Annotated in this window: 57 protein-coding genes, 1 pseudogene and 1 riboswitch (1 of these 59 only partly in view); of the genes and pseudogenes, 25 read left to right on the top strand and 33 right to left on the bottom strand. The window is 65.1% G+C overall.

Features of this window, described 5'->3' with window-relative positions; genetic code table 11:
• Positions 1–413: the 5' portion of a YebC/PmpR family DNA-binding transcriptional regulator gene (locus NG701_RS00985; RefSeq protein ID WP_252563536.1), read on the bottom strand. Its footprint begins 343 nt before the window's first position; the window shows 413 of its 756 coding nt (coding positions 1–413); it begins with the start codon at positions 411–413; its stop codon lies beyond the left edge, outside the window.
• A gap of 3 nt (positions 414–416) precedes the next feature.
• Positions 417–1,127, bottom strand: a complete 711-nt coding sequence (gene pdxT, locus NG701_RS00980) for a pyridoxal 5'-phosphate synthase glutaminase subunit PdxT (RefSeq protein ID WP_252563533.1) — start codon at positions 1,125–1,127, stop codon at positions 417–419.
• A gap of 91 nt (positions 1,128–1,218) precedes the next feature.
• Between pdxT and NG701_RS00975 the strand changes: the two genes are divergently transcribed.
• Together NG701_RS00975 and NG701_RS00970 are read left to right on the top strand one after the other, a co-directional pair.
• Positions 1,219–2,511 carry a Mur ligase family protein gene (locus NG701_RS00975; RefSeq protein ID WP_252563530.1) on the top strand — a complete coding sequence of 431 codons (1,293 nt, stop codon included), beginning with the start codon at positions 1,219–1,221 and terminating at the stop codon, positions 2,509–2,511.
• Positions 2,508–3,275, top strand: a complete 768-nt coding sequence (locus tag NG701_RS00970) for a type 1 glutamine amidotransferase (RefSeq protein WP_252563527.1) — start codon at positions 2,508–2,510, stop codon at positions 3,273–3,275. The genes NG701_RS00975 and NG701_RS00970 overlap by 4 nt, the downstream gene beginning before the upstream one ends.
• A 36-nt stretch (positions 3,276–3,311) precedes the next feature.
• On the opposite strand, the gene NG701_RS00965 is transcribed toward NG701_RS00970, so the two are convergent.
• A complete protein-coding gene (locus NG701_RS00965; RefSeq protein ID WP_252563523.1) occupies positions 3,312–4,583 on the bottom strand; it encodes a CapA family protein in 1,272 nt (423 codons plus the stop codon).
• Between the two features lie 84 nt (positions 4,584–4,667).
• On the opposite strand from NG701_RS00965, the gene NG701_RS00960 reads away from it, so the two are divergent.
• On the top strand, positions 4,668–6,680 hold the full coding sequence (locus NG701_RS00960) for a M3 family metallopeptidase (protein ID WP_252563520.1): 2,013 nt from the start codon (positions 4,668–4,670) through the stop codon (positions 6,678–6,680).
• A 145-nt stretch (positions 6,681–6,825) separates the two neighbouring features.
• On the opposite strand, the gene pdxS is transcribed toward NG701_RS00960, so the two are convergent.
• The 6 genes from pdxS to NG701_RS00930 form a co-directional block, all read right to left on the bottom strand.
• Positions 6,826–7,752, bottom strand: coding sequence for a pyridoxal 5'-phosphate synthase lyase subunit PdxS (gene pdxS, locus NG701_RS00955; protein WP_104060760.1), 927 nt, complete (start codon positions 7,750–7,752; stop codon positions 6,826–6,828).
• 141 nt (positions 7,753–7,893) lie between these two features.
• Positions 7,894–8,517: a phosphatidylinositol phosphate synthase gene (gene pgsA, locus NG701_RS00950; protein WP_056340363.1), complete on the bottom strand. Its 624-nt coding sequence runs from the start codon at positions 8,515–8,517 to the stop codon at positions 7,894–7,896.
• Positions 8,507–9,094 (bottom strand): HIT family protein, encoded by a 588-nt coding sequence (locus tag NG701_RS00945; RefSeq protein ID WP_056340364.1) that lies wholly within the window; start codon positions 9,092–9,094, stop codon positions 8,507–8,509. Before NG701_RS00945 ends, pgsA begins: the two co-directional genes overlap by 11 nt.
• A gap of 20 nt (positions 9,095–9,114) precedes the next feature.
• Positions 9,115–11,124, bottom strand: coding sequence for a threonine--tRNA ligase (thrS, locus tag NG701_RS00940; RefSeq protein ID WP_252563517.1), 2,010 nt, complete (start codon positions 11,122–11,124; stop codon positions 9,115–9,117).
• Between the two features lie 116 nt (positions 11,125–11,240).
• Complete coding sequence (locus NG701_RS00935; RefSeq protein ID WP_252563515.1) at positions 11,241–14,729, bottom strand: DNA polymerase III subunit alpha; 3,489 nt, start codon at positions 14,727–14,729, stop codon at positions 11,241–11,243.
• Positions 14,726–15,061 carry a DUF6504 family protein gene (locus NG701_RS00930; RefSeq protein ID WP_252563512.1) on the bottom strand — a complete coding sequence of 112 codons (336 nt, stop codon included), beginning with the start codon at positions 15,059–15,061 and terminating at the stop codon, positions 14,726–14,728. The genes NG701_RS00935 and NG701_RS00930 overlap by 4 nt, the downstream gene beginning before the upstream one ends.
• 154 nt (positions 15,062–15,215) lie before the next feature.
• Between NG701_RS00930 and NG701_RS00925 the strand changes: the two genes are divergently transcribed.
• Complete coding sequence (locus NG701_RS00925) at positions 15,216–15,605, top strand: hypothetical protein (protein WP_252563509.1); 390 nt, start codon at positions 15,216–15,218, stop codon at positions 15,603–15,605.
• Between the two features lie 53 nt (positions 15,606–15,658).
• On the opposite strand, the gene NG701_RS00920 is transcribed toward NG701_RS00925, so the two are convergent.
• Positions 15,659–15,979 (bottom strand): chorismate mutase, encoded by a 321-nt coding sequence (locus tag NG701_RS00920; RefSeq protein ID WP_104060765.1) that lies wholly within the window; start codon positions 15,977–15,979, stop codon positions 15,659–15,661.
• 19 nt (positions 15,980–15,998) lie between these two features.
• Between NG701_RS00920 and NG701_RS00915 the strand changes: the two genes are divergently transcribed.
• The gene (locus NG701_RS00915) at positions 15,999–16,421 is read left to right on the top strand and encodes a VOC family protein (protein ID WP_252563507.1); all 423 of its coding nucleotides are present in this window, start codon (positions 15,999–16,001) and stop codon (positions 16,419–16,421) included.
• A gap of 24 nt (positions 16,422–16,445) precedes the next feature.
• Here NG701_RS00915 and NG701_RS00910 read toward each other — a convergent pair whose 3' ends face one another.
• Positions 16,446–17,177 (bottom strand): SOS response-associated peptidase, encoded by a 732-nt coding sequence (locus NG701_RS00910; RefSeq protein WP_252563505.1) that lies wholly within the window; start codon positions 17,175–17,177, stop codon positions 16,446–16,448.
• Between the two features lie 148 nt (positions 17,178–17,325).
• Between NG701_RS00910 and NG701_RS00905 the strand changes: the two genes are divergently transcribed.
• The 3 genes from NG701_RS00905 to NG701_RS00895 all read left to right on the top strand — a co-directional run bounded on the left by NG701_RS00905 (position 17,326) and on the right by NG701_RS00895 (position 19,390).
• Complete coding sequence (locus NG701_RS00905; protein ID WP_056340387.1) at positions 17,326–17,583, top strand: mycoredoxin; 258 nt, start codon at positions 17,326–17,328, stop codon at positions 17,581–17,583.
• Positions 17,584–17,666: 83 nt separating this feature from the next.
• Entirely contained in the window at positions 17,667–18,752 is a 1,086-nt protein-coding gene (locus NG701_RS00900; RefSeq protein WP_252563502.1) for an S-(hydroxymethyl)mycothiol dehydrogenase, read from the top strand.
• Positions 18,749–19,390: an MBL fold metallo-hydrolase gene (locus NG701_RS00895; protein ID WP_252563500.1), complete on the top strand. Its 642-nt coding sequence runs from the start codon at positions 18,749–18,751 to the stop codon at positions 19,388–19,390. The genes NG701_RS00900 and NG701_RS00895 overlap by 4 nt, the downstream gene beginning before the upstream one ends.
• Before the next feature lie 24 nt (positions 19,391–19,414).
• Here the strand turns inward: NG701_RS00895 and NG701_RS00890 are convergent, their stop codons facing one another.
• Positions 19,415–20,182: a lipoate--protein ligase family protein gene (locus NG701_RS00890; protein ID WP_252563580.1), complete on the bottom strand. Its 768-nt coding sequence runs from the start codon at positions 20,180–20,182 to the stop codon at positions 19,415–19,417.
• A gap of 16 nt (positions 20,183–20,198) precedes the next feature.
• Here NG701_RS00890 and NG701_RS00885 point away from each other — a divergent pair, with 16 nt between their 5' ends.
• The 4 genes from NG701_RS00885 to NG701_RS00870 all read left to right on the top strand — a co-directional run bounded on the left by NG701_RS00885 (position 20,199) and on the right by NG701_RS00870 (position 24,121).
• The gene (locus NG701_RS00885; protein WP_252563498.1) at positions 20,199–20,588 is read left to right on the top strand and encodes a DUF2177 family protein; all 390 of its coding nucleotides are present in this window, start codon (positions 20,199–20,201) and stop codon (positions 20,586–20,588) included.
• A 93-nt stretch (positions 20,589–20,681) separates the two neighbouring features.
• Positions 20,682–21,386 carry an endonuclease/exonuclease/phosphatase family protein gene (locus NG701_RS00880; RefSeq protein WP_104060881.1) on the top strand — a complete coding sequence of 235 codons (705 nt, stop codon included), beginning with the start codon at positions 20,682–20,684 and terminating at the stop codon, positions 21,384–21,386.
• Between the two features lie 22 nt (positions 21,387–21,408).
• On the top strand, positions 21,409–23,103 hold the full coding sequence (locus NG701_RS00875; RefSeq protein WP_252563495.1) for a SulP family inorganic anion transporter: 1,695 nt from the start codon (positions 21,409–21,411) through the stop codon (positions 23,101–23,103).
• Positions 23,104–23,488: 385 nt separating this feature from the next.
• Positions 23,489–24,121 carry a cysteine hydrolase family protein gene (locus NG701_RS00870; protein WP_252563494.1) on the top strand — a complete coding sequence of 211 codons (633 nt, stop codon included), beginning with the start codon at positions 23,489–23,491 and terminating at the stop codon, positions 24,119–24,121.
• Positions 24,122–24,681: 560 nt separating this feature from the next.
• Here NG701_RS00870 and NG701_RS00865 read toward each other — a convergent pair.
• From NG701_RS00865 to NG701_RS00850, 4 genes are all read right to left on the bottom strand, one after another.
• On the bottom strand, positions 24,682–25,095 hold the full coding sequence (locus NG701_RS00865; protein WP_252563491.1) for a nuclear transport factor 2 family protein: 414 nt from the start codon (positions 25,093–25,095) through the stop codon (positions 24,682–24,684).
• Between the two features lie 277 nt (positions 25,096–25,372).
• The gene (locus NG701_RS00860) at positions 25,373–25,663 is read right to left on the bottom strand and encodes a hypothetical protein (protein WP_252563488.1); all 291 of its coding nucleotides are present in this window, start codon (positions 25,661–25,663) and stop codon (positions 25,373–25,375) included.
• 1,161 nt (positions 25,664–26,824) lie between these two features.
• The gene (locus NG701_RS00855) at positions 26,825–26,962 is read right to left on the bottom strand and encodes a hypothetical protein (RefSeq protein WP_252563486.1); all 138 of its coding nucleotides are present in this window, start codon (positions 26,960–26,962) and stop codon (positions 26,825–26,827) included.
• The gene (locus NG701_RS00850) at positions 26,959–27,651 is read right to left on the bottom strand and encodes a hypothetical protein (RefSeq protein ID WP_252563483.1); all 693 of its coding nucleotides are present in this window, start codon (positions 27,649–27,651) and stop codon (positions 26,959–26,961) included. The genes NG701_RS00855 and NG701_RS00850 overlap by 4 nt, the downstream gene beginning before the upstream one ends.
• Positions 27,652–27,815: 164 nt before the next feature.
• On the opposite strand from NG701_RS00850, the gene NG701_RS00845 reads away from it, so the two are divergent.
• From NG701_RS00845 to NG701_RS00825, 5 genes and pseudogenes are all read left to right on the top strand, one after another.
• Positions 27,816–29,222, top strand: coding sequence for an FAD-binding oxidoreductase (locus NG701_RS00845; protein ID WP_252563482.1), 1,407 nt, complete (start codon positions 27,816–27,818; stop codon positions 29,220–29,222).
• Positions 29,223–29,517: 295 nt separating this feature from the next.
• The gene (locus NG701_RS00840; protein WP_252563479.1) at positions 29,518–30,735 is read left to right on the top strand and encodes an integrase catalytic domain-containing protein; all 1,218 of its coding nucleotides are present in this window, start codon (positions 29,518–29,520) and stop codon (positions 30,733–30,735) included.
• A 151-nt stretch (positions 30,736–30,886) separates the two neighbouring features.
• Entirely contained in the window at positions 30,887–31,267 is a 381-nt protein-coding gene (locus tag NG701_RS00835) for a hypothetical protein (RefSeq protein WP_252563476.1), read from the top strand.
• A 183-nt stretch (positions 31,268–31,450) separates the two neighbouring features.
• Positions 31,451–32,131 (top strand): VOC family protein, encoded by a 681-nt coding sequence (locus NG701_RS00830; protein ID WP_252563474.1) that lies wholly within the window; start codon positions 31,451–31,453, stop codon positions 32,129–32,131.
• Between the two features lie 211 nt (positions 32,132–32,342).
• A pseudogene (locus NG701_RS00825) lies at positions 32,343–33,202 on the top strand (IS5 family transposase).
• Between the two features lie 30 nt (positions 33,203–33,232).
• Here the strand turns inward: NG701_RS00825 and NG701_RS00820 are convergent.
• The 3 genes from NG701_RS00820 to NG701_RS00810 form a co-directional block, all read right to left on the bottom strand.
• Positions 33,233–33,406 carry a hypothetical protein gene (locus NG701_RS00820; RefSeq protein WP_252563471.1) on the bottom strand — a complete coding sequence of 58 codons (174 nt, stop codon included), beginning with the start codon at positions 33,404–33,406 and terminating at the stop codon, positions 33,233–33,235.
• A gap of 185 nt (positions 33,407–33,591) precedes the next feature.
• Complete coding sequence (locus NG701_RS00815; RefSeq protein WP_252563468.1) at positions 33,592–34,389, bottom strand: methyltransferase domain-containing protein; 798 nt, start codon at positions 34,387–34,389, stop codon at positions 33,592–33,594.
• A 14-nt stretch (positions 34,390–34,403) separates the two neighbouring features.
• A complete protein-coding gene (locus NG701_RS00810; protein WP_252563465.1) occupies positions 34,404–34,970 on the bottom strand; it encodes an OsmC family protein in 567 nt (188 codons plus the stop codon).
• A 149-nt stretch (positions 34,971–35,119) separates the two neighbouring features.
• Here NG701_RS00810 and NG701_RS21110 point away from each other — a divergent pair, with 149 nt between their 5' ends.
• Positions 35,120–35,794 (top strand): ArsR/SmtB family transcription factor, encoded by a 675-nt coding sequence (locus NG701_RS21110; protein ID WP_252563462.1) that lies wholly within the window; start codon positions 35,120–35,122, stop codon positions 35,792–35,794.
• 41 nt (positions 35,795–35,835) lie between these two features.
• Here the strand turns inward: NG701_RS21110 and NG701_RS00800 are convergent, their stop codons facing one another.
• From NG701_RS00800 to NG701_RS00780, 5 genes are read right to left on the bottom strand one after another with little or no spacing between them, the layout of a single operon-like run.
• A complete protein-coding gene (locus NG701_RS00800) occupies positions 35,836–36,639 on the bottom strand; it encodes a thioesterase family protein (protein WP_252563460.1) in 804 nt (267 codons plus the stop codon).
• Positions 36,640–36,692: 53 nt separating this feature from the next.
• Positions 36,693–37,229 (bottom strand): NUDIX domain-containing protein, encoded by a 537-nt coding sequence (locus tag NG701_RS00795; protein WP_252563447.1) that lies wholly within the window; start codon positions 37,227–37,229, stop codon positions 36,693–36,695.
• Between the two features lie 54 nt (positions 37,230–37,283).
• Positions 37,284–37,484, bottom strand: a complete 201-nt coding sequence (locus NG701_RS00790; RefSeq protein WP_252563444.1) for a DUF1918 domain-containing protein — start codon at positions 37,482–37,484, stop codon at positions 37,284–37,286.
• Between the two features lie 53 nt (positions 37,485–37,537).
• Positions 37,538–38,098 carry a DNA alkylation repair protein gene (locus NG701_RS00785; RefSeq protein ID WP_252563441.1) on the bottom strand — a complete coding sequence of 187 codons (561 nt, stop codon included), beginning with the start codon at positions 38,096–38,098 and terminating at the stop codon, positions 37,538–37,540.
• Between the two features lie 7 nt (positions 38,099–38,105).
• Positions 38,106–38,468: a TraR/DksA family transcriptional regulator gene (locus tag NG701_RS00780; RefSeq protein ID WP_252563438.1), complete on the bottom strand. Its 363-nt coding sequence runs from the start codon at positions 38,466–38,468 to the stop codon at positions 38,106–38,108.
• Between the two features lie 142 nt (positions 38,469–38,610).
• On the opposite strand from NG701_RS00780, the gene NG701_RS00775 reads away from it, so the two are divergent.
• Positions 38,611–38,991 carry a cupin domain-containing protein gene (locus NG701_RS00775; RefSeq protein WP_252563435.1) on the top strand — a complete coding sequence of 127 codons (381 nt, stop codon included), beginning with the start codon at positions 38,611–38,613 and terminating at the stop codon, positions 38,989–38,991.
• A gap of 24 nt (positions 38,992–39,015) precedes the next feature.
• On the opposite strand, the gene NG701_RS00770 is transcribed toward NG701_RS00775, so the two are convergent.
• Positions 39,016–40,308: an aggregation-promoting factor C-terminal-like domain-containing protein gene (locus NG701_RS00770; RefSeq protein ID WP_252563432.1), complete on the bottom strand. Its 1,293-nt coding sequence runs from the start codon at positions 40,306–40,308 to the stop codon at positions 39,016–39,018.
• A 214-nt stretch (positions 40,309–40,522) separates the two neighbouring features.
• Positions 40,523–40,692, top strand: a riboswitch (cyclic di-AMP (ydaO/yuaA leader).
• A gap of 3 nt (positions 40,693–40,695) precedes the next feature.
• Here NG701_RS00770 and NG701_RS00765 point away from each other — a divergent pair.
• Positions 40,696–41,547 carry a C40 family peptidase gene (locus NG701_RS00765; RefSeq protein WP_252563429.1) on the top strand — a complete coding sequence of 284 codons (852 nt, stop codon included), beginning with the start codon at positions 40,696–40,698 and terminating at the stop codon, positions 41,545–41,547.
• A 69-nt stretch (positions 41,548–41,616) separates the two neighbouring features.
• On the opposite strand, the gene NG701_RS00760 is transcribed toward NG701_RS00765, so the two are convergent.
• The 3 genes from NG701_RS00760 to ribA form a co-directional block, all read right to left on the bottom strand.
• On the bottom strand, positions 41,617–43,080 hold the full coding sequence (locus NG701_RS00760; protein WP_252563426.1) for a protein adenylyltransferase SelO: 1,464 nt from the start codon (positions 43,078–43,080) through the stop codon (positions 41,617–41,619).
• A 125-nt stretch (positions 43,081–43,205) separates the two neighbouring features.
• Positions 43,206–44,180 (bottom strand): dienelactone hydrolase family protein, encoded by a 975-nt coding sequence (locus NG701_RS00755; protein ID WP_252563423.1) that lies wholly within the window; start codon positions 44,178–44,180, stop codon positions 43,206–43,208.
• 73 nt (positions 44,181–44,253) lie between these two features.
• Positions 44,254–46,122, bottom strand: coding sequence for a GTP cyclohydrolase II RibA (ribA, locus tag NG701_RS21075; RefSeq protein WP_305884413.1), 1,869 nt, complete (start codon positions 46,120–46,122; stop codon positions 44,254–44,256).
• Between the two features lie 128 nt (positions 46,123–46,250).
• Here ribA and NG701_RS00740 point away from each other — a divergent pair, with 128 nt between their 5' ends.
• A complete protein-coding gene (locus tag NG701_RS00740) occupies positions 46,251–46,748 on the top strand; it encodes a MarR family winged helix-turn-helix transcriptional regulator (RefSeq protein WP_252563420.1) in 498 nt (165 codons plus the stop codon).
• Positions 46,749–46,790: 42 nt separating this feature from the next.
• Here the strand turns inward: NG701_RS00740 and NG701_RS00735 are convergent, their stop codons facing one another.
• From NG701_RS00735 to NG701_RS00720, 4 genes are read right to left on the bottom strand one after another with little or no spacing between them, the layout of a single operon-like run.
• The gene (locus tag NG701_RS00735; RefSeq protein WP_252563417.1) at positions 46,791–48,530 is read right to left on the bottom strand and encodes a GMC oxidoreductase; all 1,740 of its coding nucleotides are present in this window, start codon (positions 48,528–48,530) and stop codon (positions 46,791–46,793) included.
• On the bottom strand, positions 48,527–50,116 hold the full coding sequence (locus tag NG701_RS00730; RefSeq protein ID WP_252563414.1) for a succinic semialdehyde dehydrogenase: 1,590 nt from the start codon (positions 50,114–50,116) through the stop codon (positions 48,527–48,529). The genes NG701_RS00735 and NG701_RS00730 overlap by 4 nt, the downstream gene beginning before the upstream one ends.
• 58 nt (positions 50,117–50,174) lie before the next feature.
• Positions 50,175–50,444, bottom strand: a complete 270-nt coding sequence (locus tag NG701_RS00725; RefSeq protein ID WP_252563411.1) for a type II toxin-antitoxin system RelE family toxin — start codon at positions 50,442–50,444, stop codon at positions 50,175–50,177.
• Positions 50,441–50,722, bottom strand: a complete 282-nt coding sequence (locus NG701_RS00720; protein WP_252563408.1) for a type II toxin-antitoxin system Phd/YefM family antitoxin — start codon at positions 50,720–50,722, stop codon at positions 50,441–50,443. The genes NG701_RS00725 and NG701_RS00720 overlap by 4 nt, the downstream gene beginning before the upstream one ends.
• 241 nt (positions 50,723–50,963) lie before the next feature.
• Here NG701_RS00720 and NG701_RS21105 point away from each other — a divergent pair, with 241 nt between their 5' ends.
• On the top strand, positions 50,964–52,028 hold the full coding sequence (locus tag NG701_RS21105) for an FAD-dependent oxidoreductase (protein WP_252563405.1): 1,065 nt from the start codon (positions 50,964–50,966) through the stop codon (positions 52,026–52,028).
• A gap of 6 nt (positions 52,029–52,034) precedes the next feature.
• On the opposite strand, the gene NG701_RS00710 is transcribed toward NG701_RS21105, so the two are convergent.
• Positions 52,035–52,769, bottom strand: coding sequence for an NUDIX hydrolase (locus tag NG701_RS00710; protein WP_252563403.1), 735 nt, complete (start codon positions 52,767–52,769; stop codon positions 52,035–52,037).
• 103 nt (positions 52,770–52,872) lie between these two features.
• Between NG701_RS00710 and NG701_RS00705 the strand changes: the two genes are divergently transcribed.
• The 3 genes from NG701_RS00705 (at position 52,873) to NG701_RS00695 (ending at position 55,676) form a co-directional block, all read left to right on the top strand.
• Complete coding sequence (locus tag NG701_RS00705; RefSeq protein WP_252563401.1) at positions 52,873–53,934, top strand: SPFH domain-containing protein; 1,062 nt, start codon at positions 52,873–52,875, stop codon at positions 53,932–53,934.
• Between the two features lie 9 nt (positions 53,935–53,943).
• Positions 53,944–54,840, top strand: a complete 897-nt coding sequence (locus tag NG701_RS00700) for a diacylglycerol kinase catalytic domain-containing protein (RefSeq protein WP_252563398.1) — start codon at positions 53,944–53,946, stop codon at positions 54,838–54,840.
• A gap of 206 nt (positions 54,841–55,046) precedes the next feature.
• Complete coding sequence (locus NG701_RS00695; protein ID WP_252563395.1) at positions 55,047–55,676, top strand: SDR family NAD(P)-dependent oxidoreductase; 630 nt, start codon at positions 55,047–55,049, stop codon at positions 55,674–55,676.
• The last annotated feature ends 286 nt before the right edge of the window (positions 55,677–55,962 follow it).

Here is a 55,962-nt window from a genome sequence, read left to right as displayed (position 1 = left end):
TTACGGCTGAACAGGTAGCTGACCGAACCGGGATCGGCGATGGTGCCGCCGTTGCGGGAGATGGCCAGGCGGACCTCGGAGGCGGCGCGGTTCTTGTTGTCCGTGAGGCACTCGATCAGCAGCGCCGAACCCTGCGGGCCGCGGCATTCGTACATGATCTCGGTGTAGTCAACCACTTCGCCGGTGAGGCCGGCACCACGCTTGATGGCGCGGTCGATGTTGTCGGCCGGAACGGAGGTCTTCTTGGCCTTGGTGACGGCGAGTTCCAGGCCGGGGTTGCCGGCGAGGTCCGGTCCGCCCATACGCGCAGCGACTTCGATGTTCTTGATCAGCTTGGCGAACGATTTTGCGCGGCGGCTATCGAGGATGGCCTTCTTGTGCTTGGTCGTTGCCCATTTGGAGTGTCCTGACATGCTTTACGCGTCTCCTCTGATCATGCGGATAAAAAGTTCATGTACGCGTTTCTCCCCAGTCACTTCCGGGTGGAAGGAGGTGGCCAGCAGGTGGCCGGAACGCACTGCAACAATTCTAGCTGTCCCCGGCAGACTCGCCGCGTGGGACGCGTGCTCAGGGTCTGCGGGCTCCACCTGGGCCAGGATCTCCACGCCGGCGCCGACGCGTTCCACCCAAGGGCCTCGGATGAACACTGCGTGGACTGGGGCAACGCCGGATTCCGTGGCGCTGAAGCCAAGACCCTTGAAATCCAGGTCCGTTTCGAATGACTCGCGCTGGCGGCCGAAGGCGTTGCGCCGCACTGTGATGTCCAGGCCGCCGAAGGTCTGCTGCGGGTTGCCGGCCAGGTCTGTGGCCGGGTCGGCGATCTCGTCGGCGAGGAGGATCATCCCGGCGCAGGAACCGTAGACCGGCAGTCCGTCGCGGATCCGGTCCCTCAACGGAACGGCCAGCTCAAAGGCGCGGGCCAGTTTGTCGATGGCCGTGGATTCGCCGCCGGGAATGATGAGGCCGTCCAGGCCGTCCAGTTCGGAGGGCCGGCGGATTCCGACGCCGGCGGCACCGGCGGCTTCCACGGCCCGGAGGTGTTCGCGGAAGTCGCCCTGAAGTGCCAGGACGCCGATCCGCAGGCCCGAGCCCACGCGTGCAGAAGCAGCCGAAAGGGGGTTTGTCATCCAATCAGCATAATGTGCGCGGGTCCCGGGGCGGCGCCGGAAGCGCTTCCCGGGAAGGGTTCTATGCCCTTGCTGGGATATATTACAGAGCATGCTTTACATCAGTGTTCCGCTCGGCAAGCTGGTCCGCCGGGTTTCCCGGCTCAGGGGTGGAGGGTCCGCGCTGCCCGGGCTCGTGGTCGAGAAAATCGATCCCGGCTTTATGCAGCGGACGCTCGCCACGCTCCCCCACGGCGTTGCCGTGGTGAGCGGAACCAACGGCAAAACCACCACCACAAAGATGGTGGTGGAACTCCTGGAAAGCCAGGGCCTGAAGGTCTTCACCAATCGCACGGGAAGCAACTTCACCCGCGGCGTGGCGGCCGCCCTGCTGGGCGAGGTGGACTGGCGCGGCAGGCTCGCCGCCGACGTCGCCGTCCTGGAGCTCGACGAAGCCCACGCTACGCATTTTGTGAACCGTGTTCCGCCCCGGTACAGCCTCCTGCTCAACGTCCTGCGCGACCAATTGGACCGGTTCGGCGAGATCGACAAAACGGCCCAACTGCTGCAGCATATCGCCGACAAAACCACCGGAACAGTAGTCCTCAACAGGGAAGATCCCCGGGTCTCCCGGATCGCAGAAACCCTCACCGGCAAGGACGTCGAGTACTTCGGCCTGGACGATTCCCTCCTTAGCACCTTCCCCAACGACGACGACATGCGGGCAGCGCCCGGCAGCCCCGCCCCCGCAGCGCTCCCCCACAAGCCAGCGGCCGACGTCGTACTCCGCAAAGTGGGGCCGGACACCGCCGATTTTGAGTACGACGGCGCCACGGTCACCACCGGGATGAAGCTCCGCGGCGTCTACAACATCTTTAACGCGGCTGCGGCGCTGACCTTGGCCCGCAGCATATGCGGCGGCGGTGCGGCCACCGCAGACCACGCCACCCTGCTCACCGCGCTGTCCCAGGTGGAGCCGGCGTTCGGCCGCGGCGAGAGCCTCACGGTGGGCGGCCAGCCGCTGGACCTGGTCCTGGTGAAGAACCCCAGCGGTTTCCGGCTGGGACTGAAGTCCTTCCCGGCGGGCGGTTACGCCACCATGATCGCCATCAACGACAACTATGCCGACGGCCGGGACATGTCCTGGCTCTGGGACGTGGAATTCGATTCGCTCCGCAGCGGCGGCGTGGACCAGCTGACCGGGTCCCGGGCCTACGACATGGCGCTGCGGCTGCAGTATGACGACGTCCGGATCGGCGGCGTCCAGCCGGAGATCGCGCCCGCCCTCGCCGCGTTCATTCGGGACGCAAGCGGCAAACCGAAGCGGATCTTCTGCACCTACACAGCCATGCTGGCCATCCGCCGCGAGCTGTCCAAAATCACCACAGTGGAGGTGGTCTCATGACCGCTGAATCAACCGGCATCGGGCCGGACGGCGTCGAACAGAATTCCAAGGGGACCATCCGGGTCCTGCAGCTCTACCCGCGGGACATGAACATCTACGGCGACTGGGGCAACGCCCTGGTGCTCAAGCAGCGGATCAGCTGGCACGGCTACACCCCGGAGCTGCTCGAGTACAACGTCGGCGACGAATTTCCCGCCGATGTGGACCTGATTGTCGGCGGCGGCGGCCAGGACAGCGGACAGCTGGTCATCAAAGACGACCTGCAGTCGCAGGCCGGCGTCCTCACGAAGCTGGCCGAGGACGGCGTACCGATGCTGGTGATCTGCGGGCTGTACCAGCTGTTCGGGCGCTTCTTCAAGACCCGTTTAGGCTCGGTCATACCGGGCATCGGCGTCCTGGACGTGGAGACACACGGCACGGACGAGCGCCTGATCGGCAACGTCAGGGTGGCCACCGAAGAGTTCGGCGAGGTGCTGGGATACGAGAACCACAGCGGGCAGACCACGCTGGGTACGGGCGTCCGGCCGTTGGGGACCACCGCGAAAGGTACCGGCAACAACAGCAGCGACGGTCACGAGGGCGCACGCTACAAGAATGTGGTGGCCAGCTACCTGCACGGTTCGCTCCTACCCAAGAACCCCGCCATCGCAGACTTCCTCATCACGACCGCCGCCGAGCGTAAATACGGCACCTTCACAGCCGGCGCACCGGACGACAGCTACGCAGTGCTGGCCCGGGAGCACGCTGCGCGCCGGCCGCGCTGAGTAGCGCTGCGCTGACGATTTCCCCGTCGAACTGTCTCAGGGATCCTTGGAGATCAGCAGTTCGTGCGCGCCCGCAGCAGCCGCGCCCATCGAGTCCACCACCGTGGCGGTCCTCACCCTGGTAGCGGCGTCGGCCTCGGGAGTTGAACAGACGCCCTGCGGCGCATCGGTTGCCACCGAGCACCAGCGGTACGGATCGCGGACAATCACCGAGGGGGCCCAGGCCAGGTCCGACGCCATCCACTTGCCGGCAGCGTCCTGGCTGAACTGAGCCCGCACCAGCAGGCCCTCATTGTTCACTACATACCAAGGCGATAGTTCCGTGACCCCGTTGCCCAGACCGTAGACGATCCAGGTTCCCTTGTAGTTTTCGATGGGCAGCACCGAGTGCGTGTGGTGGCCGTAAATCATGGTGAACTGGCCGCTGTCCACCAAGGCATGCGCCACGTCCTGCTGCTGGGCGTTCGCCTGGCTCGCGTACTCGTCGCCGGCATGCATAGCACCAAGCACGATGTCTGCACCCAGGGCCCGTGCCTTCACGGCTTTGGCGATCATGGTGGGCGCATCCAGCATGTCCACCTGCCAGTCGTATTCAGGGTATTGGCCGTTGAGCCCGTAGGTTCCCTGGATGATGGCAATCTTGGCGGCGTTGGTCTGCAGGATCAGGATTCCCTGCGACTCGGTCTCGGTGCGGTAGGAACCGGTGTGCTTCAGCCCCGCCGCATCCAGGGCGTCCAGGGTACGCAGTACGCCGTCCGTGCTCCGGTCGATCGTGTGGTTGCTCGCGGTGGTACAGGCCTGGTACCCCACCGCCTTAGCGGCCGTGATGATCTGCGGCGGGACGTTGAACGACGGGTACGCGGAGAACGGGCCATCGGGCCCGGCCACGGGCGTTTCCTGATGGCAGATGGCCAGGTCGCTGGCCTGGATGTACTTGCGTTGGCCTTCGAGGAGCGGGGTGAAGTCCAGCCCTGGTTTGCCTGCTGCGGCGGCATCGTCGCGGGCCTGTTGCCAGAGCTGGGTGTGGACCAGCATGTCGCCGGTCACGAGGACGGACGTGCACCGCAGCGTGGGACACGCCGGCCCGGCGCCGGGCGTGGGAGTGGGCGTCGGGGTGGGGGTCGCCGTCGGGCTTGGCTGCCTTGTCCCGGCGCCGGTACTCGCAGCTGCACCGGAGGAAGGAACGGCCTGTTCGGCGACCAGGCCGCATCCTGCCAGCAGCGCCGCGGCCAGGATGCCGGCGGACACCGCAGCAGCGGAAGGAACAGCAACAGCGCGCACCGAAGCAGCGCCCAACCTTTTCCCCATAGGCGTCATTGTAGATCTGGCCGGCGCGCAAATTCCGCAAAGCCGCGCGTTGAGAAGCAAGCGGCACTATGAAAGGTTAGCGTGATGACGAATCCCCTCCTCAGCGCCAGCGCCCTGCCCTATGGGCTGCCGCCTTTTGCCCGGATGAAACCATCCGATTACGCCGATGCCATCGACGCTGGCCTGGCGGAACATCTGGTGGAAATCCAGGCGATCGTGGACAACCCGGTGCCGGCGGACTTCGAGAATACGGCCCTGGCCGTGGAGAAGTCCGGCCAACTGCTCCACCGGGCGGCGGACTCCTTCCTCACCGTTGCCTCCGCCGACGCAACTGACGAAATCCGTGACCTGGAAACTGAACTCTCACCCCGCATTTCGGCCCATCAGGACGAGATCTACCTCAATCGCGCACTGTTCGACAGGTTCGCGGCGATTGACACCTCCGGGCTTGACCCTGAGTCCGTCCGGATCGTGGAGGAGTACGTGAAGGAGTTCCGCCAGTCCGGGATCCAGCTCGAGAAGCCGGGCCAGGAACGGCTGAAGGAAATCAACGCGGAGCTGTCCAAACTGGGCACGGAGTTTGGCCAGCGCGTGAAGGAGGCCATGAAATCGGCCGCATTGCTGCTGGACACAGCAGACGAGCTGGCCGGCTTGCCGGCAGACGATGTCGCCAGCGCCGCTGAGGCGGCCCGCGCCGTTGGCCACCACGGAAAATTCCTATTGACGCTCATCCAGCCCAGCGACCAGCCCGCCCTGGCTGCCCTGGAAAATCGGGACGTCCGCCGTCGGCTGTTTGAGGCCTCGATCGGCCGGGGCAGTGACGGCGGTGGCCTCGACGTCCTGGAACTGGTCAGGTCGACGGCCCGCCTGCGCGCTGAAAAGGCAGCCCTTTTGGGTTTCGCCAACTATGCCGAACTCGTGGCGGACCGCCAAACGGCCCGCGACTTTGAGGCGGTCCAGTCCATGTTGAAAAGGCTGGCCCCCGCCGCGGTCCGTAATGCCGACGCCGAGGCTGCGGCCCTGACCGAGGCGGCAGGGCATCCGCTGGAGGCCTGGGACTGGGCGTTTTACTCAGCCAAGGTGCGGCGGGAAAAGTATGCCGTGGACGAGCAGGCACTCCGCCCCTATTTCGAGCTGGACCGCGTTCTCCGGGACGGCGTCTTCTTCGCCGCCACATCCCTCTACGGCATCACCTTCCACGAACGGAAGGACCTCGCAGGGTACCACCCGGACGTCCGCGTCTGGGAGGTCCGGGACCAGGACGGCAGCGGGCTGGGGTTGTTCCTGGGAGACTACTACACCCGCGAATCCAAGCGGGGCGGGGCCTGGATGAACTCGCTGGTGGACCAGTCGGACCTGCTCGGCACCCGGCCGGTGGTGATCAACAACCTCAATATTTCCAAGCCGCCGGCAGGCGAACCCACGCTCCTGACGCTGGACGAGCTGCGCACCACGTTCCACGAGTTCGGACACGCACTCCACGGCTTGTTGTCGAACGTGACGTATCCGCGGTTCGCCGGGACTGCCGTCCCCCGCGACTTTGTGGAATACCCGTCGCAGGTCAACGAGATGTGGATCCTGTGGCCGGAGGTGCTGGCAAATTATGCCCGGCACCACGCCACCGGCGAACCGCTTCCGCAGCAGGTTGTGGACAAGCTGAACGACTCACGGCTCTGGGGCGAAGGCTTCGGGACCACGGAATACCTCGGCGCTGCGCTGCTGGATCTGGCCTGGCATGTGCTGGACGAAACCGGAATCCCCGACGACGTCCTGGCGTTCGAGGCGAAGTCCCTAGCAGCCGCGGGCGTGGCTCATGCCCTGATCCCGCCGCGATACCGCACCGGCTATTTCCAGCACATCTTCGCGGGAGCCGGCTATGCGGCCGGTTATTACTCGTACATCTGGAGTGAGGTGCTGGATGCCGAAACCGTGGACTGGTTCACCGAGAACGGCGGTCTAACGCGCGCCAACGGCGAACGCTTCCGCCAGGAGCTGCTCTCCCGCGGCAACAGCCGGGACCCGCTGGAATCCTTCCGCGCGCTCCGCGGCCGCGACGCCCGGCTGGAGCCCCTGTTGAAACGCCGCGGCCTCGACTAACGCACCACTCCCCCAACTGACTGGCACTTAACGTCGTGAAAAGCGAATTTCGCGACGTTAACTGCGAGTCAGATGGGTTTAGCGGACGACGGCGGCGGGCCACCTTCGAAAAGTGACCCGCCGCCGTCGTACTGCTTTGGAGCTGTTACCAGCCGCGCTCGGAGAGGCGGTGCGGCTGCGGGATCTCGTCGACGTTGATGCCCACCATGGCCTCGCCGAGGCCGCGGGAGGCCTTGGCGATAACGTCGGGGTCATCGAAGAACGTGGTGGCCTTGACCACGGCAGCGGCACGCTGGGCCGGGTTGCCGGACTTGAAGATGCCCGAACCGACGAACACGCCGTCGGCGCCGAGCTGCATCATCATCGCAGCGTCGGCCGGGGTGGCGATGCCGCCCGCGGTGAACAGCACCACGGGGAGCTTGCCGGCGGCGGCAACTTCCTTGACCAGTTCGTACGGGGCCTGCAGCTCCTTGGCCGCGACGTAAAGCTCGTCCTCGGCCAAGGCGGAAAGCTTGGCGATCTCGGCGCGGATCTGGCGCATGTGGCCGGTGGCGTTGGAGACGTCGCCGGTGCCGGCCTCACCCTTGGAACGGATCATGGCCGCGCCTTCGTTGATGCGGCGCAGCGCCTCACCAAGGTTCGTGGCGCCACAGACGAAGGGAACCTTGAAGTTCCACTTGTCGATGTGGTGGACGTAGTCGGCCGGGGTCAGGACCTCGGACTCGTCAATGTAGTCCACGCCTAACGACTGCAGGACCTGGGCCTCTACGAAGTGGCCGATCCGGGCCTTGGCCATGACCGGGACGGACACGGCTGCGATGATCTTGTCGATCATGTCCGGGTCCGACATCCGGGACACGCCGCCCTGGGCACGGATATCAGCCGGTACGCGTTCCAGCGCCATCACTGCAACGGCACCGGCGTCTTCGGCGATGCGGGCCTGTTCAACGTTGACGACGTCCATGATGACGCCGCCCTTGAGCATCTCAGCCATGCCGCGCTTGACGCGGTTGCTGCCCGTGACGCTGTTCGCGGACGAACCGGCTTCGCTGCTTACATCAGGTGTAGACACAAAAACCCCTATGGGTAGATAGATGATCTTCGCCGGGCGTGAGGGCGGCAAGAAACCGAAGGTACACGCACCGGGTTGCCGGATCCATTGACCGGGCAGTCACAATACTAGTCCCACGGCAGGCGGCGGGCTTAATCAGGCTTAATCCGAAGCTGCGGACTCCGCAAAGGCCTGGCGGTGGACGGTGGCTACGCGCTGGATGATCGTGATGAGGCTGGCCAGGGCCAGGAGTCCAAGCGTCACCAGAAGAACCACCGGGGGCAATCCCAGGCCGGTAAATCCGGTGACCACGAGCACCGAAACCAGTCTCTCGGCGCGCTCGGCGATGCCCACATTCGCCGTGAAGCCAAGGGATTCGGCCTTGGACCGCGCATACGAGACCACCATGCCCAAAACGAGGCACAGCATGGCGGCGACGGCGATGGCGTAATCCGCGCCCCCGGTGAAGAACCAGATGGCCACACCCGCGAACAGCGCGCCGTCGGCGATCCTGTCCAAGGTGGAGTCCAGGAAGTTTCCCCACCGGCCGCCGGTGTCCCGCAGCCGGGCCATAATGCCGTCAAGCACGTCCGAGAAAATGAACGCGGTAATGAACAGGGTCCCCCACCAGAGCTGGCCGAGGGGGTAGAAGACCAACGCACCCACCACCACCCCGGCGGTTCCGATGACCGTCACAGCATCAGGGGAAACACCGATTTTCAGGAGCCAGCGCGCAAGCGGAGTGAAAAGCGCGGTGAAAAACCCGCGCGCATGCCTATTCAGCATCCGTCTCCCCGGGCCAGGCCTCTGCAACCTGTTGGCGGACTTCATCCAGGGTCTGCGTGATGGCCTTGGTCTGGGCAATGATGGGGAAGAAGTTGCCGTCCCCGCCCCAGCGCGGCACGATGTGCTGGTGCAGGTGCGCGGCGATTCCTGCCCCGCCCACTACGCCCTGGTTCATGCCGAGGTTGAACCCGCCCGGGTTCGCCACCTTGCGCAGGACCCGCATGGCCGTCTGGGTGATCTCCGCAAATTCCGCGGTCTCTTCCACCGTGAGGTCCGTGTAGTCCGGGACATGCCGGTACGGGCAGACCAGGAGGTGCCCCGGATTGTAGGGAAACAGGTTGAGGACCACGTAACAGGTCTTGCCCCGGTAGACGATCAGGGCTTCCTCGTCAGTCCGGCCCGGACCCACGCAGAAGGGACAGTCGTTCTCGTTCTTGAACTGGTGCTGGCCGCCCTTGATGTAGGCCATCCGGTGCGGAGTCCACAGGCGCTGGAAAGCATCCGGCACGCCCGCGAGCTCAAAGTCATCTGTCACGCCGGCATCCCCTGGATAGCCTGCGCCTGTGTTCTCCTGCACCGTGTTCTTATCCGTTTCCGCTAGCTGGTCCGGTTACGGACGGCTTCCGTGATTCGCTTGACGGCCTCGGCCACCGGCACGCCGTTGTCCTGGCTCCCGTCACGGAAACGGAAGGACACCGCGCCCGCCTCGGCGTCGTCGCCGCCGGCGATCAGGACAAACGGGATCTTGTCCTTGCTGGCGGTGCGGATCTTCTTGGGGAACCTGTCTGAGGACGTGTCCACCTCTGCGCGGATGCCCGCCGCCTTGAGCTGGTCAACGACGTCGAACATGTATTCGTTGAACGTTTCGGCTACCGGGATGCCCACCACCTGCACGGGGGAAAGCCACGCGGGGAACGCGCCGGCGTAGTGCTCGGTGAGGACACCCATGAACCGCTCGATGGAACCGAAGAGCGCACGGTGGATCATCACAGGACGCTGGCGCGTGCCGTCGGCTGCCTGGAATTCCAGCTCGAAGCGTTCCGGGAGGTTGAAGTCCAACTGGATGGTGGACATCTGCCAGGTTCGCCCGAGTGCATCCTTGGTCTGGACGGAGATCTTCGGGCCGTAGAAGGCCGCGCCGCCCGGATCCGCGACGAGTTCCAGGCCGGATTCCTCAGCCACTTCGGCGAGTGTCCGGGTGGCTTCTTCCCAGGCTGCGTCTTCGCCGACGTACTTCTCCGGGTCCTTGGTGGACAGCTCCAGGTAGAAGTCGTTCAGGCCGTAGTCCTTCAGCAGGTCGAGCACGAACTTCAGGGTCTTGGTGAGTTCGTCCTTCATCTGCTCGCGGGTGCAGTAGATGTGGGCGTCGTCCTGTGTCATGCCACGGACCCGGGTCAGGCCGTGTACCACGCCGGACTTTTCGTACCGGTACACCGAACCGAATTCGAAGAGACGCAGGGGAAGTTCCCGGTAGGACCGTCCACGCGAGCGGAAGATCAGGTTGTGCATGGGGCAGTTCATCGGCTTCAGGTAGTAGTCCTGGCCGGGCTTGCGCACGGTGCCGTCCTCGTTGAGTTCGGCATCCACGTGCATGGCCGGGAACATGCCCTCCTTGTACCAGTCCAGGTGGCCGGAGACTTCGTAGAGGTGGCCCTTGGTGATGTGGGGCGTGTAGACGAACTCGTAGCCGGCATCGACGTGGCGCTGGCGGGAGTAGTCCTCCATCTCCTTGCGGATGATGCCGCCCTTGGGGTGGAACACCGGCAGGCCGGAGCCCAGCTCGTCGGGGAAGGAGAACAGGTCAAGCTCGACGCCGAGCTTGCGGTGGTCGCGCCGCTCAGCCTCGGCGATGCGCTCCTGGTAGGCCTTCAGCGCGTCTTTGGTTGGCCAGGCGGTGCCGTAGATACGCTGCAGCTGCTGGTTCTTCTGGTTGCCCAGCCAGTACGCGGAGGAGGACCGGGTCAGGGCGAAGGCGTTGGAGATCAGCTTGGTGTTGGGCAGGTGCGGGCCGCGGCAGAGGTCGCACCAGACCGTGGTGCCCTCTTTGCGCTCGACGTTGTCGTAGATGGTGATGTCGCCGGCGCCGACCTCGACGTTGACGCCCTCGCCGGCTTCGGCGGCGTTGTTCTTCTTGCCCAGGAGCTCGAGCTTGTAGGGCTCGTTCTTCATGGCCTCGCGGGCCTCGTCCTCGCTGACCACGCGGCGGACGAACTTCTGGTTCTGGTTGACGATCTTGAGCATCATCTTCTCGAGGGTCTTGAGGTCCTCGGGGGTGAACGGTTCTGCGACGTCGAAGTCGAAGTAGAAGCCGTCGGTGATGTACGGGCCGATGCCCAGCTTGGCGTCCGGGCGCAGCTGCTGCACGGCCTGGGCCATGACGTGGGCGGTGGAGTGGCGGAGGACGTCCAGGCCATCCGGGGAATCGATGGTGACGCCCTCGATCTCGGCGCCCTCGGGCAGCTCCTGGTCCAGGTCCTTCAGCTCGCCGTTGACGCGGGCAACAACAACATCGCGGCGCTCAAAGAAGAGTTCCGCACCGGTTGTCCCGGTAGTCACCTTGGTCTCTTCGCCATCGACGATGAGGGTGATCTGCTGGGCATCTGACACGGGTGTCTCCTATTCAAAGTTTTAGGCTTCATAGCTTGCGGCGTACGGGGACCACAGCCAGCCATCGTCAATGCTATCGGTTTCCCGGGAGGCCGACCAACGGGACCCGCGGCCGCTCAGCCGCCCATTCCGGTAATCGCCAGGCTTCGGCTGATCCCGTCCAAAGGATGCGGCACATCGGTGCTCTCCATCCGATCCGCCGCGAACGGCAGGGATTCCACCCGGCTCAGGTCCCAGGCCATGCTGGCGCTCAGGCTGATTCCGCGGGGACCTGTCCGACGGGTGGTGCCCCGGATCAGCAGCAGCCTGGTTCCGAACAGCAGCAGCCCCGCCTGTTCCTGGGCTTCATGGAAGAACACGGAATCGACGCAGCCGGTGCCGTCGTCGATGCTGATGAAAACCACCCGCCGGCCGCCGCGCATGGGCGGTGTCTGGGTGGCGATGCGCACCCCGGCCACCAGCACCTCGGTGTTGTTGCGCAGGCTCAACAGTTTGTCTGCAGTGGTGACCCCCAGCCGGTCCAGCATGGGCCGGTGGCTGTCCATCAGGTGCCCGCTGACATCTATGGCCATCAGGTCCAGTTCTGCCCGGACGTTTTCCACCAGGGTGGGCGCGGGAAGCCCGGGCTTGACGTTCCGCAGCTCCACATCCCCCAGCGGCAGGGACAGCTGCCCGTCCATGATGTCGATGCCCTTCCGGGTACCGCCCGCGGCCTGGAGCTGTTGCAGGTGCTGGACGAGGTCTGCGCGGTTGGCGGCGCCTCCCGATTCACGGTGCAGGGAGTCAAAGGCACCCAGCTGGGCGAGCCTTTTGATGCTTGGCTTGCTCAGCCTGGACCGGGCACGGAGGTCAGCCAGGGAGTCGTAGGGCTGGCCGGCGACAATCCGCTTGAGCTCGGTCCCGGACAGGCCATAGATGCCGTTAAGGCTCAGCCTGATCGCCAGCTTGCCGGCGTCCGGCCCGTCCGCCACCCGTTCCACCCGGTACTCGGCCTGGCTGCGGTTGATGTCCAGCGGCAGGATGGGGATGCCCAGCCTGCGGGCTTCTGCCACCAGCAGCCGTTTGGGGTACATGCCGGGATCGTGTTCCCACAGCCCGGCCAGGAAAGCTTCGGGGTGGTGCGTCTTGAGCCAGGCGGACTGGTAGGTGGGAACGGCAAATGCCGCGCCGTGCGCCTTGCAGAAGCCGAAGCTGCCAAAGGCTTTCAGGGTCCCCCAGACCTTGTCCACCACTTCCGGGGTGTACCCCTTGATCCGGGCCTCCTTGCGGAAGAACTCTTCCACTTTCAGCTCGTGGACCTCGTTGCCGAGCGCCCGGCGGAACTCATCTGCGCGCGCCAGGCCGCAGCCGGTCATCACGTGGAAGGTTTTCAGGATCTGTTCATGGAAAACAGTGACCCCATGCGTTTCCTGCAGCACGGGTTTCAGGTCAGGGTGCGGGTAGACCTCCGGTGCGAAGCCGTGCCTGTGCTCCAGGAAAGGCCGCACCATGTCCGATTTCATGGGGCCCGGCCGGAACAGCGAAATGTCGATGATGAGGTCATTGAACTCACGCGGCGCCAGCTTGCCGATCAGTTCACGCTGGCCGGGCGACTCGATCTGGAAGCAGCCCAGGGTGTGGGTGCTGCGGATCAGTTCGTAGGTTGATTCATCATCCAGCGGCACGGCGTTGAGGTCGATGTGGCCGTTCTCGGCGATGTAGTCCGGCCCGGTCCCGTCAGGACCTGCAGGGTGGGCCCCTGCCGCCACCACTTCCGCTTTGGAAGGATGGATCCGGATGACTTCCCGGACGGCAAACGCCATGGCGCTCTGCATCCTGACCCCCAGGACATCAAGCTTGAGCATGCCCATGGGATCCATGTCGTGTTTATCGAACTGGCTCATGGGCAGCCCCAGTCCGCTGGGCTGCACAGGGGTTCGGTCAAGCAGCGTGGAATCGCCCAGGATCACCCCGCAGGGATGCATGGAGATATGGCGGGGCAGCCGGTCCAGCCGTTCCGTGAGGTCCACCAGCAGGTCAAGCTGCTGGTTTTCGGCGAAGTCCCGTTGTTCCACCCGGCCGGCGAACTCCCGCAGCTCAGGTTTCTCAACCAGTGCCTCACGGAATTTCCGGGCCGAAAAACGCCACAGCTGCTTGGCGATCTCACCGACGTCGTCATCGTCCATCCCCAGGGCCATCCCGGCGTCGCGGACGGCACCGCGGGCGCGGTACCCGTTCTGCATGCTCATCAGCGTGACGCGCTCGGAACCAAAGCGGTCAAAGATCCGCCGATACACGTTGTGCCGTTCGGCGCTTTCGACGTCGATGTCGATGTCCGGCAAGGTGGCCCGGTCCCGGGACAGGAAGCGTTCGAAGATCAGGTCATGTTGCAGGGGGTCCACCTGGCTGACATCAATCAGGTAGTTGACCAGGCTGGAAGCACCGGAACCGCGGGCGGCTGCCCTGACCCCCATGTCCATGATCATCCGGGAGACCTCCGCGACCGTGAGGAAATAGGAGGAAAACCCGAGGTTCCTGATGATCCCCAACTCGTGCTCCAGCCGCGAGCGCATGTCCTTGTGGGCTGAGCCTGATATTCCGGGGAACCGCCTGCTGATCCCGGCCTCGCAGCGCTGTGCCAGTTCAACGTGCGGGTCCTGGCTGATGCCAATGACCGAGGCCTCGGGGACCACCGGCTGCTTCCATCCCATGTCAGTCACCGGGTCAATCCGGCAGAAGTCGGCGAGCGCCTCGGTCTGTGCCATCAGCTGTTTGAGGTCTGCTGCGCCATACCCTGCGGCGCGGATGATTTCCTTGCCGAGCTGGAGCATCTGCGTCGATGATTTGAGCCAGGCCTGCCCGTTGGGCTGGAGCAGCGGTTCGGCCGCGAGTTCGGGGAGGGACTTCAGCGTCCGGGCGGAGTCGAGTACGTCAGCTGTGGCGGCCCCGTCCTCTGCGCAGTAGCGGACCGCATTGGTGAGCACGGCCGGCACGTGGTGTTCTTCCGCGAGTTTAAGCATTCGGACTGCGTGGGCGGTGCTCAGGGGCGCTCCGGGGGCAGTGAGCTGGGAGACGACTTCCGCCACCAGGGTTCTGGGGGGCATGGCGTCCAGCCAGCGTTTGAAAAGGGTGCGCGGACGGAGGTAGCGCCGGCCGCTCATGGCCCGTCCGACGTCGGAATCCGGGCCGATCAGGACTGTCAGGACCGGTTTCAGGGTTTTGGGGTCGAGCGTGCGGGAGGCGAGTTCGGCGCGGGTGACCGCCACCGGCACCGCTCCCCCGGCTTTGCCGGAGGTGCGGGCATGGGCATCGGACACCAGCCGGCACAGGGCGCGGTAGCCCGCCCCGTTGTTGTGGCCGCGGGCGAGCACCACCACCCTGCCAGCGAGCTGGGTGCGGTGGTCGCCGTCGTCGTCGAAAACCGCAAGGTCCACTCCCACGATGGGGTCGATGCCGGCTTCCATGCAGGCTTTGAGGTGTTTGATGGTGCCGTAGAGGCCGTCCCGGTCCGTGCAGGCGAGCGCGGTTGCGCCGTCCGCGGCGGCAACCTGGGCCAGTTCGTCGGGCCAGGCCACGCCATAGTGTGCGCTGAAGGCCGTGGAAACGTGAAGGTGGGAGAAGCTCATGCTGTTTGGGGCCGGAGTGCGTCGTGGATCCGCAGGAGCCTCCAGCGGCCGCTGCCGACATGCCTGCTCAGGTCCAGGGTGAGCGGCTCCCCCGTATCCCGGGGGGCGGCACTCCGCGGGTCCGCCCGCACTTGGACGCGCCAGATTTCGTGGTCCACCAGTCCCGGCCCGCTGCCCAGGGGCGCACGGCGTACCTCGGCCCACCACTGCCGGCGTTCATACCACCGGACAGGCTCGGCGCACACCGTGTAGTGGCGCCCGGCCCACTGGAGTTTCAGCGGCTGGCCAGCGGGGGTGCAGACGACGTCCACGGACTCGCTGAACATACCCATGGGCGCCTCCCGGAACTGAACGGAGCTGATGCAAAATGCTGATGCAAAAGCAAGGTATTCGAATACATGTTCGAATAAATCCAGTCTACGACGACGCTCCGACAAAACCTAGACAGGGGTGGACGGACGGGCAGCAGGGGGGCAGGATGGTGCCATGAGCTCCCAAAGCGCACTCCTCAAGAACGTAAGCATCAAGGCCCAGGACGCAACACTCGTGGCAACCTTTGATATCGACGGCAACATCCCGGGGGCAGGTGCGTACGTGGTGGGACTTGTGGCGGCCAGCCCTGACTACTCATCACAAAGACGGCTGGGGATTGAGTTCATGAACGGGGAGGCCATCGCCTTCTACTCGTTCAGCCACGACCAGAGTGCCGAGGAAAACTATGATCTTGCCGGCGTGACGCATTCCGGCAACACCATCACGGGGAATTTCCCCATCGCGGCCGTCCACGGCCTGGGCAAGGGCCACATCATGTCGGCTTTCAGCGAGGCTGACGGCCGGGAGTTCCAGTCGGGCGTCGCCGTCGAGGAAGCGCTCTAGTAAGCACGGGGCAGGTGCTGCCGGAACCATGTCCGGACAGCACCCGGGCGGCATCAGCTGCTTTCTTTGTGGACTTTCATTTCGAGTTCAATGAACCCCGAGATCATGGCCCGGTAGGTTGATTCCACAATGTCCGGATCAATGTCCTTCTTTTCCGCGGCGGCCCGGACATGCTCGATCACCCGTTCGACCCGGCCGGGGGCGCGGACTTCAGCGTCGTCCCCCTTCAGGGTTCCGGCGATCCGGATCAGGCGTTCGCGCCGCGCAATGAGCGTGACAATCTGCTCGTCAACTTCGTCGACCGCAATCCGAACGGCAGCGAGCTGTTCTTTGTCGGCCAAAGCGTCCCTATCGTTTCCTTGAATTGTTGCCATCTTCTGACAGTATCGAAGCATGCAGCCCAGAGTCGACTTCATCTCACTAGGCGTTCGCAGTGTTGACGCCTCCCGCCGGTTCTACGCGGAAGGTCTCGGCTGGCCTGTCCACCGCGAGTTTCCCGGCGATGTGGTGTTCATCCAGGTCAACCACGGCCTCATCCTTTCCCTGTGGGACGCCGCGCAGATGCACGCCGAGGCGGGGGTAGGTGCCCCCGGCCCGGTCCCCTGCATCACGCTCAGCCACAACCTGCCCAGCACTGAGGCGGTGGACCGGGTCATGGCGGAGGCGGCATCGGCCGGGGCCACTATCGTCGCCGCGCCCGTCACCCAGCCCTGGGGCGGGTACAGCGGCTATTTCGCCGATCCGGACGGCTTCCGCTGGGAGATTGCCTATAACCCCACCTGGACAGTGGACGACGCCGGCAAGGTCACCGTTTAGGGGCATGTCGCCCCGAGTGCCAATTTAGAACAAGGCTTCCACCGGCCGGATGAGTTCCGGGGAGTTGTTGCGTACGTTGCCCACCTCGGTGCCGACCGAATCCACGTGCCAGTCGGCCGCGACTTCCTTCACGTGGGCCCGGACCAGGTCCACGAGGAAGGCGGCGTCATCAATCTGCGGATCAAGCCACGACGCAGTTGTTGCCCGGTCCATGGGCAGCGGCACGCGGTCGTGCAGGGCGGTGAGCTTGCCGAAAATTGTGGACTCAGCACCGGGCGGCGGGGTGTCTGCCGTCAGGATGGACGTGGAGAGCATCCACCGTCCGGGATCGCCCTCGGCCTTGGACGGATCCTTCCACCACTCATACAGGCCCGCGAACACCAGCCCGCTGCCTTTGCCTGGATGGACGTAGTAGGGCTGCTTGGCTTTGCCGGTGCCCTGCTTCCATTCGTAGTACCCGTCCGCCGGGACGGCGCAACGCCGCGACTTCACGGCTTTGCGGAAAGCCGGCTTCTCCAGCACAGTCTCGCTCCGCGCGTTGATCATCTTGGGGCCGATACCCGGATCCTTCGCCCAGGACGGCACCAGGCCCCAGCGGGCCACATGCAGCTGCCGCACAGGGCCGTCGTCGAGCAGCCGTTCAAGGACGATCGGCACATTGTCGGTCGGCGCCACGTTCCAGGACGGGGGAAGGTGCACTTCCTCCTCCAGCTGGGCATCAAAGTCGGCCAGCAAATCGCCCACGGCCCGTGCCATCACATAGCGTCCACACATGGCTCCAGCATGCCATCAGCGTTATGTACTGTCATCCGGCACCGCATCCGCCGGCCCGGCTCAGGGAATAGCCCGCCGCGGGTTACCGTTGACGGGAACGAAACCCCCTCAACGATTTCAGGAGAGCTCCGTGGACTTTACCCCCGAGAACGGCACCATCACCATGTTTTCCACCACCTGGTGCGGCTACTGCAACCGGCTGAAGAAGCAGCTGGACGCCCAGGGCATCGGCTACACGGAAATCAACATCGAAGAAGTGGAGGGCACAGCCGACCTCGTGGAGAAGCTCAACGGCGGCAACCGCACCGTCCCCACCGTGCTCTTCCCGGACGGCACCGCCGCCACCAACCCCTCCGCTGCCGAGGTAAAAAGCCGCCTCGCAGCCTGACCACGGCAGCTCATGTGGTAGACAGAACGGGACCAACATCCGTGTTGGTCCCGTTCTGTCTATCTGCATTGAGGGAGCCTTTCGTGGTCCATAAAGTCAAAGGTGTCGTAGCCCGCTCCAAAGGGGCCCCCGTCACTCTGGAGACCATCCTGGTCCCGGAACCGGGCCCGGGCGAGGCCCTGGTGGACATCATCACCAGCGGCGTCTGCCACACCGACCTGCACTACAAACTGGGCGGCATCAGCGATGACTTCCCGTTCCTCCTGGGCCACGAGGCCACCGGAGTGGTCAGCGCCGTGGGCCCCGACGTCACGGACATAACCCCGGGCGACCGCGTGGTGCTCAACTGGCGGGCCGTCTGCGGCAACTGCCGCGCGTGCAACCGCGGCCAGGCGCAGTACTGCTTCAACACCCACAACGCCACCCAGAAAATGACGCTCGAGGACGGCACCGAACTGTCCGCCGCCCTGGGCATCGGCGCATTCATCGAAAAGACCCTCGTGGCTGCCGGCCAGTGCACCAAGGTGGATCCCGACGCCGACGCTGCCGCTATCGGCCTGCTCGGCTGCGGCGTTATGGCCGGCCTGGGCGCCGCCATCAACACCGGCGGCGTCAAACGCGGTGACACCGTCGCCGTCATCGGCTGCGGCGGTGTGGGCGTGGCCGCCATCGCCGGCGCCGCGCTCGCCGGCGCAACCACCATCATCGCCGTCGACATCGACGCGAAAAAGCTGGACCGTGCCAAGGGCCTCGGCGCCACGCACACCGTGGACTCCTCCGCAACCGACCCCGTGGAGAAAATCCGGGAACTCACCGGCGGCTTCGGCGCTGACGTGGTGATTGACGCCGTCGGCCGTCCCGAAACGTACAAGCAGGCGTTCTACGCGCGCGACCTCGCCGGCACCGTGGTGCTGGTGGGCGTCCCGACGCCGGAGATGACCCTTGAACTGCCGCTCCTGGACGTTTTCGGCCGCGGCGGATCGCTGAAGTCCTCCTGGTACGGTGACTGCCTGCCGTCCCGGGACTTCCCCATGCTGATCAGCCTCTACAAGCAGGGCAAGCTGGATCTGGATGCCTTCGTGACCGAGCGGATCACCATCGACCAGGTGGAGGAAGCGTTCGAGAAGATGCACTCCGGTTCGGTGCTGCGTTCGGTGGTGGAACTGTGAGCGTCCGGATCGAGCGACTCGTCACCTCCGGAACATTCTCGCTCGACGGCGGCACCTGGGATGTGGACAACAACGTCTGGATCGTGGGCAACGATGCGGAATGCGTGGTGATCGACCCCGCGCACGACGCCAAGGCCGTTGCCGCCGCCGTGGGTGGCCGGAAGCTCAAGGCGATCCTGCTGACCCACGGCCACGACGACCACATCCGTTCAGTAGGTGACTTCTGGGACCTCGTCCAGGCCCCGATCCACCTCCACCAGGACGACTGGATGCTGTGGCGCAGCGTCTACCCGGATGTGGAACCCGATGTCGCCATCAAGCACGGCGCCGTCATTGAGGTGGCGGGGGCCAGCCTGACGGCCCTGCACACCCCCGGGCACTCGCCGGGCTCGGTGTCCTTCCGTCTCGCTGACGGGCCCGACGGCGAGGGCTCGCTCTTCAGCGGCGACACCCTGTTCAAGGGCGGCCCCGGCGCCACGGGCAGGTCCTACAGCGACTTCCCCACCATCATCGAGTCGATCCGGACGTGGCTGCTGCCGCTCCCGGCGGAAACGGTGGTCCGGACCGGCCACGGCGACAGCACCACCATCGGAGACGAAGCCCCGCACCTGGACGAGTGGATCGCCCGGGGCCACTAAGGACCCCGGCCCGGCAAGCGCGGGCTACGCCTCCCGAGTATCCAAACCGGCATAGCTGCCAAAGTCGGCATGCCGGAGGGAGGCGTGGCCCGCGTATGCGGCAACAACGGCGTCCTCGACATCCTGGACCGTCAGACCGGGCACCAGATCGTTGGCCGCACCGGCGGTGGCCGGGTCCCAGTCCAGGCCCAGGGCCGCATAGCTGTCCGTCAGGACGCTGCGGATGGGGGCGGAATTTTCCACCACGATCACGGAACTGAACAGCCACCCGCCGCTCACCACGCGCTGCGCTGTGCCGACGAGTTTGATCCGGCGCGCCGGGTCTGCCGGGTGGGTACCGTGAACGCTGTACTCCCCGGGGCAGTACTCCCCCGGAATTTCGCCAACTGCTGCCTGGACACCGATGTCCCGAAGGGACTGCGCCAGCAGCTCACCAAAGAAACCGAAGCGGGCCTTGGAGCCGGCAATGGCATCGGCGTGGGGCATCACATGGTCCACCACCAGCGTGCCCTCGTGGTAAGCGGCGGCCCGGCCGCCGGCCTTCCGCACCAAGGGTTCAAATCCGTGCTCCCGGCACGCCTGGGCGGCCGCGTCGAAGCCGGGCAGGCGGGTATCCCGCTGACCGAAGGCAACAGTGGGCGCGGGCCGGTACAGCCGGAGCGTGGGGCCGATCCTGCCGGTCTTCGCCTGGGTCAGCAGTTCGAGGCCGAATTCCAGGTCGCGTGCGGCGCCGAGGGTATGATCCTGCCTCACCACGGTGAGCGTCCGGAGTCCGGCTTCGGCGTCCTGCATGTTGCTAAGCTCCCTTATGGTCATATTGCAATTCCTTGTCGTCGCGGCTGCGTTCGCGGTCATCGACGCCGTCTGGCTCAAGCTCATGAACCCGTTCTACCGCAGCCACATTGGTGACCTGCTCGCAGACAAGCCACACTTAGGTTACGCCGTGGCTTTCTATGTCATGTACATAGCGGGGATTGTCTACTTTGCGCTGCGGCCGGCGCTCGACGGCGGCAGCTGGCTGACCGCCGTCGGCTATGGGGCCGCCCTGGGCGCCTTTGCCTACGCGACGTATGACCTGACGAATGCCGCCACGCTCAAGACGTGGCCGCTGCAGCTCATTGTTGTGGACATCCTGTGGGGTGCCGCCCTGACGGGACTGTCCACCCTCGCCGGCTGGCTGGTGTTCCGCTCCACCTGACATCCAACGGAGTATTACTGCACCGTCCCCCATTGGGTGGCTAAACTCAGGAACTGGGTCCACCCGCTACTCCTCAGAAGAGGTAATCCACTGATACGCGTCATTAGCTACAACCTCCGCAAGCACCAGGCCAGTGGGGAACTGGTTGATCTTGCCCAGAATTTCGGCGTCGATGCCCTGTGCCTCCAGGAGTGTGACACCTCGGACCTACCGGACACGCTGGGTCCGCTGCAGCTCGCCGACTCCACCAAGGGCAACCGCCTGGGGCTGGCCATCTACTACCGGCCTGACCGCTTCACGGCCCACGGCACCAAGACTTTCGCGCTGAAGAAGTCCCTGCACGACATGGTCCTGGCGCCCGCCCATGAGCGCCTCATCGGCACGCGCGTGCGGGACAACGAGACCGATCACGAACTGGTTATCGCCTCGTTCCACGCCGCTCCGCTAACCGCCACCAACTCGCTGCGGCGCAACCAGATCCACGCGGCCCACGCGGAACTCCTGGGTATGGGCACCGGCCTTATGACCCTGATGGTGGGTGACTTCAACTACCCCTTCTTCACGAAGAACCTCAACGAACACATGAAGAACACCGGCTACGAACTCTCGCTCAGTGACCGCAGGACCTACACACGCTACAAAGTATTCAAGGGACACTTCGACTTTGCCACGTCCCTGGGCCTGAACATCGAGAACGTGGAAACCTTGCCCCGCGGCGCCTCCGACCACCTCCCCATCCTGGTGACCGCCGAATACGGCCAGGACTCGACGCCGTTCCAGGAGCCCCCCGCGTCCTGATTTCACCAATTTGGAGGCCCGAGTGCGGCACGACTGGATCAACAAGGCGCTACCGGGCGTTGGTGTTGCGCGTGGCTACAAACGGTCCTGGCTGAAGGCGGACCTGGTGGCCGGGGCGGCCTTGAGCGCAGCCCTGGTGCCGGCAGGGATGGCGTACGCCGAGGCCAGCGGGCTGCCTGCAGTGAACGGGCTGTATGCCTCCGTGGTGCCGATGATCTTCTACGCCCTGTTCGGGCCATCCCGGGTTGTCATTGTGGGGCCTGATTCAGCGCTGGCACCCATGATCGCGGCCGCCATTCTTCCGCTAGCCGGGCGGGATCCGGAGCAGGCGGTGGCCATGGCCGGAGTGCTGGCCATCCTGATTGGCCTCTTCCTGATCACGGGCCGGCTCTTCAAGCTGGGCTTTGTGACGGGATTGCTGTCCCGGCCCATTCGCGTTGGATACCTGAACGGCATCGCACTGGCAATCACGGTCAGCCAACTCCCGCGGCTGCTGGGGATCGATGTCCCCGCCGATGGCGTCTTCGAACGCCTCTTATCCCTGGCCGGCGCTGTCGTAAGCGGCGCCATCAATCCCGCCGCCCTGGCTGTGGGCGCAGGCAGCCTTGCCGTCATTGTTGCCGGCCGCTTTCTTCCTTGGAAGGTGCCCGGCGTCCTGTTCGCTGTGGCCGGTTCCGTCGCCGCGGTGGCCTTAATGGGCCTGACCGGACAGCTGCCCATGGTCGGCGCCCTGCCGCAGGGCCTCCCGGCCCCGGCGCTGGGCCGCATTGGCGTGGACGACGTCCTGGCGCTCGTGGGCCCCGCCGCAGGCATCGCGCTGATCGCTTTCGCGGATACCTCCACCTTGTCCAAGAGCCTCGCGGCGCGCCGCAGAGTGAGGGTCAACGGCAATGAGGAAATGGGGGCATTGGGCATCGCCAACCTGGCAACCGGGGTCCTGGGCGGCTTTCCGGTGTCCGGAAGTTCCTCCCGCACCCCGATTGTGCTCGACGCCGGGGCGAAGACACAGCTCAGCGGTGTGGTGGCAGCCCTGCTCGTGGTCCTTTTTATGGTCTTTGCACCGGGGGTGACGGCCTTCCTTCCCACCGCCACGCTCGCCGCCGTGGTGATCGTGGCGGCGTCTTCGCTGGTTGATGTGAGGACGCTGGTGCGCCTGGTCAGGATGAGCCGAATGGAGGCCCTCCTCCTGGTGGTCACGTTCCTCGGCGTCGCCTTTGTAGGGGTCCTGCAGGGCATTGCTGTTGCGATCGGACTGTCCCTCCTGGCCTTTGTCCAGCGCGCCTGGGATCCGTACCGCACCGAGCTGGCGAGCCTGGCGGACGTTCCGGGCTTCCACGACCTGGACCGGCATCCCGAAGGCCGCCGGGTGGAGGGCCTGGTGATTGCCCGCTTCGATGCACCGCTGTTTTTCGCCAACGGAGAAGTTTTCGCCGATCACATCCACAGCCTGGTGGACGCTGCACCCTGGCCGGTGAAGTGGGTCATTGTGGCGGCCGAGCCGATCACCGGACTGGACACGACAGCGCTGGACGAACTTGTCCAGCTCGACGATGAACTGGCGCAGGACGGCATCAGCTTGGTGTTCGCTGAAATGAAGGGACCGGTCAAGGACCGCCTGATCCGGTTCGGGGCGAGCGCACGGTTCACTGCTGACCATTTTTTCCCCACGCTGAAAAATGCGGTGCACGGCTACAAAAGGGAGACGGAAGTCGAGTAGCGGGCCAATCCACGACCGGTGTTGTCATTTGCCCGGCGCTCCGCGGCTTGACCACCCGCAGGGCCAGGGCGAGGCGCAGCGCCTTTCTGGCGTGAATCGCGGTGCCATCCGGTCATGGCTGTCACGGCACACACCTCGTCCAAAATGATTCTCTTAGCAGCCCGATCCGAACGGGCATCCCGAGTGGCGATGGTCTTCGTGACAGCCCTACGTTCACTCGTTGAAAGCTCCATGGCTCAGCGTGCCAGGACGGCAACCAGCGGCCCCACAGACGCACTGCTACGCGGGCATTACCAAATGATTCTTCGTATGCAGCTACGCGGGCAGCTTTGATGAGTCATCGCGGGGGCTGGCGCGAGCAGTGAGCGTCGGGCAATATTGGGATGTGACCCAGCCGCCCGACGGAACCCTTGAGTTCGATCTTGGTCGGACCGCGCTCGTCCTCCTGGACTATCAGAACTACAACGTCCACCCCGACGGGTACTGGGCGTCGGTCGATCCCGGTTTGGTCGAGCGTGTCGCGCCCGCGTTGAGGCGCACGGCCGAGGCTCTTGCAGCCGCGCGGAAAGCGGGGGTCCGCGTCGTTCACGTCCAGAACGCTTGGCGTGAAGGCCACCCCGACATCAACCCACACGCGCCCTGGCAAGCGGACGCTAAGGCGGCCGGGCGATCAACCGAGGGCAGTTGGGGGATCGAGTTCTTCCAGCCGCTTATGCCCGCCTCCAGCGAACTGATCGTCCGCAAGCGCGCGGTGAGCGGGTTCGCCGGGACGGACCTCGACCGGTTGCTGCGGCTACACGACGTCTCGACAGTTGTGATCGCCGGCATCATCACGAATTTCGCCGCCGAGGGGACGGCCCGAGACGCCTCGGACCGGGGCTACCGCGTCGTGGTGCTGGGGGACTGCTGCGAGAGCATCACCGACGAGATGCATGCCTTCGCGCTCACACAGATTCTGCCCACAATCGGTGAGGTTGTCGGGCTCAAGGAATTCGCCCACGCAGTCTCTCGCTCATGACGNAGAGAGAGAGAGAGAGAGAGAGAGAGTTGCGCGTCAACGCCCTTCCATTTCACGCGAACTTCCAATCGCGGTAAGGGTAAGCCGCTCCAAATTGGTTCATTTTGATTAAGGCCACTGAGGATGATATTGCTGCATTTAAGGCTGCAGGAGCTCCTGTTTACGCAATGCTCGAGGCGGACCCGGAAACGAAAACCCGTACAGACAAGTCCAAGGATCTGGCAACTGGCGAACCTGCTGACGCCGCCCTTAAGCTATGCATCTGTCCGCCGCGCCCTATGCCTGGCGGACTAAGCTATGAAGAGTTTGGGTCGGGTCAGACCGATTTCAAGCTCGGAGTCGGCTTGTCAGGCAGCCAGGCGTGGTGCCGGCGCCGTTAAGGGAGTGTAAGGGTGCCGTCGCGGAGCATGGCCCAGGGGACGTTGAGGCGGCGGCTTCGCCTTCGGTAGCGTGACCGTTGTGGACAAAACCCGTTGGAGGATCTCCGCGAATGCTGCCGGCCGCCCCAGCTGCCATGGAAAGGACCTCGAGTAGGTCAGGTCCGGAGCGCGATCGGGGTCTTAGCTATTCCCCTTGGTCATACGGTTGATCTGCGCATCAATCCCACCGGCGTCGCGCACAATTTCCGTATAGATCCGTCCCGAGCGGAATCTGCCGTCTTTGACCTGAAAGATGTTGACCCCCACGAACTCCAGGAGCGTGCCGTCCCGGCGTGTTCCACGCATGCTCCACTCCATCCAAACATCATCGCCGTCCGCCACAGTCCGGGATATGTTGGCAGTGAGATCAGGCAGGTCGCTAAGAAGCATGCTGAAATTTCGACGGACGGAGTCCTGCCCCTGCACGGATTCCCCGCGGCGTGCCGGCGCTTCGTCGACATACGCCGCGTCAAAGCAATCCACGGCCGCTTCCAGGTCACGCGCCGACAGGGATGCAATCCACCGCTGCGCCACCGCCTCCGGATCGCTACTCATACACCCAATCGTGTGGGTTAACAGACAAGTTGGCAACATCACGCGCGGCCTTTTTCACGGGGCCGAGCCGTCTGAACATCGGGAACCTGGCCGAAAGAGGCAACACCGCTCCCGCAGAGTCATAAAGGCGAGGTGCGCGCGAAGCCGGTACAGCGCGAATGCGGTTGCATCCCGGGCGGTGAACGTGGCGGAAGTCCCGGCCGACCCGGACCTCTCTGGCAAACACCCGGCCCTGCCACCCCGCAGCTGACGGAAGGGTCCGGCGATCGGCGGAGGCTCAGTCCTTGAGACTGCTGGTAGTGACTTCGAATTCCTCCACTTCAAGGATCTGCGTTTTTTGCGCTTCGCTGGTCTCTGTCCGGATTTTGTTTGCCGCCTCTCGGCTCGCAGCCAGAGCTTCCTCGGTATCCCACAGCGTAATGGAGAGGGCCTTGTCAGTTTCCTTCCCGTTCAAGTAATAGATCCCCCGGCATCCGGGGATTTCAAGCACCCTCTTGACGATGTCTTCCGTGGGTGCGTCTGCGGTGGTCTCCGGGCCGGTTTTATAGGTGCTGACTCTAGCGAACATCGATTTCCTCCAATAATCCCTGGCTGGAACCCGCTTGCCGGTTCATTCTGCAACATATGGAGGGGACCTGTGTGGCCGGAACACATGCTGCCGCGCGACAAGCTCTACCGGATGGTAGCTTCCTCCCACCAGTAAGGACCCGACGGCGCATAAGCACAAGGTCACGCCGGATGAGACCCAATTGCTGTGTTCATCTCCTCGCGGCACCGTCCGGATGCACGGGCAATGACGCACGAGCGTCTTCCATAAATCAACAGTGACTGAGCGTGGTTAGAGTGGCGCCGTCAGCCGCATTCCGTCAAATCAACAAGCCAGCACTGACCGTTGTTCGGATCAGCCCGCAGACACCGGAGCTCGAGCCAGGAGCGGGCCACACCTGGCCGCAGTCGTTAGGAATCTAGCCCCATGTCTGTCAGTTCTTGCCCCAGAACCACTTCCAGTGTGCAGATCTGCATGTCATCCAGATGTTCTTTCATCCGCGCGATCATGGCCGAGAAATCCGCCCGTGCTTTTGAACTGGTCGATCGGCCTCCCGGCTCTCCCACACAGCGTAACTGAGATAGCTCCGAGGCTGACTGAGATCCCAAAGTAGCCTGCACCGAAACAGCCGGGTCAGGAAGTCCATCAGGCGTACCTTCAGAAGCAGAGATACAACCAAACCGATCGCCCAAGATGAATGGCTACGCGGGGGGAGTTTGCAATTCACCGTCGTCCCCGTACTAAACCTGTTCCCAAGATGGGTTGCTGGAGTGAAACGTCACGACCAGCCCTATTTATCGGGATCAGCTGAACCGCCATTTCGAACTGTGAGAACACCGCCATTCTGAACTAACAGTCACAGGTGTGACCCTCAGGGCTTATTGGCAGGATTTTCGCGACGTTATTTGGCACGAGGGGGCCGAGGATTAGGGCCTCCTTGCGGACTCGGCTCGCAGAGTCTACGGCCAGCTGATTGACGTTACGGATGCCGACGCTGAAGCTGTCGTGGGTGATGACCACCTCACCATTTGTCGGTCTTATCTCGGCGGGCGTGGTCGCCTGCCGCGTGCCGTCCGCCCGCCTGTTGCCTCATTGCAATACCTCCGGGAAGGGTGATTCGTTGCCTCATCTGAAAACCTCCGCCTGAGGGCTTCGTTGCCTCATTGAAAAACCTCCGGGTTTTCAGTTGTTCCAGGCCCTGTTGACGGGCTTGACGGCGGCGGGTTGTTTTGCCCGGGAGAGTGTTTCCAGCTGACCGGTCAGCGCCAGGATCTGGCGTGAGAGTGCGGCGGGCTTGAGCTGTTTGAATGCGGCGTTCATCCGGATGATCGGGCGTTTACGCATGGTCCCGTGGCGGGTCGCCCGCTGGTTTTCTTCCGCACGGACCGGTTCACCGTCCATCCGGTGGAAATGTCCGTAACTGTCAGGGTGAAGCAGAATTCCCCGAAGCTGTTGCCGCCCTCGTGGCCGACCAGATCGATCTCCACGAACCCCGGGACGGCGTCGTCCCACTCGGCCCAGGTCCGGACCGGGATCTGGGATCTCAAGAGCGTGCCGGGCTTGGTGTGGGACCGGCCGCGCGGGAACAGTTTCCCCCGTTCGCCGGCGAGTTTACGGTCGATGGTCGCCGCGCTCATGCGCACCAGCAGAGCAGCCTGCGCATCGGTGATCTGAAGTTCCTTGTCCCGGCGCAGCAGCGGCACCAGGACCGGCAGCATCGGGGCAAGGATCCTGCCGGCAGGGGCGCGCAGCACCGCCCAGCACGTGATCAACGGTGGCAGCAGGTCAGGGCCGTAGACCGGCGTCCTGCCCGGCCGAGGCCTGACGACTTTCAGGACAAGGGCCTGACGCAGGGCCGCCCGGGCGTAGTCGCGGTGCCAACCGGTCAGCTCGACCAGCTCGGTCAGGATCCGGGTCTTCCCTGCACGATCCGCGCTCTTGTAAGCGAGGGCTTTCTTCTTTGTCACAGCCTGCCGCTGGACCATCGTGAGCTCCATGAAAACGGGCATGACATGCATCCGCTGCCACCAGGTTGAGCCACGCCGCTACGCGGAGGTTTTCTATGAGTCAACGCGGCCCGTTGACAATTGCACAGGCCTGACTATAGTTCTGTGCATTAACAGGGGTCGCGCGTCACGATTCCCTTGCCGCGATAGCGGAAGCCAGGTTAGTCATGACAGACGTAGCAAGCACCGGCTCGGACCATCTTCAACCCCCGTCGGCGGGTGCGGTCATCAGGCCCGATGATCCTCTTTTTGACGAGGCACGCAAGGTGTGGAACGCCGACATCGATCGAAGACCGGCCGTGATCGTCCGATGTTCCACCCCAGGCGAGGTTGTCACAGCTTTGGGGTGGGCCAGGGCTGAGGGTCTGGAAATCGCAGTCCGCGGCGGCGCCCATAGTGTTTCCGGTGCTTCGAGCGTGGACGGCGGGATGGTCATCGATCTCAGCCCGATGCGCGGCGTGCGCGTGGACCCGGCCGCCCGGCGCGTTCGTGTCGGCGGCGGTGCGTTGCACTCCGACCTCGATGCAGCCTGCCAGGAACACGGCCTTGCCGTACCCGTTGGACTGGTCTCGCATACGGGAGTGGGGGGTCTCACCCTCGGCGGGGGCATGGGATGGCTGACCCGGCGCGCAGGACTGACAATCGACAGTCTGGTCTCGGCCGAAGTGGTGCTCGCCGACGGGCGCATCGTGCAGGCCTCAGCGAACGAGCACCCCGACCTTTTCTGGGCGCTCCGCGGCGGAGGAGGGAATTTCGGGGTCGTCACCGAATTCGAGTTCAAACTCCACGAAGCCGGCCCGACCGTGGACTTCGGGCTCTTTTTCTGGCCTTCTGAGCAGGGTCCGGAGGTGCTTCGCTTGGCCAGGGATCTCGTCTCCATCCTTCCCCGGGACCTGAACGTCGTGCTCGGCGAGCTCAACGCGCCACCAGCCCCCTTCGTGCCCGAGCAGTACAGGTTCCGGCCCGGGTACGCGCTGCTCCTGACCGGTTTCGGGCCGACCAGTCAACATGCCGCTGTGGTCGAACGGATCCGCGGCGCCATCCCGCCGCTGTTCGAGACGATCGGCCCGATGCCCTACGTCAAGCTCCAGCAACTGCTCGACGAGTCCACTGCATGGGGCCGGTTCCACTACGAAAAGACCACCTACCTGACCGAGCTCACCGACAACGCCATCCAGATCATCACCGACCACGCGGCACGCAGAACCTCTCCGCTGACCAAGATCCTGATCTACCTGCTCGATGAGGCATACACGGAAACCGGAGAACATGACACCGCCTTCGGCGGAGAACGCACACCCCGATACTCGGTCTTCATCCTCGCCGCCGCACCCGATAAGCAGTCACTCACCGCCGACCATGCCTGGGCCCGGGCGTTCTGGGACGCACTGCAACCGGCCGCACAAGGCGCCGGCGGCTACCTCAACGTCACGAACGACTACGACGCCACCAGTCTCCGCGCCAGCTACGGAGCCGACAAACTCGCCCGCCTGGCCCGGATCAAAACCGAATGCGACCCCGAGAACGTCTTCCGCCACAACATCAACATCAAACCAGCCGCCCCTGCCGGATAAAATCCCCCGACAGATCACAACAGATCCGGTACACACTTCATTCCTCTTGGACCGGGCCTTCGTCTACGTCACAAGTTCCAGCGAGCGTCGCCACGCAATTCCCCCAAGTTTGGACCCCGCTCTGCCGCGTCCAATTCATAGTGCGGCGCCCAACGGTCAGCGTCGAGACCCCGCGTTGACTCATCAAAGATGCCCGCGTAGCTGCAATCGAAGAATCATTTGAGAATGCCCGCGCAGCGGCGTGTCCGTCGGGGCGGTGTCCGCCGCTTCGGCATTGTGAGCCATGGAGCTTTCGATGAGTGAACGCAGGGCTGTCACGAAGGTCATCGCCACGCGGTATGCCCGGGCGGGCCGGGCGGTGAAGAAGCAGATTCTGGATGAGCTGTGTGCAACGACCGGATGGCACCGGGACCACACCCGCAAGTCGCTCCGGCACGCGCTGGTGCTCAAGCCCGTCCGGCCCCGGGCTGCCCGGGCGCCGCTCTACGGGGAGCCGGTGATCGAGGCGCTGCGGTTCTGCTGGGCGGTCCAGGGGACCCTGTGCGGGCGGCTCCTGGCGGCTGCGCTCCCGGACCTGGTGCCGCGCCTGCGGCGGTTCAAGGAGCTCCGCATTGATACCGAGACCGCCGCGCAACTGCTGAGGATCGCCCCGGCCACCATCGACCGCCGGCTCAAGGCAGACCAGGCGAAACTTGAGCCCCGCGGCCGGTCCCATACCAAGCCCGGAACACTGCTGAAGGACTCGATTCCGATCCGGACCTGGGCCGAGTGGGACGATGCGGTGCCCGGGTTCGTCGAGATCGATCTGGTCGGCCACGAGGGCGGCAACAGCCAGTGCGAGTTCTGCTTCACCCTTGATATCACTGACATCGCGACCGGCTGGACGGAAACCCGCTCGGTGATCAACAAGGCGCAGAAATGGGTTTTCGCTGCCATCAAAGACGCTACCGCCGCGTTTCCGTTTCCCGTCCTGGGCCTCGACTCGGACAACGGCTCGGAGTTCATCAACTGGGAGCTGTTCCGCTGGTGCGAACAGGAAAATCTCACCTTCACCCGCTCCCGGTCCGGGAACAAGAACGACGGTGCCCACGTCGAACAGAAGAACTGGCACATCGTCCGCCAGACCGTCGGCTACCACCGCTACGACACGGCTGGTGAGCTGGAACTGCTCAACCGGATCTGGGCGCTCCAGCGGCTCCTGACCAACCATTTCGGGCCACAGCAAAAACTCCTCACGAAAGTCCGGAGCGGCGCGAAGACCAGCAAGACCTACGACTCACCCGCTACCCCGTTCCAGCGCATCCTGGCCGACTCCGGCACCGTCAGCATGGATACGAAGGCCCGCCTGAAACGCGAAAACAAGCCCCTGAACCCGGCCGCCATCCAACGACAAATCCAGGCCCTCTCCGCGGAGCTCCTGACCCTGAGCACCGCAAAGCGAGCCCCTGACAGGCAGCCAACCATCCGGGCAAAACTAAATGATTCCTCGAAACAACCCAGGCGGGCATCTTGACATGATTCCTCGGGTGATGATCTGAGTAATGTGCTGGCCGTGATTCTGGCGGCCATAAAACCGCCGTGCTTCCGTCGAGGATCGAGAGGACAATTGTGTGTAGTGGGTCAGGTCCAGACGTTCAGCCGGGGCCTTCAACAGGAGAGATGACATGGGTGATCCCATCGCTTACCTTGATACCTCCGAGGTCCGTGCCGGAAAACTTGAGGAGCTCAAGGCAGCCATGGCAGAAATCGTCGCGTTCGTTGAGCAAAATGAGCCGCAGATCATCTCCTACTGCGTCTGTTTCTCAGAGGACGGATCCATCATGAGCGTCCTCCATTTTCATCCTGACGCGGCCTCGTTGGAGCTCCATATGAAGGTGGCGGGCCCCAAGTTCCCGCCAGTTGCACCACTCATCAAGCTAAGAACAATCGAAATATTCGGCCGCCCAACCGAGGACCTGGTGGCGCAACTTCGAGCGAAGGCACAGCTCCTCGGCGCCGGATCCGTCACTGTCCGTGACGTTCACGCCGGCTTCGCCCGCGGCTAGGGCGTGTCTCCCAATGGTTGGGTTGCCAGACAACCAAATGCTCCCTCCAGACCAATCAGAGCTAGTTACTCACCAGTTACTTGTCCCTTGGGGACAGCTTTAGGAGTACCGGGCCCTGTTGGCGAGTCGCCGGCAGGGACACCGGGCCGATCTGTCGAACGCCCCGAGCGGTACGGTTGAGTTGTGAACGCCGTTATCGATCACCTGGTCATCGCCGCCGATTCGCTGGAACAGGGCGCGGCCTGGTGCGCGGCAACGTTCGGCGTCCAGCCCTCCGGTGGTGGCAAGCACCCGTTGATGGGTACTCACAACCGAGTGATTGCCATCAGCAGCGAGAGCTTCCCCGACTGCTACCTCGAGGTCATCGCGATCGATCCCGACGCGCCGGCGCCGGGGAGGCCGCGCTGGTTCGGCTTGGACCACCCCGGGGTGCGCGAGGCTGTCCGCGAATCCCCTCGGCTGGTGCACGCTGTGGCGCGCACGCGCAAGATCGAGATGCTGCGCCGGGACCTTGCCAACTTCGCCCTCAACCCTGGCGAGTTGCTGGCAGCGCAGCGCGACACGCCTCACGGACTGTTGAAGTGGCGAATCACAGTCCGCGACGACGGCCGCGCTGAATGCGCAGGCGCGCTGCCCAGCTTGATCGAATGGGAGGGGCAACATCCGTGTGCCCACATGCACCTCACTGATGTGGCGCTGCAGGGCCTGGTGCTGCGCGGCGTTCCGACCCAGGCGGTCGACGTGCTGAAGCTTTCGGCCGTTCACACGAGCCCGATCGACGCTGTGCAGAACGCACCGCTCACCGCGACGCTGGAATCGCCGCGTGGCCGTGTTGTGCTCGATGCGTGGCACTTCGGAGGCTGAACAGCGCTGAAGCCGGCAGAGGGCGGGCCGGAGGGGAGTTCCTCAATGGGCAGTGCCTCCGCCGTGTAGCTGGCCACAACCTCATCAAATCCTTCAATGAGGGCCCGGTATTCCTAAAGCTGTCACAGTCATGCCGTTTTGGCAGGATTGATGCGTGAGTTCCCGTTATGCCTTGTTGTCCGATGCCCAGGGGGAGCACATTGCCCCGTTGATGCCTGACTCTTCAGGGAAGCCTGGCCGCCCGTTCAAGGACCATCGGTCGATGACCGAGGGAATCATCTGCCGGTACCGGGCCGGAATCCCGTGGCGTGACCTGCCGGCACATTTTGGGTCGTGGAAGACCGTGTGGAAGCACCACCGACGCAACGCCGCCAACGGCATCTGGGACAAGGTGCTGGCGGCGTTGTTGACCCGTGCCGATTCGGCCGGGCTGATCAATTGGGAGGTGTCGGCGGATTCCACGGTGAACCGTGCCCACCAGCACGGCACCAACCTGCCCCGCCACACAGGGGGACCGGTCGAATTACAAGAATCTGCTCGACGAGCCTGAGGACCATGCGATCGGCCGCTCCCGCGGCGGGCTGACCCGCGGCGGGCTGACCCGCGAAAATCCATGCCCTGGTGGATGGGAACATGCGCCCCCTCGTCCTGCTTCTGGGGCCCGGGCAGGGCGGGGACTCGCTCATGTTCGAGAACCTTATGGACGCCCTGAAGGTCGACAGGGACGGGCCCGGCCGGGCCCGCACCCGCCCGGAACGGGCCATGGCCGACAAGGCCTAGTCCTCCAAGGCGATCCGCAAGTACCTGCGCGACCGCGGCATCCAATGCGTCATCCCGGAAAAGGAGGACCAGAAGGCCAACCGCAAACGCAAGGGTTCCGCCGGCGGACGGCCCGTCACCTACGACAAGGAAGCGTACAAGCGCCGCAACGTCGTCGAGCGCAGCTTCAACACCCTCAAGCAATGGAGGTCCCTGGCCACCCGCTATGACAAACTCGCCCTCACCTACCGCTCAGCCGCGGTCCTGCACACCGTCGTCATCTGGAGCGCCCTATTGGGAGACACGCCCTAGTGCGGTGACCTGAAACGTTCGGGGTGTTGGTCATGCCGCCCTCGCGGAGTGGTGGCGCCCCCAACGATGGCCCTTTTCGCTGCGGACGCTGGCGCGTTCACGGCGCTGGGCCTCGAGGATCCCCGGATCGCGGGGGTGTGCGTTGCGCCAGTCCGGCATCGTCAACGTGCCCGACTCAGCGATGCGCACCGATTCGGCGTCCACCCCGCTACCTCCTTCTTGTGCAGAGAAGTAGGGAAAAACCAGTGTTCACACTCGCCTGCACAACCCCGAAAACACAGCTGCCGTTGTGCAGACGACTTAGAGGAAAATGACAACCGGGCGAAGGCATCAGGCGCGATGCCTCCGCGGCGACGCAGGGCCGCGAAAGGCACCCAAACATCATGGGGTCATCCGGGCACTGGGTCCGATTCACCCTTTCTCGCCAGGAATGAATGGCTGGAAACCCCATATTTGGCCGTCGCTGCCTGTGCCCTGTCGGAGACAAATTCGTAGCTGTTTGCCCTGCTGCTCTCGATGGTGAAGCCGGCGCCAGCGATCGTCTCCTGGTAGCTGTCCGTTTGGGCAGCACCTCCAATGCAGGCGGCCCAGAGGTCGGTGTTGCAGACAATTTTCGCGGTGAGCGGTACGGCGGTGACAATGTCGGCAATTGCAAGACGCCCCCCAGGCCGCAGCACACGGGCCGCTTCCCGAAATACCGACGGCTTGTCCGGGGACAGGTTTATGACGCCATTGGAGATGACGCAGTCAAAACTGCCGTCCGCAAACGGAAGGCCTTCGATGTGGCCCTTGGTAAAGGTGACATGCGGATAGCCGCCGGGGTTCCGCAGGCGTTCAGCCTTGTCCAGCTGCTCTTCAGTCATATCAAGGCCAACGACGCGCCCCGTGGTGCCAACCATGGCGGCGGCGTAAAAGACGTCGGTCCCGGAACCGGAACCGAGGTCAAGGACCTTCTCACCGGGAATAAGATCCGCCAGGTCGAAGAAGTATCCAACGCCGGCAAACGATTCGAGGGCGCCAGCAGGAATGGTGTCCAGGAGCTGGGGCGGGTAGCCCAGCTGCTCGGCAAGCCCGCGTCCCATTTTGAAGTGGTAGCTGCCGGTGGGGTTCAGGGCCACCGCGCGGTAGACCTGCTTGACCTTTTCCTCGAGTTCGCGGCGGTCTACTTCAACCGTTCCCGCATCCATGGCCCGGCCCTCCGTCAGGCGATTTCGAGCGTGGTGTGCACGGGGACCGGATTGGTCAGGCAGTCGCGGACAGGCGAAGTGTCCTGAACGTAACGGCACAGCGCCTGCAGCTGCTCCAGTGTCGCATTCGGGCTGGAGACCCGGGCCGTTGCGCGTAACGCGGTGAATCCCGGCCGCGGACCGTCCAGGCCCAGGAAAGGACGGGCGTCCAGGTCGCCCTCCACCTGGAACTCCAGCGAGCGGATTTCAATGCCCTGGGCAGCCGCGTTTGCCGCGTAGCCCACGGAGTAGCAGAAGCCCAGCGCCTGCAGCAGGAGCTCGACGGCGTTGGGCCCGGCATTGTTGCCGAGCAACACGGGCGGCTCATCGCCCTCGAGGACGAAGCTGCCGGTCCGGCCGGTGTCGGGCTCGCCTGCATGCGTAAACCCGAGAATGTTGCCGGTGTTGTGCGTCCCATCAAGCCATGTTGTGGTTGCCTTAAAGGTGAAACTCGCCAGAGCGGGATCCGATTGAATCGCCCCTATCGTCCCCACCAGCTGGTCTACGTCAATTCCATTTCGGATGGTGGCTACATCGCCCATCCCCATTCGCCTCTTTCCGATTTTTGCGCGGATCCGGAGCGGGTCCCCTCAGGTATAATCAAGCAATCACTTGAATATTTGAATTGCACACCTGGACGGGATAGATTGTCAAGTACTTACTTGAATAGGTTCGATGAGCGGAGGCTCCGGTGAGCAGCAGGAAAGCCAAGGACGCACTCTTTGACGCGTTTTCATCGGTGGCCAAGGTGCTTGGCAGCGGCCGGCGCGCCGAGCTGGTGGACGTCCTTGCCCAGGGCGAACGTCCGGTGGACGAACTCGCTCAAGAGATCGGGCAGAGTGTAGCCAACACCTCACAGCACCTCCAGCACCTACAGCGGTCAGGACTGGTGCGCAGCCGGCGCCAGGGAACCCGGATCTACTACCGGCTTAGCGGATCATCAGTAGCCGAACTTTGGGCAGCCATCCGCCACGTGGCTGCGGAGCATGTGGCGGAACTCGATAAACTCGCCACGGCCTGTCTTGGCGACCGCTCCGCCCTGGACACCCTGACGCAGGCTGAACTCCGCGAGCGGATGTCCGCCGGCGACGTCGTTGTCCTCGATGTGCGGCCTGAACCGGAGTTCCAGTCCGGGCATATCGCAGGAGCTGTGTCCGTTCCGCTCAAGGAGTTGGCGGCGAGACTGAGAAATCTCCCCGATGACCGCCAGGTTGTTGCCTATTGCCGGGGCCCTTACTGCGTGTTCGCAAACGAAGCCGTACAAATGCTCCGCCTGGAAGGGATCCCGGCCACACGCCTGGAAGGCGGCTACCCGGAGTGGGCTGCCGCCGGGCTCCCAGTGGAGGTGGCCCCGCAGCCGGAATAGCATCCGGCTATGCGGGCGCCCCGAGGGTCCCTGTTGTGAGGTTAACTCCGGCGCAGCGTCAGGATCTGTTCAGCGCGGCCGAACGGGCCCTGGAGATCGTGCAGGACAGTGGACGTGAGCCCAATCCCGTCAGTTCCGAAGGAGACGGCATTGTCCAGGCCCAGCCATTCGCCCTCGGGCCTGCGGTACATGTGGATCTGCAGGTCCAGGTTGGGGAAGGCATAGCTGTCTTTGCCCGGCGGGACCCTGGCCGCGATTCCGTTGGCCGTGTCAACGAGGCCCATCAGGCGGGCCAGGTCGCCGCTGTCGGCTTTATCCGTCAGGGGGTGCTGGGTGCGGAGCCAGACGATGCCCGCGCCGGGCCGGTGGCCCTCGGCCACGCGCATCTCCAGGGACCGGATGTAGCCGCCTGGCCAGATGGCAGGGCCGTCGAGCGGTTTGCATTCATCCGGTGCCGGGATGGCGGTGTCCTCGACCGCGGCAACCGCGGCCGTGTCGCTGGTGATCATCCGCCACGCGGTGGCGCGGATGGCCACGCGGCCGTTCTCAACCAGTTCTGCCTGCAGGAGCTCGATGGTCCGGCCCGGACGGAGGGTGGCGGTTTCGATGTGGAACCCGCCACCAGGGATCAGGCCCAGTATCTCGTAGCTCAGCCGGGCCATCCGCATGTCGGCGCGGGGCTCGTGGCGCTCCAGGCTGTCCGCCATCAGGCCAGAGGCCGGCGCCATATGCTGTTCGTGCTCGTTCCAGGCCCCCTGTGCGTGGATGGTGGAGCAGAATCGCCCCTCACCCAGCGCCTGGTAGTAGAAAAAGCCTTCGGCCAGGTCTGGCAGATCCTTGGTCAACGTTGGCCCTTCCGACGATTCTGGGTGAATGATCATTAACTCTAACCGGTGCTCTACTGACCGGCCACCGCGGCAAGCTCCAGCATGCGCGGCAACAGGTCCGGCCAGGATTTCGCGAAGCCTGGATGGAGCTCCTTCAGGTCCACCTCAGCCAGCGGGACCCACTGGAGTTCGAGACTTTCCGGATCGCTGATCACGGGGTCAAACGGCGCGGTCACCAGCACAACAACGGTGGTGTAGGACCAGTAGCCAACGTCCAGTACGGACGTGAAGAGGACGCTGACATCCGCGGCCGGCACTGCGGCTTCCTCGTGCGCCTCGCGGAGTGCGCCGGTGACAGCGTCCTCGCCCTGGTGCAATGCTCCGCCGGGGAGTCCCCACGTTCCCCCGTTGTGGCTCCACAACGCGCGGTGCTGCAGGAGAACGCCCTTGCCGGGGTCATAGGCCAGGACGCCGGCGGCACCGAATCTGCCCCAGAACTTGCCGTGGTCGCCCTCAACCCACGCGTCACCGGGATCCCGCGGACCGGTCCGGAGCGGCGGAAACATGAGATTCGCATCAGGGGACGTGGCAGCCAAGGAGTGATCCATTCCTCCAGTCTGACAGGTGCCCGGCGGCCCTGACGCTCAGGCGTCGGCCGCGCGTCAGCCTGTTTGGGCCCCGTGACCGCGTTCGACGGCGAAATCACCGCCGGGGTACATAACGGTTTCGTGTCCGTCGTCGAAGCGGACCAGGTAGGGCGGATGACCTTCCTGACCGCGGACTTCAACGATTACCCCGTGCCGGTCTGAGGACCCGACGGTCCTCCCCCGGACGATGATCCTGTCACCCTGCGCTGCCTCCATGGCAATCACCTCCAAGGCCCAGAGTACGACTGACGGGGACCAGGGAACAGGGGTCAGCCACGTGACCGGTCGCGGCTCCCGGAAATGGACGGCAGGTCAGTTCCCTGGGACGCGATGAGACGGGCAGCGCGGCGGAGTGCGTCGTCGGGGTCCTGGTGCCAGCGCGTGATGACGACGTCGGCCCGCTGGCGGTCGCTGCCACCCAACCCCTGAAGCAGCGGAAACACAACGTCGGCAATCAGGGGGTCCACCAGCTCTCCGGTCTGCGCGGTTCTGATGAAGCCCTCCAGCCGGGTCAGGTCAGAGTGACGGAGGAGGGCCACCCGGGACTGCAGCAACACAACGGCGGCGAGCCGCCTCTCATAGACCGGCCGCCTGCCGGGACCGGGCCGGCCCCAGAGGAGTGATGCCAAAGCGGTCACCTCATCGTGGCCAAGGTCCTTGAACTTCGTGCCAGCGTCGCGGACGGTGCCGCGTACGGCTCCCACCGACGATCCGTAGGACCCAAGTACCCCGCCCACCCGGGACTCCACGTCTTCCGCCCGGTACCAGGCGCCCTCATTCTGCAGGGTGGCGTCGATGAAGCCGGCAGCCTCCTGCACACGTTCGTTCACGGCGCAGTTACCGTCCCAGCCGGCCGGCAGCGGCGTGAAGTATGCAGAACGGCGTTGACGGGCGTGCTTCGAGGCGTCCCTCCGCGATGGGATCCCCGCACACGTCGCACGTACCGTAAGTGCCCGCCGCAATCCGCGCCAGGGCCGCGTCCACCTGTTCGAGGCCCGAACTGCTCTGCTGCAGGAGCGCCGATGCCTGCGACAGCTCGAATGCAATGGTGGATCCCTCGGGGTCGTGCTCGTCATCCACGTTGGAATCCTGGCGCGCAGCATTGGCCGAAGAGATGTCCGCGCGGAGGGCGGGAAGAAGCGCGAGTTTCCGGGCGCGCTCTTCCTCCAGCAGGACCCGGAACCGTTCAAAATCTGGCATGGGAAAAGCCTAGTGGTTTTGGGGGTCTCGACAAGCGCGGCCAGTCGGAGGATGCTGGCAATCGTAAGCGCCTCAGATGCCGTCTGGCAGCAAGGGACAGACAGCTGATGGACACAAACTCCACAGAGAAAGTCTGCGTGCCATGCCTACAAACATCGTCACCGAGTTGGCAGTCAAGTCCCACAACACACCGGATGAGAAGCGCCGGCCGGAGAAGACGGAAGTGGACGTCGTCAACCTGGGTGACTACACCGTTGGCCGGTTCACGTTCAATCCCGGCTGGCGCTGGTCGGACTGCATCAAGCCGGTGGTCCAGACCGAGTCCTGCCAGAACAACCATGTGGGATTCTGCGTTTCCGGAGCCCTCAATGTCGAGACCACCGATGGCAACCGGATCAACATCAGTGCCGGAGATTCCTACACCATTCCACCGGGGCATGACGCCTGGGTGGACGGTGAAGAAGCCTTCGTCGGCATTGAATTCCTCAGCGCCGCGGAATTCGCCAAAGCCCCAGGAACGTGACCCGGCTGCCGTCCCCCCGGCAGGTCAGTACCAGTTGTTGGCCACTGAATGGTTCCACGCGCCGCACGGTGACCCGTAGCGGTCCGCTATATACGACAGTCCCCAATTGACCTGGGTCCGGTAGCTCGTGAGCCAGTCGCTGCCCGCGCTGGCATACTTGCTGGCCGGCAGCGACTGGGCGATCCCGTATGCGCCCGAATAGGGGTTGGTCGCGGTGGTCAGCCAGTTGGACTCCTTGGTCCACAGCGACGCCAGGCACGGAAACTGGTCCTGGCCCCAGCCGTAGGCCGCCAGCTGCCCGGCCGCGTAGCTCTTGGCGCCGGCGGGGTCGTTGACAGCGCCGCCCGGCACGGAAGGCACGACGACGACGGGCGGCGGGGCCGGCGTCGGGCTCGGGACAGGAGCGGGGGCGGGTACTCCCGGTACGGCAGGCGGGGCCGGAGCCGGTTTCTGCGCAGCGGCCAGGGCAGCTGCCTTGGCTGCCGCCTCCGCCTGTTGGCGTGCCTGTTCCTGCGCCGCCGCCCGCTTGGCGGCCTGCGCCGTTTCGTACGCAGCCAACGCCACCTGGCCCTGCCGGAACTCACCCTCCACGGCAGCGGTGGTGCCCTTGAGGGAGGCCAACTGCGCGGTCAGTTCCTGGCCGTGCTCCTGCTGCTCCGCGATCTGCCGGGACATGGCCTGCTGGGCGGATTGGGCGGCATCGAGCTTGGTTCTGGCTTCGCCGGACAGGCGCTCGCGCTCGGCCCTGGCTGCCTGCTCCTGATCGGCCAGGGCGCGGGAAATGCGTTCGGCGGCTGCGGATTTGTTCACCAGGGCGGCAGTCTTATCGCTGACGATCTGGACGATATTCAGGCCTTGGATGCTGTTGTTCTGCACGGCGTCGAGGGCAACGAAGAAACCCATGTTTGTGCCACCGGTCTTATACGACTGCGCCGCAAGAGACCCGATTTCCTTCTTGTACTGTCCCAGTTCGGCCGCGGCGCGTGCGGTCTGGGCGGTCAGTGCATCCACAGTGGAAGTGGCGGCCTGAAGCGCCGCTTCGGCAAGGGCATACTCCGCGGCGGACGTCACGGCCGCATCGCCCAGCGCCTCCGCTTCGGTCTGGAGCCCGCCCAGCAGCCCATTGATCCTGGTGACCTCTGCCGCTTTGCCGGCCTCGCTTTGCTTGGCGTTCTGCACGTCCTGCCACGAGGGATAGCCGCCGGGCGGCGCGTCGTCGGCGGCATGTGAGGGAAGCTGCGCTACCGACCCCACCAGGGCGACCGCCAGCATGCCGGCGAGGGCGGGCAGCCGCATTTTTTGAACAATCCGGGACATAGTTGGTGAGCTTACCGGGCATATACGGATTACGGGGGTTGACCTGCAACATCGTTACCGGAGAGCCGGGAAACCGCACTGAAATGCGGGTGGATTCCACGCCTACATTCCGTTACCGGAATGTGACATTGCTGCCGAGCAGAAGTTATGGTCAAGCGGTAGCCCGGCTCAAGCCGGACCATTCCCGCCAGTATGCCGAGCCCTGCCGCTGACCGGGATCCAGTCGCTTTCCAGCTGGCAGGGACGGGGGAACCACGTTTCCACGGCTTTTCGAAGCCTTGGGGTTAAGTCGGTATCGCTCCCGTCCCGTGCGGCGGCGCCACCGGCCGGGTAACTCCGACCCGAACCCGACAGCTCACCCCGCAGGCATGGGAGAGGCGATCAACCGTGTCCAAGAATTCCGCTTCCGCACGCCATCGTGTGGTTCCTGCCCGCTCTACCGTCCCTGTCGGCCTGTCGTCCACGGCCAAAGCGCACGCACTGACGTTTGGTCGGCCGGCGCTGGTGGCTGTTGCTGCATCAGGCCTGCTGTTCAGCATCGGCGCCCCGGCGCAGGCCGGCGTCCACGGCCCTGGTGATGCCGGTACTGCCAACGCCCAGGCCCAAACAAGTGCAGCGGTGGCGGCCCCGGCCGCCACTGTTCAGGCCGCTGCTGCTCCGGCACCGGCCGTGGCCAACGTCCACACGGTCGTTTCAGGCGACACGCTGGGCCAGATTTCCGCCACCAACGGCGTCCCGCTCAACGACGTCCTTGCCGCCAATGGACTCTCACTGACCAGCGTCATCTACCCCGGCGACCAGATCCGGATCCCCGGTGCCGGCTACACCGCACCGGCTCCCGCGGCGAAGGTCGCGGCGGCCCCGGCCTCCCCCACCAACACCGGTATCCAGCTGGCCTCAACGTCCGCACCGGCGGCCCAGGCTCCGGCCAGCTCGCTCGGCGCGGCCATCCTGGCTTCCGCCAACTCCCAGCTTGGCGTCCAGCAGGACTGCACCGCCATGGTGGAGAAGGCGCTGCGCTCGGTGGGTAAGAGCGTTGGTGATCTGGCTCCCGGCCAGTTCTACCAGTACGGCTCAGTGGTGGGCACACCGGCACCAGGGGATCTGGTCATCACGGCCGGCCATGTGGGCGTCTACGCCGGCAACGGCCAGGTAGTCAGTGGCGGGGTGGACGGCTACAAAACCGAAGTGCACTCCATCAGCTGGCTCTCCGGAGTGTCCTTCGTCCGCGTAGCGTGATCCGACCATGCTCGACGGCGGCGGGCGGCACCCAGCCGCGCGCCGCCGTCGTCCATCCCTGGTGTTCGCTCAGGTCCCGCAGAAGGTCCGGTAGCTCCCGAAGTCTTCAGGGGCGGGGCCGGCGTAGCGTTCCAGCCCGGGGCGCTGCGTGTACGGATCGGCCAGGACGTCCATCAGGCGGTTGAAGGGGTCCAGGTCGCCTGCGCTAGCAGCGTCAAGGGCCTCTTCAACCAGGTGGTTCCTGGGGATGTAGACGGGGTTGACCCGCTCCATCAGGTCCGCGTCCGGCGCCAGTGCCAGCCACTGTGCCGCCCAGGCGTCGAAGGCTGCCGGGTCCGCGAACTTGGCCCGCGCAGTCTCCGGCGTGCCGCGGGCTGCCGAGCCGAGGCTCCGGAAGAAGGACGTGTAGTCCACTTGGCCTTCCTGAAGCAGGCCCAGCACGCCGTCCACGATCGGCGACGCGACGTCGTCGTGCGTGTCCGCGCGCAGCCCAAGCTTGGACTTCATGCCGGCTGACCAAGCAGCGCTGTACAGCGTGCGGAAGGCGCCGAGGGATTCAACGGCGAGCGCAATGGCCTGGTCTTGGTCTTCATGGAGCAGGGGCAGGAGTGCTTCGGCGAGCCGGGTGAGGTTCCATTCGGCAATGACCGGCTGGTTGGCGTAGGCGTAGCGTCCGTCAGCGTCGATGGAGCTGTAGACCGAACCGGGGTTGAAGGCGTCCATAAACGCACACGGACCATAGTCGATGGTCTCGCCGGAGATGGTCATGTTGTCGGTGTTCATCACGCCATGGACGAAGCCCGCCAGCATCCATTGCACCACCAGGGACGCCTGGGCGGCTATGACCGCATCGAAGAACGCGAGATAGGGTTTTTCGGCGAGCGCCACGTCCGGGTAATGGCGGCTGATGGCATGATCGGCCAGACGGCGCAGAAGGTCCGTCTCGCCGTTGACACGGGCGAACTGGAAGCTGCCGACGCGCAGATGGCTGCTGGCCACCCGGGTGAGCACGGCTCCGGGCAGCATGGTTTCGCGGCGGACGGGCCGGCCCGTGGCCACCACGGCGAGGGACCTCGTGGTGGGGATGCCCATGGCATGCATGGCTTCGCTGACGACGTACTCGCGCAGCATGGGACCGACGACGGCGAGCCCGTCACCCGCGCGGGCGAACGGTGTCCGGCCGGAGCCCTTGAGGTGGATGTCCCGAAGCTGCCCGTGGATGTCCGTGACCTCACCCAGCAGGAGGGCCCGACCGTCGCCGAGCAGGGGTGAGTAACCGCCGAACTGGTGGCCCGCATAGGCCTGGGCCACCGGTGTGGCACCTTCAGGAATCTGGTTGCCGATCAGCAACCGCGTCCCGTCGGGCGTCCGCAGCGAGGACGGGTCCAGGCCCAGTTCGCTGGCCAACGGCTCGTTCAGGACCAGCAGCTGCGGGTCTGGCGCTTCCTCTGCCTGCCAGGGAACCGCCAACTCCTCGAGTTCGCGGGCGAAACGCCCGCCGAAGGTGAGCGTTAGTGGGATTGCGGTGCTCATCCTTCAAGACTACCCGCGGCCGCGGGTGAGTGCCCCGCCCTCCCAACTGAGTAGCGCTATCTGTCGTTCTGGAGGCTCAAAACGTCAGATAGCGCTACTCAGATCCGACGTACTGGCGTCACCCCTCAGACGTGCTGTCCGAACCAGGCGAGGGTGTCGTTCCAGGCAGCCGCGGCCTGGGTTTCGTTGTAGCGCTCGCCGGTGTCGTTGTGGAAGGCATGGTCCACGCCGGGGTAAACGGTGAGCTGATGCGTCACGGTGGTGGCGTCCAGGGCATCCCGGAGGGCCGGCATGGCACCGGTGATCCGCTGGTCACGTTCTGCATACACGCCGAACGCCGCCGCCTTGATGGCCGGCACCTTGTTCAGGTCCGGCGCCGGCCCATAGAACGCGGCGGTGGCCTTGAGCCCGGCCAGCTCAGTTGCCGCCTGCCAGGTAATGCCGCCGCCGAAACAGTACCCATTCATCGCGATGCGTCCGGAGTCCACGAAGTCCTGGCCCTGAAGGTAGTCGAAGGCGGCGGCGAAGTCTGCAACATGGCGTGGGGCCCCGGCGCTGGTCAGTGCACCCGACACGGCGTCCGAGTCAAGGCTGGCGGTGCCTCCCTCCCTACTCAGCAGGTCAAGGGCCAACGCCGCATACCCGGCCTTGGCAAAGCGCCGGGCAACATCCTGGATGTGAGGGGTCAGCCCGCGGTTCTCGTGGCAGACCAGCACCGCCGGGCCGGCTGCCCCGGAGTCGGGCCGGGCGAGGTAACCGCTGATATCGGTTCCGTCGGCAGCGAACCGGACGGTCGCCGTCGTAAGCCCCCCGGCGCCCTCCGGGACCGAGAGCGGACTTTTGGCCCCCGGAACAGCACCGGCAGAAGCGGTGCCGGTGCCCGCCGTCGATGACGGGGTGGGTGTGGGCATGGGGTCGGTGCTGCGTGGGACTTCCTCGGGTGTGCATCCAACGAGCAGCATCGCGCCCGATGCCGCCGCCATGCTTCCAGTGATGAATGCGACCCTGCGGGTAAAGGTGCGGTGGGTCATTGCGCCGGCGCGGTAGTCGTCGAAGAATTCCTCGATCAGGTACCGCTCAAACTTTCCAAGCTGGACCATGGCTGGCCTCCTCGAGTGAGGCTCATATCCTTCTCCGAAGCGGGCAGACCTGCAAGGGGTCCCATGCGCCCGGTCAGAACTGCTCGGCCGGGATGGACAACCCGAGGTCGAGAAGTCCGCGGCCTGCCTGTTCCAGAATGGGATCCATGGTCAGCGAGGCGTGGTTGAGCAGTACATTGACATCGCGCTGGATCCGCTGGAGCGGGTGCGTCAGCCGGTGCACACTCCCGCCGGATCCCGTCAGGATGAGGCGGACAGCCTCGGCCGACGCCGCGCCGCTGAGACCCAGCGAAAGCCGGTACCGCGCCCGCTCCTCATCGGTGAAAGCCGCAGGCCGGCGATCGAAGGAGGCGGCCACCACCCGGACAGCTTCCTGCCAGTGCAGCCGCGCGGTGGCCACCTGCCCGTAGGCCTGCGAGAACCGGGCCTGCGCGAGCGGCGAATCCGCCTGCCGCGCCTGCGTTGTCTGCTTGACCTTACGCACCATCATCAAGTCTTGGAACACCTCGATGGCGTGCTCAGCAGCCCCCAAAGCGGCGGCCGGGGCAACCATGTTCAGGAACGTGGCCATGGGGGTGTGGATGCTCGGATCCGGGTGGATGCGACTGCCGGGATTGTCAGCGACGGCCAGGAGATTCCATTCCAGGGCACGGTGCGCCGGGACAAAGAGGTTCTCCGCGCGGAGATCGTTGCTCCCGGTCCCCCGCAGGCCGGCCGTGTGCCAGACGTCCAGGAGGTCAAGATCGGACACCGGTACCAGGCACTGCAGGCGGACCTCGCCGTGCTGCACGGCCAGGAGCGCCCACTCGGAGTGCATGATGCCGGAGGCGAAGCTCCATCGGCCCGAGACGGTGTAACCGCCGGGAACCTTCTCTGCTTTACCGGGAGGGGCACCGGTGGCGGCAGCCAAGGGGGCCGGCCCGTTGGCGAAGACTTCATCCTGGGCTTCCTGCGGCCAGCGGGCCAGCATCCACACGTGTTCCACCAAGTGCCCCACGCTCCAGGCCGTGGAGACACATCCCTGGGCAAGGCGGCGAACCACCTCCACGTAGGTTTCCAGCCCCATGCCGAAGCCGCCCACGGCCTTCGGTGCAAGCATCTGGAACACCCCTGCTGCCTTCAGTTCAGCCATGGTGGCTTCCGGGATGCGGCGGATCTCCTCGGTCTCCGCGGCGCGGTCCCGCAGCCGGGGAACGAGGGCATCCACCCGGGACAGCAGCTCGTCATGGGAAGGAATGATCACGGCCGGAAGGAAATCCGCCGGCAGGATCTCGGCCGGAAGCTCGATGGTGTGCGCTGTATGGCTGCGTTTCGCGGCCAGGTAGCGGTGATTGGCCGCCGAGAGGTGCACTCCGGTGGGGACCTGCTCCGAGACGTCAACGCCGAGGTCCGTCAGCTGCCCTACTTTGTCCGGGTTGTTGGTGAGGAGGCGGATCCGGCCCGCGCCAAGCGCGCCGAGCATCTGGGCTGCGGCGCTGTAGTCCCGCTCGTCCTCGCCGCGGCCCAGGGCCACGTTGGCTTCGTAGGTGTCGAGTCCGTTGTCCTGCAGGGCGTACGCGTCGAGCTTGGAGTACAGGCCGATGCCGCGCCCCTCCTGCCGCAGGTACAGCAGGAAGCCCCCGACGGCGGCAATCTCCTCGACTGCCTCGCGCAGCTGGGGTCCGCAGTCGCAGCGCTCGCTGCCGAACACGTCGCCCGTGAGGCATTCACTGTGCAGCCGGACCAACGGCGCTGTACCTTCCGGGCCCTGGTCCAGGAGCGTCTGCTCCCATTCGCCGAGGGCGAGCAACAGGTGCTCCTTACCGTCGGCCAGTCCATGGAAGGTCATGATCTCGGCTGTGGCCGCGAAGCCGTCAGGGAAGCGAAGTGGGACGGTGACCTGGCTGCGCACGGTGGCCGGTTGTTCGAATGGCCGCGCGACGGTCTCGGACATGACGGTCATCTGGGCTCCTCAGGAAGTCTGGCAGTACTTGAATGTTGAAGTAAATGGTACCGATCATTACTTCACGATGCAAGTGATTTGAGCGACATAAAACTTCATTCATGAAGTAAAGCGCGTAGACTCACCCTATGGAACGTGCCGAGGAACCGCGATGGCTGAACGGCGAGGAACGCGACGTCTGGCTGACGCTGGTCGCTGTGATTATGAAGCTTCCCGCCGCCCTGGACGCCCAACTGCAGCACGACGCTGGGATGAGCCACTTCGAGTACATGGTCCTGGCCGGCCTGTCTGAAGCTCCGGCCCGCACACGCCGGATGAGTGATTTGGCGGGCTTTACCGAGTCCGGACTCCCCCGGCTGTCCCAGGTGGTGAGCCGGCTTGAAAAGCGGGGCTGGGTGCAACGCTCTACGGATCCTTCCGACGGACGCATCACGCTGGCCACGCTCACCGACGAGGGCTGGACGAAAATCACCCAAACCGCCCCGGGGCACGTGGAGGCAGTCCGAGCGCTTGTGTTCGATCCCCTCACGAAGGCACAGTCGCGCCAGCTGGGGAGCATCGGCAAACGCATCATGGGCGCCATTGACCCAGAGGACCGCTGCCTGCGCGGAAGCGCCCCACTCTGAAATTAGCAGGGCGCCTTCGGACGGTCAGACGGAATACGGTCGTCAGACCCGCGCACTCTGGTGCGTGAAGGTCGTTACGGCCGGGCGCAGCGGCGCCACTGGATCCAGGCGCACATAGGCCTCGCCCGGCGCCGGGCGAGGGTCCGCCTCTCCCTTGTTGGGCCAGAGCGAGAACGCGCGTTCCGCCTGGGCCGTGATCGACAGCGACGGATTAACGCCGAGGTTGGCCGAGATCGCTGCACCGTCGACGATGTGCATGCCAGGGTAGCCCCAGACCCGGTGGTAGGGGTCGATGACACCGCTGTCCGGGCTGTCGCTGATGCAGGCGCCGCCGAGGAAGTGGGCGGTGAGCGGCACGTCGAAGATCTCCCCCAACGTCGCTCCGGCGTAGGTCCTGCGCCCGCCACGCTCCTGCAGGAGCCGTGCGATGACGCCCATCGCCCGGTGGCCCGGCTCGATGTAGGTCGGGTTGGGCTCGCCGTGCCCCTGTCGGGAGGTCAGCTGGCGGCCGCCGAAGAGCCGCCGTTTGCCCGAGACGGTAAGCGAGTTGTCCCGGGTCTGCATAACGAGGCCGATGATGGTGCGCTCGCTAAACTTCCAGGGGGTCGGCTCGATGCTTGGGATCGCCAGCGGGTTCTTGAGCGCGACGCCGATGAACCGCACCCACCGTGGCATCCGCCCATCACCCGGCACCGCCAGCGTCGAGAGGGCCCCCATCGCATTGGAGCCCTTGCCGTAGCGGACGTTTTCGATATGGGTGTCTTCGTCCGGGTGGAACGAGGCGGTGATGGCGACACCCTTGGTGAGGTCCATGCCTTTGGGTGGGCGATGCGACGTCATGGCGCCCAGAAGCGCCTCGGAGTTGGTCCGGGTGAGAACCCCCAGGCTGTCCGAGAGCCCGGGCAGTTGCCCGCCGTCGCGCATCTCGTGAAGAAGCGACTGCGTCCCCCAGGTACCGGCCGCAAAAACCACGTGCCTGGCGGTGAGAACCTGCCGGTCCTTGCCCCGCCTGGTCCAGGCCCCCGTGCGCTCGGTGACGATCTCGTATGCCGGCGCTTCGGCGTCGGTGAGCGGGCGTACGGCGGCGACGGTGCGCAGCGGCGTCACGCGCACGCCGATCTTTTCGGCCAGGCCCAGGTAGTTCTTCGTCAGGGTGTTCTTTGCGCCCACGCGGCAGCCCACCATGCAGTTGCCGCACTCCGTGCAGCCGGTGCGTTCGGGGCCGGCGCCGCCGAAGTATGGGTCCGGGACCCGGACACCCGGCATGCCGAAAAACACGCCGGTGGGCGCCTTCTTGAACGTGTGCCCAACGCCGAGCTCGTCCGCGGCAGCGCGCATCAGCTGCTCCACCGGGCCCTCGCACGGGTTGGTCACCACCCCCAACATCGACTGGGCCATCCGGTAATGCGGCGCAAGCTCGTCCTGCCAGTCCGTGATGTGGCCCCACTGCTTGTCCTGGAAGAACGGCGCCGGAGGGATGTAGAGCGTGTTCGCATAGTTGAGGGAGCCACCGCCGACGCCGGCGCCCGCCAGGATCAGTGCGTCCGGGAGCTTGTGGACGCGCTGGACGCCGAAGCAGCCAAATTTCGGGGCCCAGAGGTACTTGCGGAGGTTCCACGATGTCTTGGCGAAGTCTCCGTCCTCGAACCTGCGGCCGGCCTCAAGCACGTGCACGTCGTAGCCCTTCTCGGCGAGGCGCAGCGCTGCGACCGAGCCGCCGAAACCGGAGCCGATGACAACGACATCGTGGTCAACGGCCGGGCCGCTGTCCTGGGCGGTCACTTCTTTCCCGCTGCCTTGAGCGCGCGCAGGAGAAAAGTCAGCATTCTGGAGTGGTCGCCGTCGGACATTCCGAACGCGGGCCCGAACGGCAGCAGGTGCTGGGCCGTCACAGTCTGGCTCTCGGTGAAGCGCAGGATGCCCTCGGAGCCGTGGCGGCGGCCCACCCCGGAGGCTTTCATGCCGCCCATGGGCGAGCCGGTGCTGCCCCAGGCGACGGTGTAGGAGTCATTGATACTCACGGTGCCCGTTCGGATCCTGGCCGCAAGCTCCCGGCCGTGGCGGACACTGCCCGTGAACACGTTGCCGTGCAGGCCGAACTCGGTGTCGTTGATGAGCTGGATGGCCTCGGCATCGTCCGCCACGCGGTAGATCGCCACAACGGGACCGAACGTCTCCTCGTTCCGGCACAGCATCGACTCGGTAACACCGGTCAGCAGGGTGGGCTCGTACACATATGGGCCGAGGTCCGGGCGGTGCCTGCCGCCGGTGAGGACTGTGGCGCCGTGCTTCCTCGCATCCTCAACGTGGGCCGAGACTGTCTCAAGCTGGGAAGCCGAAGCGAGCGAGCCCATGTCATTGCCGTAGTCGAGCGCTGTGCCGACCTTCATGGCCTCCACCGCGGCGATGAGCTTTGCGGTGAAGGCGTCCGCCACCTTCTCGTGCACGATGACCCGCTCTGCCGACATGCACAGCTGTCCCGCCGATGCGAAGCAGGTGCGGATGGTTCCGGTCACGGCCTTGTCGAGGTCGGCGTCGTCGGCGATGTACACACCGTTTTTCCCGCCGAGCTCGAGGGAGTAGCCAACGAGCCGGCCGGCAAGGGATTCGGCCACCTTGCGGCCCACTGGCGTCGAGCCGGTGAAGCCGGCGTAGTCGGCCCGGTCCAGGACGGCCTGGCCGATGCGGCGGTCGCCAAGGACCACCTCGAGGACGCCCTCAGGAAGCCCGGCATCACGCAGCATCTCGACGCCGAGGAGGGCCGACAAACTCGCCTGACGGTCTGGCCGCAGGACGACGGCGTTGCCCGCCACGAGTGCGGCGATCGCGTCGGTGACGGCGAGGCTGAAGGGGTAGTTCCACGGCGAGACGATGCCCACCACACCCTTGGGATGGCGCAGCTCGCGCGCCTGGGACAACACCGGGTAGGCACCGGAACGGCGGCGGGTCTTGAGGTAGCCGGAGGCGGCGCGGCCGTAATGGCGTGCCGTGTCGGCAACGTCGGCAACCTCTTCGAAGGCGTGGCCCCGGGACTTGCCCGACTCGAGCTGGATGAAGTCGAGGATCTCGGCCTGGTGGTCAAGGACGATGTCATGGAAGCGCTCCATGATCCCCTGGCGATCCTTGAACGACGTTCGGGCCCATTCGACCTGGGCTTGCCCCGCCCGGGCGTAGGCCTCCGCGACGTCAGCCTCAGTAGACAGCGGCAGGGAAGCGAGCGGGCCGCCGGTGAGCGGCGTGTGAATCAGTTCAAGTTGGGCGTCCGCGGTATGCCGGGCATGGGCGACAAGGATCCGCACGCGGGCCGGATCCACGGCGAAGGTTTCGATGGGCGCGGTGATGTGGCTGGCCAGCGTCTCTGATGACATGGACAAAGAGTACCTGATAGTTGAATATCGGTTTTGTCATTCCACGCCAGGGCGCTTCTCATCTGTAGGCGTCACGACGGTGAGCAATTGATATCACCTCGATCAGAAGGACGTCGTCAATGATCCGGTAGATGACCCTGTATTCGCCGCGTCTGGCTGAGTAGAGGGGATACAGGGGCTCCTGCAGCTGCTTCCCTAGCCGGCGAGGGTTCTCGCGGAGCGCACCCGTTATGAACTCGAACGCTGCCGCCGCCACTTTTTCCGGCAGGCCATGCGTCAGTGCGCGCCGTGCAGATTTCGAGAACCGGACGTCATAACCGGCGCTCATTCCGTTCCGGTTGCAGGCCGCATGTCAGCCTTTACCTGCTCGGCGTTGAAGGTGTCACCACGTTCGAGATCATGGAGACCTTGGCCGATCTCTTTGACAAGCCTGGCGTCCGAGAGAATGGCCACAGTCTCCAACATTGCATCGTAGTCATCGGCACCCAGGAGCACAGCCGCCCGCAGTCCATTCCGGGTAATCTCGAACCGCTCGTGCGTCGTGGACGCCCGCTCCACAAGGCGCGAGAAATTTGATCGTGCTTCTGCCACCGGGAGTGTTGTCATGTACATAATTCTAGCGCACATGGCGCGACCCGGGTGGGATGGCCCGGGTACGGATATTGACGCGACGGCAGCGGAACTGCACCACGGTTCCGCTGCGAGCGCAACATCGTAGCTGCACCGTTCATGGCCGATAATGACGCCCACTGCGGTTCTCGAGGCACAGTGCCAAACGGTCGCCTAGCCTACCCACCCCCCCGCACGCGAGGAAGAACCGGCTGGGTGCAGTCTGTAGCCTTGAGGCGTGGGACATTCAGCGGTCATCATCGGCGCGGGAATCGGCGGCCTGAGCACGGCACGGGCCCTGAAGCGTCACGGCTGGGCAGTGACAGTTTTGGAGCAGGCTGCGGCCCTGCCGACGTCGGGCACCATGCTGGGCATGTGGCCGGCCGCCATGAAGGCCCTCGACGATATTGGTGTTGACGCCTCGCGCCGCACTGACGGTTGGGCGCACATTGCTGCCGACGCAGGAACCCGACTGTGGACGCCGGCGGGGCGGACGTTGCTGACAGCCCCCGGGGGCGCCGACCTGAACCTGGTCTCCCGGCCCGCGCTGCTCGCTGCGCTTGCCCGGGACATCGACGTCAGCTTCAACACGCAGGTCATCGAGGCCGAACAGCTGGACGATGCGGAGCTGGTGGTAGGTGCGGATGGCACGTTCAGCCGCACCCGGCAGCGGATGTTCGATGACCGGTTCCCCGCCCGTTCCCTTGGAGCCGTCGCATGGCGGGGAACCGTCAAAGGCGCCGTGGCCGAATTCGGCGAGACCTGGGCTCCCGGCGCACTGTTTGGCATCACACCGGCGGGTCCTGATGCGACGAACTGGTATGCATGCATCCGCGCCGATCAGACATTTGACGGACCACACCTGCCGCACATAGTGGACCATTTCGGCCCCTGGCACCGCGGCGTGCGGGAGCTGATCGGCAGGATCGAAGAGAAGGCAGTCCTGCATCACGGACTCTTCGAGACGCGGAAGTTGCCGCGGTACGTCACCGGAAAGACAGCGCTGGTGGGCGACGCCGCCCACGCAATGGCGCCCTTCCTTGGACGCGGGGCCTGCGAAGCCATCCTTGATGGTGCCTCGCTGGGGCGGTCCGTGGCGCAGGCTTCCTCTGTCGAGACGGGTCTCGCGGTGTTCGACAAGGAGCGCCGGGCGCGGACTCAGCGGCTAGTGCTGGCCTCGCGCCTGACAGGTCAATTCGCCATGATGGATACCGGCTCAGGAATCCGGAACGCCGCGGTTGGTGCCGTCGGCCGGCTGGTGAAGCCCAGGCCACGGCGGGATCCCACGCTCCCCCGCCAGTAGGGGGCGTCAGTCACGCGGGCGCATGAGCGGCGGATTCAGCACGGCATGCGTGGGCTGGCCTGCTGTGGGGCGGGCCGTTTCGGCGAGCCTGAAGAGAGCCGCGGGGCGGCCGGCGTCGCCCGCAGTCATCCGTCCGGTGCTCTCCAGAAAACCAGATGTTCCCGTAGCCTTCCGGTGGAAGTTCCTGGGGTCGAGGCGGGTATCCCAGACGGCCTCATAAACAGCACGGAGCTGTGCCACGGTAAATTCCTCACTGCAAAAGGCCGCCGCCAACGGCGAGTATTCGAGCTTTGATTTCGCCCGCTCCAGGGCATCGGCAAGGATCCGCTCATGGTCGAAGGCGAGCTGCATTTCGCCTCTCAGGACCTGGCTGACCGGATACCAGCCGGCGTGTTCGGCGTCGCTCCCGGCGGACAGCACCGGGAAGTTGGGCGCGAGCAGCAAGTGAGCCACGGTGAGCACATCACCGCGGGGATCGCGCCCCTTCGGGCCATAGCTCCCCAGCTGCTCCAGGTACCCGGGGACGTGCTCGACGCCGGTCTCTTCAGCAAGCTCGCGGGCCGCAGCAGACGGCAGGTCCTCGCCAGCTAGCACAAAACCGCCCGGGAGGGCGAGTGTTCCGCGGAACGGGTCAATGAGCCGGGTGATGAGCAGGACGTTCAGGGTGTCGTCGGCCACGGTGAGGGCGACGACGTCGACCGTCACCGGGAAGCGCGCGTGCTTCGGGCGAGATTCGGGCATGTCCCCATCCTAGGAAATTATCGTCAGATTGACAATAAGTTCCCGCGGCGCCTATCGTTTGATTATCGTCAGAGTGACGACAAGAACCGTTGAGGAGAATCCCATGGCCAGCATCAAGAACTACCCCTGGATCAGCCACTTCCTGGGCAGCCCCACCGGCTACGTCGTCCACCTCCAGAAGGGCTCGGTCCGCCACGAAGGAGTGGGCCAGGCGTTCTGGTACCGCCCCGCGGTCTCCGTGCTCAGCGAGGTTCCCGTCGATGACCAGGAACTGCCCACTCTCTTCCACGCCATCACCCGGGACCACCAGGACGTAGGCATCCAGGCAGACGTGGCCTACCGCTTCATCGACCCCATGGCCGTCTCCAGCCGGCTCGACTTCGGCCTCCAACCGGCCGGTGCAGGTCCCGCAACCGGCAGGGACCAGGTGGCCACCATCATCGGCCAGCTATGCCAAAGCCACGCCATTGACCAGATCGCAACCACCACATTGGCCGAGGCCCTGGAGCGCGCTGTCAGCCAGCTCCGCACGGTCCTTACCGACGCGCTGCGCTCGGACGCCCGGCTCCTGTCCACAGGCATCGAGATTCTTGGCGTGCAGGTCCTGGCCGTCCGGCCGGAGTCGGATGTCGAGAGAGCCCTCCAGACGCCGGTCCGCGAACAGCTCCAGGCCGAAGCGGACCGCGCCGTCTACGAACGCCGGGCCGTCGCCGTCGAACGTGAACGGACCATTTCCGAGAACGAAATGGCGAGCCAGATCGAACTGGCCACCCGCCGCGAACACTTGGTGGCCCGGGAAGGCGCCAACGCACGGCGTGCGGCCGAGGAAAAGGCGGCCGCGGGACTGATCGACGCGCACGCTTCGGCCGAACGGCAGGGCATCAGCGCCGACGCCGAAGCGAACCAGATCCGGCTGCTGGGCGAGGCTGCTGCCGCACGCGAGGCCGCCACCATGGAGGTCTACCAGGACGTGGACCAGGCCACCCTTCTGGGCTTGGCCCTCCGCGAGGCAGCCGGTTCGCTGCCCAACATCGGGAACCTCACCATCACCCCGGACCTGCTGAGCGGGGCGCTGGCCGGGCTGCTCCGGGAGCCATTGGGCGGCACGGCGTTGGCTGATGCAGGCCGCATAGCTGCAGGCACCACCGGCAACGCCGGGAAGTAGGATCCCGGCATGGCAAATCCACGCCTTGTCATCGTCCACCGACGGACCGAGCTCCAGGAACTGCTGGACCGGCACGCCACGCGCGGACAGGCCGAATTCTTCCTCCGCACGCGGGGACGCAACATCCAGGATGTCCAGGGGCGACATGACAGGATCACCGTCGCGCTGGAGGCGGTCCGGGCCGTAGTTCCGGCCGAATGGCGTCACGCCGAGGTGGAGCGGACGGACCTCAGCCGCTTCCTGCTCACAGCGGAGGACATCGTGGCCGTGGTGGGCCAGGACGGGCTGGTGGCCAACGCGGCCAAGTACCTCAACGGCCAGCCGGTCATCGGGATCGATCCGGAGCCCGGAGCGAATCCCGGCGTCCTGGTCCGGCACACGCCCAACGAGGCAGCAAAACTGCTCCGGGAAGCTGCCCTGGTCGGGCCGGAACGGCTGAACAGCCGGGAGCTCGCCACCGTGACAGCGCGCCTCGATGACGGGCAGGAACTCTCGGCGCTCAACGAAATCTTCGTCGGGCATGCCTCGCACCAGTCGGCCCGGTACCAGCTCACCACCCCGGGCAGCCGGACCGAACGGCAGTCCTCGTCCGGGCTGATCGTCTCCACCGGCACCGGGGCCACCGGCTGGTGCGCTTCCATCGCCCTGGAGCGTGGAGGGCGCGCGCTGCCGGCGCCGGCGGACGCCCAGCTCGCGTGGTTCGTCCGCGAGGCCTGGCCCTCCCCCATCACCGGAGCCTCCCTGACGGAGGGGGTGCTGGACGCGGGCGAGACACTCCGGATCACTGTGGCATCCGACCAGCTGGTGGTTTTCGGCGACGGCATGGAATCAGACCGCCTGACCGCATCCTGGGGCCAGGAAATCACGGTGCGGTTGGGCGAAAGGCCGCTGCGGCTGGTGATGTAAGCAAGTTGTCTGGTCAATCCGGCTCGCGTGTGTTGTGATTTTGACTAGTCGAGGAATAGCGCCGGAAATCCCCGGCTCCACGGCGGCCTCATCGTTACGACAAGATGGCAACGCGTGAGGAGGCGAGACGATGGCATCCATGGACGGAACCGTGGCACTGGTGACGGGCGCCGCCGGCGGCTTGGGAGGCGCTGTGGCATCCGGCCTTGCACTTCCGGTCCCGCCACGACCGGCTCGACGTGCTGGTCAACGCAGCGGGCGTGTTCCGCAAGGAACGTCAGGTAACCCGCGATGGGCTCGAACTGACCTTCGCCACTAATGTGCTGGCCTACTTCCTGCTGACCAACCTGCTGCTGGACGCGCTCACGCACCGCGCAGCCGCACCACCCAGCAATTCCCGCATCGTCAACATCGCGTCCCGGTATGGCAATGCCAGGCTGAACTTCGACGACCTCCAGACTGCAAGCGGCAAGTACAGCTACCTTCGCTCGACGCCGCCCACAATGCTGGCCCGGGTACTGCTCACGCAGGAGTTCGCTGAGCGTCTGCGCGGCTCAGGCGTGGTCGCCAATGCCGTCCATCCGGGACTGGTCAAGAACACGACGCTGCTGCAGGACGTCGGGGGCCCATTCCGCTGGATCACGAACACGTTCGGAGCACCGGCAGAAAAGGCGGCGGATACACCGCTCTGGCTCGCCACGTCACGCGAAACAGCGGGAGTCTCAGGAAAGCTATGGGCCAAGCGCAAGGAGCTCCCGACGCCCGGAATGGGATCGGACCCCGAAGCCCGGAAGCGCTTGTGGGACGCGTGCGCGCACCTGGCCGGGATGCCCTGACGTTGAGCCTGTTGGAGCAGGCTTAAGGATCAGACATACCGTCAGAATCAAGTAGCCGAGTGCAACACCATCGAACGAGGGCAATGTGAAAGATGAAGACCTGCGGGCCAGACAGTCCTGCGTTCGCAGACGCCATCAAGTGGTTGTATGCAGCCATCGACCCCATGAAGCCTTTCGCTAGCGTTCCTTGGTGTTCCAAACTTTGACACTGATCTTGAGTTTTAGGCAGCGTTTTTCATTCGGGCGTTGTCGATGTAGCCGTTGACGTGGCGGTCGATGGTGGCCA

It is taken from the genome of Pseudarthrobacter cellobiosi (assembly GCF_023913815.1).
Taxonomy (GTDB): Bacteria; Actinomycetota; Actinomycetes; order Actinomycetales; family Micrococcaceae; genus Arthrobacter; species Arthrobacter cellobiosi.
Note: the sequence above shows the minus strand (reverse complement) of the source record. Positions and strands in the feature narration are given on the sequence as shown.

Bases quoted from the DNA above. Each gene is read 5' to 3' on its own strand.
- NG701_RS00930 (WP_252563512.1), bottom strand. From the start codon at position 15,061: ATGGGTATGTTCAGCGAGTCCGTGGACGTCGTCTGCACCCCCGCTGGC.
- NG701_RS00705 (WP_252563401.1), top strand. From the start codon at position 52,873: ATGGCCAGCATCAAGAACTACCCCTGGATCAGCCACTTCCTGGGCAGC.
- NG701_RS00840 (WP_252563479.1), top strand. From the start codon at position 29,518: ATGAGTGAACGCAGGGCTGTCACGAAGGTCATCGCCACGCGGTATGCC.
- NG701_RS00845 (WP_252563482.1), top strand. From the start codon at position 27,816: ATGACAGACGTAGCAAGCACCGGCTCGGACCATCTTCAACCCCCGTCG.
- NG701_RS00835 (WP_252563476.1), top strand. From the start codon at position 30,887: ATGGGTGATCCCATCGCTTACCTTGATACCTCCGAGGTCCGTGCCGGA.
- NG701_RS00775 (WP_252563435.1), top strand. From the start codon at position 38,611: ATGCCTACAAACATCGTCACCGAGTTGGCAGTCAAGTCCCACAACACA.
- NG701_RS00740 (WP_252563420.1), top strand. From the start codon at position 46,251: ATGGAACGTGCCGAGGAACCGCGATGGCTGAACGGCGAGGAACGCGAC.
- NG701_RS00920 (WP_104060765.1), bottom strand. From the start codon at position 15,979: ATGGCAACAATTCAAGGAAACGATAGGGACGCTTTGGCCGACAAAGAA.
- NG701_RS00855 (WP_252563486.1), bottom strand. From the start codon at position 26,962: ATGAACGCCGCATTCAAACAGCTCAAGCCCGCCGCACTCTCACGCCAG.
- ribA (WP_305884413.1), bottom strand. From the start codon at position 46,122: ATGACCGTCATGTCCGAGACCGTCGCGCGGCCATTCGAACAACCGGCC.
- NG701_RS00965 (WP_252563523.1), bottom strand. From the start codon at position 4,583: ATGGGGAAAAGGTTGGGCGCTGCTTCGGTGCGCGCTGTTGCTGTTCCT.
- NG701_RS00850 (WP_252563483.1), bottom strand. From the start codon at position 27,651: ATGCCCGTTTTCATGGAGCTCACGATGGTCCAGCGGCAGGCTGTGACA.
- NG701_RS00975 (WP_252563530.1), top strand. From the start codon at position 1,219: ATGCTTTACATCAGTGTTCCGCTCGGCAAGCTGGTCCGCCGGGTTTCC.
- NG701_RS00710 (WP_252563403.1), bottom strand. From the start codon at position 52,769: ATGCCCGAATCTCGCCCGAAGCACGCGCGCTTCCCGGTGACGGTCGAC.
- NG701_RS00960 (WP_252563520.1), top strand. From the start codon at position 4,668: ATGACGAATCCCCTCCTCAGCGCCAGCGCCCTGCCCTATGGGCTGCCG.
- NG701_RS00760 (WP_252563426.1), bottom strand. From the start codon at position 43,080: ATGAGCACCGCAATCCCACTAACGCTCACCTTCGGCGGGCGTTTCGCC.
- NG701_RS00790 (WP_252563444.1), bottom strand. From the start codon at position 37,484: ATGGAGGCAGCGCAGGGTGACAGGATCATCGTCCGGGGGAGGACCGTC.
- pdxT (WP_252563533.1), bottom strand. From the start codon at position 1,127: ATGACAAACCCCCTTTCGGCTGCTTCTGCACGCGTGGGCTCGGGCCTG.
- pgsA (WP_056340363.1), bottom strand. From the start codon at position 8,517: ATGCTGAATAGGCATGCGCGCGGGTTTTTCACCGCGCTTTTCACTCCG.
- NG701_RS00970 (WP_252563527.1), top strand. From the start codon at position 2,508: ATGACCGCTGAATCAACCGGCATCGGGCCGGACGGCGTCGAACAGAAT.
- NG701_RS00770 (WP_252563432.1), bottom strand. From the start codon at position 40,308: ATGTCCCGGATTGTTCAAAAAATGCGGCTGCCCGCCCTCGCCGGCATG.
- NG701_RS00725 (WP_252563411.1), bottom strand. From the start codon at position 50,444: ATGAGCGCCGGTTATGACGTCCGGTTCTCGAAATCTGCACGGCGCGCA.
- NG701_RS00910 (WP_252563505.1), bottom strand. From the start codon at position 17,177: ATGGCACGGGCCGTGGGCGATTTGCTGGCCGACTTTGATGCCCAGCTG.
- NG701_RS00885 (WP_252563498.1), top strand. From the start codon at position 20,199: ATGGTCATATTGCAATTCCTTGTCGTCGCGGCTGCGTTCGCGGTCATC.
- NG701_RS00935 (WP_252563515.1), bottom strand. From the start codon at position 14,729: ATGAGCTTCTCCCACCTTCACGTTTCCACGGCCTTCAGCGCACACTAT.
- NG701_RS00860 (WP_252563488.1), bottom strand. From the start codon at position 25,663: ATGTTCGCTAGAGTCAGCACCTATAAAACCGGCCCGGAGACCACCGCA.
- NG701_RS00810 (WP_252563465.1), bottom strand. From the start codon at position 34,970: ATGGGCGATGTAGCCACCATCCGAAATGGAATTGACGTAGACCAGCTG.
- NG701_RS00780 (WP_252563438.1), bottom strand. From the start codon at position 38,468: ATGCCAGATTTTGAACGGTTCCGGGTCCTGCTGGAGGAAGAGCGCGCC.
- NG701_RS00925 (WP_252563509.1), top strand. From the start codon at position 15,216: ATGAGCTCCCAAAGCGCACTCCTCAAGAACGTAAGCATCAAGGCCCAG.
- NG701_RS00700 (WP_252563398.1), top strand. From the start codon at position 53,944: ATGGCAAATCCACGCCTTGTCATCGTCCACCGACGGACCGAGCTCCAG.
- NG701_RS00755 (WP_252563423.1), bottom strand. From the start codon at position 44,180: ATGGTCCAGCTTGGAAAGTTTGAGCGGTACCTGATCGAGGAATTCTTC.
- NG701_RS00730 (WP_252563414.1), bottom strand. From the start codon at position 50,116: ATGTCATCAGAGACGCTGGCCAGCCACATCACCGCGCCCATCGAAACC.
- NG701_RS00815 (WP_252563468.1), bottom strand. From the start codon at position 34,389: ATGGATGCGGGAACGGTTGAAGTAGACCGCCGCGAACTCGAGGAAAAG.
- NG701_RS00865 (WP_252563491.1), bottom strand. From the start codon at position 25,095: ATGAGTAGCGATCCGGAGGCGGTGGCGCAGCGGTGGATTGCATCCCTG.
- NG701_RS00720 (WP_252563408.1), bottom strand. From the start codon at position 50,722: ATGACAACACTCCCGGTGGCAGAAGCACGATCAAATTTCTCGCGCCTT.
- NG701_RS00795 (WP_252563447.1), bottom strand. From the start codon at position 37,229: ATGGATCACTCCTTGGCTGCCACGTCCCCTGATGCGAATCTCATGTTT.
- NG701_RS00890 (WP_252563580.1), bottom strand. From the start codon at position 20,182: ATGCAGGACGCCGAAGCCGGACTCCGGACGCTCACCGTGGTGAGGCAG.
- NG701_RS00915 (WP_252563507.1), top strand. From the start codon at position 15,999: ATGCAGCCCAGAGTCGACTTCATCTCACTAGGCGTTCGCAGTGTTGAC.